We start from the raw sequence: 57256 nt of genomic DNA on the forward strand, positions 1-57256 counted from the left end.
GAAGGGGCCCTTCCTATACCGCAGGCGTTAATAGGGGGCCCCTCCTTTCATCTGACGCTGCGGGCGAACTGGCGGGCGGCCCAGAAGACTCCGGCGGCGGCGAGCACCGTGATGATGGTCAGCCCCTGCCAGACCCGGTCGTTGCCGATGTCCCCGTTGAAGAGCGCCCGGGTGCCGTCGACCGCCCAGGAGAAGGGGTTCCACCTGGCGACGCCCTGCAACCAGCCGGGTGCGAAGGCGAGCGGCAGCAGGATGCCGGAGAGCAGCAGCACGGGTTGGGCCACCGTGTTCATGAGCGGAGCGAGCGCGTCCTCGCTCTTCACCTTCAGCGCGACGCCGTAGGAGACCGCCGAGGTCATCAGCGCGATCAGGGCGAGCATCAGGTACGCCAGCAGCAGGTCACCGATGAAGACGCGCAGGTCGAACAGGAGCGCGAGCAGGGTGATGATTACCGCCTGGGCCAGCAGCGACACCACGTCGCGCAGGGAGCGGCCGAGCAGCAGGGCGAGGCGGCTCACCGGGGTGACCCGGGAGCGTTCGATGACCCCGGCGCGCAGCTCGGCGATCAGGCCGAAGCCCTGGAACAGGCCGCCGAAGATGGCCAGCAGCACCAGCAGGCCGGGCACGAAGATCTTGTACGCCTCGGCCTGGGTGGGTGCGTTCAGCGCCGGCTTGAGCAGCGGGGCGAAGAGCAGCAGGTACATCACCGGCTGGAAGACGCCGACGAAGACCCACACGGGGTTGCGTAGCAGCAGGTGCAGCTGCCGCTGGAAGATCAGCCAGGTGTCGCGGGCGAGCTTCATGAGATCTCCTGGTCGGGTCAGGACTCGCGCAGCGAGCGGCCGGTCTTGGTGAGGAAGACGTCGTCGAGGCTCGGGCGGTGCAGCTCGATCGACCTGAGGTCGATTCCGGCGCCGTCGATGCGACGCAGGATCCGGGGGATGGCTGTGGCGCCGTCGTCGACGAAGAGGCGCAGGCCGCCCTCGTCGAGGGTTTCCAGCCGGTTGACGTACTCCTCGCCGTCGAGCAGCTTCTCGACCTCACCGGCCGCGGTCACGTCGAGGCCGACCTGCACCACGTCGCCGGAGATCTCCCGCTTCAGCGCGGCCGGCGTGCCCTCGGCGACCAGCTCGCCGTGATCCATGATCGCGATCCGGTCACAGAGCGCGTCCGCCTCGTCCAGGTAGTGCGTGGTGATGAAGACGGTCATGCCGTCGGTGCGCAGCCGCCGGATCTCGTCCCACATGTGGGCCCGGCTCTGCGGGTCGAGCCCGGTGGTGGGCTCGTCCAGGAAGACGATCTTCGGCTCGTGGATGATGCCGAGCGCGATCTCCACCCGGCGGCGCTGCCCGCCGGAGTACGTCTTGCACTTGCGGTCGGCGAACTCGGTGAGCTGGAACGCCTCCAGCGCCCGGACGGCCCGCCGCTGCGCCTCGGCCTTGCTGATGCCGTACATCCGCGCCTGGAGGACCAGCTCCTCCCGGGCGGTGGACTCGTCCCAGGTGCTGCCGCCCTGAGCCACGTAGCCGATCCGGCGGCGCACCTCACTGGGGTCCTTGAGCAGGTCGGCACCGGCGATGGTGGCCTGGCCGCCGTCCGGCTCGATCAGGGTCGCCAGCATCCGCAGGGTGGTGGTCTTGCCGGCGCCGTTCGGGCCGAGGAATCCGAAGATCTCACCCGCCGACACGTCCAGGTCGACGCCGCGTACGGCCTCCACGGTCTTGGTCTCCCGACCGGCACGGCTGCGGTACGACTTTCGCAGCCCTCTGGTCTCGATCATCTGCACTCCCCGTTCGAGGCCTCCGTCGGCCATCGTTCGTCACCGCCACCCGACCACACGCGTACGACAGGTGAGCCCGACCGCTCAGCACCCTGAGCGATCGTTAGGGCCACCCGGGCGAGCTATAAACTCCCGGTCAGTAACCGCCGGGAGGAGCCAAGGTGCGCAAGGTACTCATCGCCAACCGGGGCGAGATCGCCGTCCGCGTCATCCGCGCCTGCCAGGACGCCGGCCTGGGTAGCGTCGCGGTGTACGCGGACTCCGACCGGGAGGCCCTGCACGCCGTGCTCGCCGACGAAGCGTACGCCCTGAGCGGCGACACTGCTGCGAATACCTACCTACGCATCGACAAGCTGATCGACGTCGCCGCCCGGTCCGGTGCCGACGCGGTGCACCCGGGCTACGGCTTCCTCAGCGAGAACGCCGACTTCGCCCAGGCCGTCATCGACGCCGGTCTGACCTGGATCGGCCCCACCCCGCAGGCGATCCGCGACCTCGGTGACAAGGTCACCGCCCGGCACATCGCCCAGCGGGCGGGTGCCCCGCTGGTGCCCGGCACCGCCGACCCGGTCGGCAGCCCGGACGAGGTGCTGGCCTTCGCCGTCGACCACGGCCTGCCGGTGGCGATCAAGGCGGCGTTCGGTGGCGGCGGGCGTGGGCTGAAGGTGGCCCGCACCATGGAGGAGATCCCCCAGCTGTTCGAGTCGGCCACCCGGGAGGCGGTTGCCGCGTTCGGCCGGGGTGAGTGCTTCGTCGAGCGGTACCTCGACCGGCCGCGTCACGTCGAGGCGCAGGTCCTGGCCGACCGGCACGGCAACGTGATCGTGGTGGGCACCCGGGACTGCTCGTTGCAGCGCCGGCACCAGAAGCTGGTCGAGGAGGCGCCCGCGCCGTTCCTCAGCGCAGCACAGCGGGCCCAGATCCACGACAGCGCCAAGGCGATCTGCCGGGAGGCCGGCTACCACGGTGCCGGCACGGTGGAGTACCTGGTCGGCGTCGACGGGACCATCTCCTTCCTGGAGGTCAACACGCGGCTCCAGGTGGAACACCCGGTCACCGAGGAGACCGCCGGCATCGACCTGGTACGCGAGCAGTTCCGCATCGCCGACGGTGAGAAGCTGCGGTTCGTCGAGGACCCGGAGCCGCGCGGGCATTCCATCGAGTTCCGGATCAACGGCGAGGACCCGGGTCGCAACTTCCTGCCCGCCCCCGGCACGGTCACCGCGCTGCGGTTGCCCACCGGTCCCGGCGTACGGGTGGACACCGGGATCTCGGCCGGCGACGTGATCGGCGGCAACTTCGACTCCCTGCTGGCCAAGGTGATCGTCACCGGGGAGACCCGCACCGAGGCGCTGGAGCGGGCCCGCCGAGCGTTGGACGAGATGGTGGTCGAGGGGATGGCCACCGCGCTGCCGTTCCACCGCCTGGTGGTCCGTGATCCCGCCTTCACCGCCGATCCGTTCGCCGTGCACACCCGCTGGATCGAGACCGAGTTCGACAACACCGTGCCGCCGTTCACGGCCGTCGCGGGCGGTACCACCGGCCCGGCCGAGCGGGAGACCGTGGTGGTCGAGGTCGGCGGTAAGCGGCTGGAGGTCAGCCTGCCCGCCGGGCTCGGCGCGGGTGCCGTCGCCGCCGCCCCCGCCGCGAAGCGGCCCACCCGTCGGGGCGGGGGGTCCACCGCCACCGCAGCGGCCGGTGGCGACTCGTTGACCTCCCCGATGCAGGGCACGATCGTCAAGATCGCGGTCGCCGACGGGGACACCGTCGCCGAGGGTGATCTGATCGTGGTGCTGGAGGCAATGAAGATGGAGCAGCCCCTGCACGCCCACAGGGCGGGTACGGTCGGCGACCTCTCGGCCGAGGTGGGTGCGGTGATCACGGCCGGTGCCGTCATCTGCAGCATCCGGTAACCACGCCTAGGTGGCGACGGGGCGAAGGGCCTCGGCGGCGACGGCGCAGACGGTGGTGGTGAGCACGGTGAGCGTCCGCGAGTCGAGGTGCCAGTGCTGCCAGTAGAGCGGCACGTCGACCACCCGGCCGGGTGCGATGTCCACGCAGCGGCCGGCGGCCACATCGTCCTCGGCGATCTGCTCCGGCACCAGCCCCCAACCGAGGCCGAGCCGGATCGCCGCGCTGAACGCGGGCACCGACGGCACGTAGTGCCCGGGCGGATCGAGGTCGCGGCCGGTCACCGTACGCAGGAAGCGGTGTTGCAGGCGGTCCTTGCGGTCGAAGACGACCGCCGGCGCGGCGGCGAGTGCCGCCGGGGTGAGCCCGTCGGTGAAGTACCGCTCCACCACCGGTGGCGCGGCCAGTGCCCGGTAACGCATCGCGCCGAGTGGGCGGACCCGGCCGCCCTGCACCGGGTCGCGTTCCGCGGTCACCGCGGCCATCACCGTGCCGGCGCGCAGCAGGTCCGTGCTGTGGTCCTGGTCGTCCTGGCGGATGTCGAAGGAGAGTCCAGGCTCGGCCGACAGCCGGGCCAGCACCGCGGGGAACCAGGTCGCGAGCGAGTCGGCGTTGACCACGAGGGCGATGCGGGTACGACCGGGCTCGCCGCCCAGCGCTCCGCGCGCCTCGGCCAGTGCCTCCCGTTCGAGCAGGGCCAGCTGACCGGCGAGGCGGAGCAGCGGGCGGCCTGCCTCGGTGACGTCGCAGGGCCGCTGCCGCCGGACGAGCACCTGCCCGACGCTCTCCTCCAGCGCCTTGATCCGCTGGCTGACCGCCGAGGGGGTGACGTGCAGCAGCCGCGCGGCCGCCTCGAAGCTGCCCTCGGTGACGACCGTCACGAGCGTACGGAGCTGGACGGAATCCAGGCCGTTCATGAAGGTGAGCTTAACCAGATGAAGAAACTTCAGCTGGACCAGCATGAGCCGCTGCTCTTACCGTCGACGGCGTGCTCACCTCAGCCATTGCCGGCTTCTCGCTCTCCATCGCCCTGATCGTCGCCATCGGGGCGCAGAACGCCTTCGTGCTCCGCCAGGGCTTGCGCCGGGAACACCTGGTACCTGTCGTGCTGACCTGCGCGGTCTCGGACGCGCTGCTGATCGGCCTCGGTATCGCCGGGGTGGGTTCGGCGGTGGCCGGGCGCCCAGACCTGCTCACCGCGATCCGCTGGGGCGGCGCGGCGTTCCTGCTCGGGTACGCGGCACTGGCTGCCCGCCGCGCACTTCGTCCCGGCACGCTGACCCCCGCCGACCGGCCACCGGCCCGGCTCGGCGCGACGCTGGCGGCCTGTCTCGCCTTCACCTACCTCAACCCGCACGTGTACCTGGACACCGTGCTGCTCCTCGGCAGCCTCGCCCAGCAGCACCAGCACCGCTGGGTGTTCGGGCTCGGCGCGGCGGCGGCCAGCGTGGTCTGGTTCACCGTGCTGGGTGCCGGTGCGTACCGGCTCGCCCCGCTGCTCGCCCAGGCCCGGGTCTGGCGGGTCCTCGACGGCGTGATCGTGGTGGTCATGGTGGCGGTGGCGACCGCCCTGCTGCTGGGCTGAGCGGGTGTTTTCGCTTACCACGGCAAGCGCCGGGGACCAACGGCAGGAATGATGGCCGGGTGCGGTTCCTCAATGGCGCCACTCCGGCGTACGACCTGACCTACAACGACGTCTTCATGGCCCCGGCCCGTTCCGAGGTGGGCTCGCGACTGGATGTCGACCTCGCCACCGGCGACGGCACGGGCACCACGATCCCGCTGGTGGTGGCGAACATGACGGCGGTCGCCGGACGGCGGATGGCGGAGACCGTGGCCCGGCGCGGCGGGATCGCCGTCATACCCCAGGACATCCCGATCGAGGTGGTGGCCGAGGTCGTCGCCTGGGTCAAGCAGCGGCACCTGATGCACGACACCGCCATCGCGCTCGGCCCCACCGACACCGTCGGCGACGCGATCCACCTGCTGCCCAAGCGGGCGTACGGTGCGGTGATCGTGGTCGACGACGCCGGCCGCCCGATGGGCGTGGTGACCGAGGCCGACACGGTCGGGGTGGACCGCTTCGCCCAACTGCGCGACGTGATGTCCGCCGACCTGCACACCGTGCCGGCGGACGCGGACCCGCGTACCGGCTTCGACCGGCTCTCGGCGGGCCGGCGGCGGCTGGCCCCGGTGGTGGACGCCGAGGGCCGGCTGGTCGGCGTACTCACCCGGCAGGGCGCCCTGCGCGCGACGCTCTACCGGCCCGCGGTGGACGGCCAGGGCCGGCTCCGGATCGCGGCGGCGGTGGGCATCAACGGTGACGTGGCGGGCAAGGCGGCGGCGCTGCTGGAGGCCGGGGTGGACACCCTGGTCGTGGACACCGCGCACGGCCATCAGGAACGGATGATCTCGGCGCTGCGGACCGTGCGCGGGCTCGACCCGGGCGTCCCGGTGGCGGCCGGCAACGTGGTCACCGCCGACGGCGTACGCGACCTGGTCGAGGCGGGCGCGGACATCATCAAGGTGGGCGTCGGTCCGGGCGCGATGTGCACCACCCGGATGATGACCGGCGTGGGCCGGCCGCAGTTCTCGGCGGTGCTCGACTGCTCGGCGGCGGCCCGGCGGCTGGGCCGCCACGTCTGGGCCGACGGTGGGGTGCGGCACCCCCGCGACGTGGCGCTGGCGCTGGCCGCCGGGGCGTCGAACGTGATGATCGGTTCCTGGTTCGCCGGCACCTACGAGTCGCCCGGTGACCTCTACACCGACGAGGAGGGCCGGCGTTACAAGGAGAGCTTCGGGATGGCCTCGGCGCGGGCGGTAAGCGCGCGGACCGCCGAGGACAGCCCGTACGACCGGGCCCGGAAGGCAATCTTCGAGGAGGGCATCTCGTCGGCCCGGATGTACCTGGACCCGACCCGCCCCGGCGTGGAGGACCTGATCGACGAGATCATCTCCGGCGTACGCAGCGCGTTCACCTATGCCGGGGCGCGCAGCCTGCCCGAGTTCCACGAGCGGGTGCTGGTCGGTGTGCAGAGCACCGCCGGCTACACCGAGGGGATGCCCCTGCCGACCAGCTGGTGACGCTGGCCGCGTCACACCGAGGCTGGTTCGGTCACCTGCCGGCGGGCGGGGCGTAGAGCCGCCGGATCACGGTCCGGGCGGCCGCTGCCGGGTCGTCACCGAGGCCGGTGGGAAAGGCGCCGGCCAGCCAGAGGGTCGCGAACCCGTGCACGATCGACCAGGCGGCCATCGCGTCGGCCTGCCGGGAGTCGGTTTCGCCTGCTCGGGCACCGATCCCCTCGTGCAGGGCTCGGCCGGCCCGGTCCCGGGCGGCCCGCACCTCCGGGTCGTCGGCCCGGTAGAGGTCGGGGTGGAACATCACCTCGAAGTGCGCGCGGTGCCGAACGGCGAAGGTGACGTACCCGACCCCGAGGTCCAGCAGGTCGGTGCCGGCGGCGGCAAGCACCTCGGCGAGCAGGTCGAAGCCCTGCCCGGCGAGCGCGGTGAACAGGCCGGCCCGGTCGCCGAAGTGGTGGGCCGGGGCGGCATGGGAGACGCCGGCGCGCCGGGCCAGGTCGCGCAGGCTCAGGGCGGTCGGCCCGGCTTCCTCGATCGCCTCGACGGCCGTCGCGAGCAGCGTCCGACGCAGGTCGCCGTGATGGTAGCCACGGGTGCCGGTCATGCCGAGAGCATATCTTGTCGTTGACAAGATAGTCCCGGCGGATGCAATCTTGACGGCGACAAGATTGCATCCGGGAGGTACTCCATGGCGCCCTTGATCGCCCTGCTGGTCACCACCGCGGCGGCTCGGCTGGCTGGCCTCGCCGGGGTCTCCGCACTCGACGGCTGGCACCCCGCCCTGCGCGTCGGGCTGGCCGCGATGTTCATCCTCACCGGGCTGGCCCATTTCGGCTTGGGCCGGCGGCAGGACCTGATCGCGATGGTGCCGCCCAGACTCCCCCGGCCGGACCTGCTCGTCACGGTGACCGGCGTGCTGGAACTGGCCGGAGCGGCGACTCTGCTGGCACCGGCCACCGCCCGGTGGGCCGCCGCCGGACTGGCCCTGCTGATCCTGACGATGTTCCCGGCGAACGCATCCGCCGCGCGCCGCGGGCTCACCCTGGGCGGACGTCCGGCGACCCCGCTCGGCCGGCGAACCGCACTCCAAGTCCTGTTTCTCGCCGCGGCCGTCGCGGTGGTGGTCGGCCACTGACGGACCACCACCCGTCCGGATAATTCGTTTGGTGCCTGACTATCAGCTGGCTAATGTTCGGCGCATGAGTCTGATGCAGCTGGCGGACGTGCCGCTGGGCCGGCTCCTGGTGGTCGCCGGCCACCTGGTGAGCCAGCGGTGGAACCGCTACCTGGCCGAGGAGCACGGCCTGACCCAGGCCGGGATGGTCACCCTGCTGGCCCTCGCCGAACACGGCGAGCTGCCGCACCGGGCGGTGGCCGAGTTGTGCTTCGTCCGGCCCGCCACGCTCACCGGCATCGTCGACACCCTCGAACGCGAGGGCCTGGTGCAGCGGCAGCGCGATGGCACCGACCGTCGCAGCGTCAAACTGACACTGACCACGGCCGGGCGGGACCGGGTGGACACCCTCACCACCGCCATCCGATCCGGTCGGCCGCTCACCTCGGTCGACGCCGACCCGGCGAAGGCGGCCGTCATCCGGCAGTTTCTGCTGGAGGTCATCGGCAGCGACGAGGCGGCCGGCGGGCCGGCGGGAGGCCCGAAGTGTTGATCACCTTGCTCCGCGGCCACCTGCGGCCGTACCACCGGCTGCTGGCGGCCGTGGTGCTGCTCCAGTTCGTCGGCACCATGGCCTCGCTCTACCTGCCCAGCCTCAACGCCGACATCATCGACCTCGGCGTCGCCCTGGGCGACACCGACTACATCATCCGGACCGGCGGGTGGATGCTCGCGGTGAGCGTGGTGCAGATCGTCTGCGCCGTCGCGGCGGTCTACCTCGGCGCCCGGATCGCCATGGGCTTCGGCCGGGACGTACGGGCCGCGGTCTTCGGGCATGTCAACGCCTTCTCGGCCCGGGAGGTCGCCCGCTTCGGTGCCCCGTCCCTGATCACCCGGAACACCAATGACGTACAACAGGTGCAGATGCTCGTGTTGATGAGCTGCACCATGCTGGTCACCGCGCCGATCATGAGCGTCGGTGGCGTGGTGATGGCGCTCCGGGAGGACGTCGGTCTCTCCTGGCTGATGCTGGTGAGCGTGCCGTTGCTGGCGGTCGCGCTGGGCCTGATCATCCGACGGATGGTGCCCGGCTTCCGGCTCATGCAGACCCGCATCGACGCCATCAACCGGGTGCTACGGGAGCAGATCACCGGGATCCGGGTGGTCCGGGCGTTCGTCCGGGAGCCGTACGAGGTGCGCCGCTTCGCCGCCGCGAACACCGACCTGACCGCGACCGCCCTGCGTACCGGCCGGCTGATGGCGTTGATCTTTCCAGTGGTGATGCTGGTGCTCAACGTCTCGAGCGTGGCGGTGCTCTGGTTCGGCGCGGAACGGGTGGACGCCGGAGCGATCCAGGTCGGCGCGCTCACCGCCTTCCTGCAATACCTGATGCAGATCCTGATGGCCGTGATGATGGCGACTTTTATGCTCATGATGGTGCCGCGTGCGACGGTCTGCGCCGAGCGGATCGTGGAGGTGCTCGACACCGAATCCTCGGTGGCGCCCGCCCTCGCCCCGGTCACCGAGGTGCCGACCCGGGCCGAGTTGGAGCTGCGGCACGTGCGGTTCCAGTACCCGGGGGCCGCCGAACCGGTGCTCCGGGACGTCTCGTTCCGGGTCACCCCGGGCACCACCACGGCGATCGTCGGCAGCACCGGCGCGGGCAAGACGACCCTGCTCACCCTGATTCCCCGGCTGGTCGACGTCACCGCCGGCCAGGTGCTCGTCGACGGTGTCGACGTGCGGGAACTCGCACCTGACGAGCTGTGGCGCCGGATCGGGCTGGTGCCGCAGCGGCCGTACCTGTTCACCGGCACGGTGGCGAGCAACCTGCGCTACGGCAATCCGGACGCCACCGACGAGGAGCTGTGGGCGGCGTTGGAGATCGCCCAGGCCCGGGACTTCGTCGAGGCGATGTCCGAGGGGCTGGAGACACCCGTCACCCAGGGCGGCACGAACGTCTCCGGCGGCCAGCGGCAGCGGCTGGCGATCGCCCGAGCCCTGGTCCGCCGGCCGGAGATCTACCTGTTCGACGACTCGTTCTCCGCGCTCGACCTCGGCACCGACGCACGGCTGCGGTCGGCCCTGCGGCCGGTCACCGCCACCGCCGCGGTGGTGATCGTCGCCCAGCGGGTCTCCACAATCGTCGGTGCCGACCAGATCATCGTGCTGGAGAACGGCGGCGTGGTCGGGATGGGCCGGCACGAGGAGCTGCTGACCACCTGTCCGACCTACGCGGAAATCGTGGCGTCGCAGCAGACCACGGAGGTGCCGGCATGACCGAGAAAAACCGGGTGCCGGGACAGCGGTCGGCTGCGGAGGGGCGTACGCCGAAACGGCTGCCGCCCGGCGGCCAGCGCGGTGGGCCACCGTGGATGGGCGCGGGGATGCCTGCGGAACGGTCCCTGAACTTCGGGCCGACCGCCCGCCGGCTGCTGGGCCGGCTGCGTCCGCAACGCCTGCACGTGGCTGCGGTCATCGCGCTCGCGGTGGTGAGCGTCGGGCTCACCGTGATCGGACCCAAGGTCCTCGGGTACGCCACCGACCTGATCTTCACCGGGGTGATCGGCCAGCAGCTTCCGCCGGGCAGCAGCGCCGACGAGGCCGTCGCGGCGGCCCGGGCGGCCGGCAACGACAACTTCGCCGACATGCTCGCCCGGATGGACGTGGTACCCGGTGCCGGGATCGACTTCCCGACCCTGGGTCGGGTGCTGCTGCTGGCGCTTGGCCTCTACCTGGCCGCCAGCCTGCTGATGTGGTGGCAGGGCTGGCTGCTCACCGGGGTGGTCCAACGGACCGTGTTCCAGCTGCGGGCCGAGGTGGAGGAGAAGCTCAACCGGCTGCCGCTGCCCTACTTCGACAGGCAGCCGCGCGGTGAGCTGCTCAGCCGGGTCACCAACGACATCGACAACATCTCGCAGAGCCTCCAGCAGACGCTTAGCCAGTTGCTCACCTCGCTGCTGACCGTCGTCGGCGTACTCGGCATGATGTTCTGGATCTCGCCGCTGCTCGCCGTGGTCGCATTGGTCGCGGTGCCGCTGTCGGTCGTGGTTACCGGGCAGATCGCCAAGCGGTCGCAGCGGAAGTTCATCGCCCAGTGGACCCACACCGGGGAGCTGAACGCGCAGATCGAGGAGGCGTTCACCGGCCACGATCTGATCAGGGCCTTCGGTCGGCGGCGCGAGGTGGAGGAGGCCTTCCACGCCAAGAACGAGCAGCTGTTCCAGGCCAGCTTCGGCGCGCAGTTCATCTCCGGGATCATCATGCCGGCGATGCTCTTCATCGGGAACCTCAGCTACGTGGCGATCGCGGTGGTCGGCGGGCTCCGGGTCGCCTCCGGCGCGATGAGTCTCGGCGACGTGCAGGCGTTCATCCAGTACTCCAGGCAGTTCACCCAGCCGCTCACCCAGGTCGCCTCGATGGCAAACCTGCTCCAGTCCGGGGTGGCCTCGGCGGAGCGGGTGTTCGCGGTGCTGGACGCCGACGAGCAGCAACCCGACCCGGCCACCCCGGTACGCGTCACCGAACCGCACGGCCGGGTCGAGTTCGAACGCGTCTCGTTTCGGTACGCCCCGGACAAGCCGCTGATCGAGGAGCTGTCCCTGGTGGCCGAGCCGGGACACACGGTGGCCATCGTCGGGCCGACCGGTGCCGGCAAGACCACCCTGGTCAACCTGATCATGCGCTTCTACGAGCTGGATGCCGGCCGGATCACGCTCGACGGGGTGGACATCACCGCGCTACGCCGCGACGAGCTACGCGGCCGGATCGGCATGGTGCTCCAGGACACCTGGCTGTTCGGTGGCACCATCCGGGAGAACATCGCCTACGGCCGCCCCGACGCGACGGAGGAGGAGATCCTCGCCGCCGCCCAGGCCACCTTCGTGGACCGGTTCGTCCGCAGCCTGCCCGACGGCTACGACACGGTGATCGACGAGGAGGGCAGCAACGTCAGCGCCGGCGAGAAGCAGCTCATCACAATCGCCCGGGCGTTCCTCGCCGAACCCGCGCTGCTGATTCTCGACGAGGCGACCAGCTCGGTGGACACCCGTACCGAGGTGCTGCTCCAGCGGGCGATGGCGGCGCTGCGCTCGGAACGGACCAGTTTCGTCATCGCGCACCGGCTCTCCACCATCCGCGACGCCGACCTGATCCTGATGATGGAGCATGGCCGCATCGTCGAGCAGGGCACCCACGAGCAGCTACTCGCCGCGAAGGGCCCCTATCACCGGCTCTACCAGTCCCAGTTTCGCCAGGCGGTCGGGGACGGCGATGGTCCGGCGACCGTCCCGGCGGCCTCCGCCACCGGCTGATCCCGCCGTTGCCGGGCGCCCTCCTCGCGTCATCGGGTGCCCGGTTGCGCCGTCGGGTGCCCGGCTCGCGTCGAGGGCCGGGCCGCTGGCACGGGACCTGCCAGCGGCCCGGCGGCGGCCCGGGCGTCAGGAACGGGGGACCCGACGCTCGCCGGGCCGCGCGCCGACAACGGTACGCCGCCAAACGAGATTTCGGCGACCGTGCCTCGCGGTCAACCCCTTTCGATATGCCATGGTCGAGCGGCCGGTCCCCGGACACGTGGCTGCGCCGCCCGCCGAGGTGTCCCTGGTCACGGCCGAGCGGGGGCGGTCGGCGGTGACCCTGGACACCGCGTCGACCTCGATGTCTCCGGTGCCGAGAAAAAGTCCGCTAGTCGGGGGAAACGCCGGAGGGCTCGTCGGGGTGCTCCCCGGGTCGGATTTCGGTGCTCGTCCCGGATCCGTTTGCGGGCGTACCAGCGACAGGCTGAGGCATGCCTGGAATCCGCAACAGCGGCGTACTGGCCCTCGGCGGAATCGCCCTCGCGGCGGTGCTCGCCGTCATCGGTCACGCCGGCGTCAGCGACCTGGACCCGGTGAGCCTGACGGTCAGCGACTACGCCGTCTCCGACTCCGGCGGGATCATCCACGTGGCCATGCTGCTGCTCGGCGCCGCCTCCGCCGTGCTCGTCCCGGCCCTGGGCCGGCTCGGCCACCCCGGCTCCGGTACGCCTGCGTCCATGGTCGGTCACCGTGGTCGGGTGGCCGAGTGGCTGCTGGCGGTCTGGGCGGGCGGTCTGCTGGTGTCGGGGCTGGTGCCGACCAACCCGCCCGGCACCGACATGGGCACCGCGGCCTACGTGCACCGGTACGCCTCGGTGGTCGCCTTCCTCGCCCTGCCGGTCGCCGGCTGGCTGCTCGCCACCCGGCTGCCGGTCGACGCCCGCGCCCGCCGCTGGCTGCGCGCCCTGACCCTGGCAAGCCTGCTGCTGGCCGTGGCGATGGTCTGGTCCGCCTATCCCGGCGACCGCGCCCTCTACGGCCTCATCGAACGCGCCCTGATCCTCACCGAGGTAACCCTCCTGACCCTCCTCGCCACCCTCGCCACCCTCGCCACCCGCGCCGCTCCCCGCGATCATGCAGTCTTGGTCCCCGCAGAAGCCGCGAATCGGCACAAATCAGCGACTACAACTGCATGATCGGCGAGGAGAGGGGGTGGGGTGGGGTGGGGTGGGGTGGGGTGGGGTGGGGTGGGCGAGGAGAGGGGGTGGGGGGTGGGTTATTCGAGTTCGTGGAGCATCAGTTGGCGGGCGGCCTCGGTGACCGAGCCGGAGAGACTTGGGTAGATGGTGATGGTCTGCGCCAGTTCGTTCACGGTGAGGTTGTTCTCCACCGCCAGGGTGATCGGGAGGATCAGCTCGCTGGCCTTCGGCGCGACGACGACACCGCCGATCACCTGGCCGCTGGCCGGGCGGCAGAAGAGCTTGACGAACCCGTCGGCGATCTCGTCCATCTTCGCCCGGGCGTTGCCGGCCAGCGGCAGCATCACCTGCCGGGCCGGGACCTTGCCGGCGTCCACCTCGTCCTGGGAGACGCCCACGGTGGCCAGCTCCGGGTCGGTGAAGACGTTCGCCGCGACCGTACGCAGCCGCAGCGGTCGTACCGCCTCGCCCAGCGCGTGCCACATGGCGATCCGGCCCTGCATGGCGGCGACGCTGGCCAGCGGCAGTACGCCGGTGCAGTCACCGGCCGCGTAGATGCCGGGCACGTTGGTGCGGGAGACCCGGTCCACCGTGACGTATCCGCCCCGGGCCAGCTCGACGCCGTACTCGGCGAGTCCCAGTTCGGCGGTGTTCGGAATCGAGCCGACCGCGATCAGCGCGTGCGAGCCGTACACCTTGCGACCGTCGCTCAGCTCGACCTCGACGCCGTCGGCGGTCCGGCGGACGCCCTCGGCGCGGGAGTTGTTCAGGATGCTCATGCCCCGGGAGCGGAACACCCGCTCGATCGCCTGCGCGGCGTCGGCGTCCTCGTGCGGCATCACCCGGTCCCGGCTGGAGACCAGGGTCACCTCGATCCCCATCGCCAGGTACGCGCTGGCGAACTCGGCGCCGGTCACGCCGGAACCGACCACGATCAGGTGTTCCGGCAGCTCGGGCAGGTCGTAGACCTGCCGCCAGGTCAGGATGCGCTCGCCGTCGGGCAGCGCGCTGGGCAGTTGGCGGGGCGTGGCACCGGTGGCGATCAGCACCGTCGCGGCGTCGATCGCGTACGCGGCCTCCTCGCCGTTCGGCGTGACGATCACGCGGTGGGTGTGGCCGAGCGTGTCCTCGCCCAGCCGGGCCCGACCGGCGACGAAGGTGACCCCGGCCTTGACCAGCTTGGCGTGGATGTCCGCGGACTGGGCCAGGGCGAGGCGCTTGACCCGCTCGTGGACCGCCCGGGCGTCGACGGTGACCGCTTCCAGGCCGTCGGAGTCCACCCCGAACACCTCGGTGTCGCGGTAGCCGGTGACCACCTCGGAGCTGGCGATGAAGGTCTTCGACGGTACGCAGTCGGAGAGCACGCAGGCACCGCCCGCGCCGTCCGCCTCGACCACTGTGACGTCGGCGTCCAACTGGGCGGCGACAAGCGCCGCCTCGTAGCCCGCCGGTCCCCCGCCGATGATCACGATCCGGCTCACCACGCCCGCCCCTCGTCCATGCTCACTGTGACTTTCTTCGTCCCGACACGGGCGACACGCACCGCCCGTATTCTCCCCCGCCCGTCCGCCGGGCTATCGTCATCGCCGTGCGTCATTACGCCGCCTACGGCTCGAACCTGGACCCCGCTCGGATGCGGGCATACTGCCCGCACTCGCCCATGGTGGGCATCGGCTGGCTGGAGGGCTGGCGGCTCACCTTCGCCGGTGAGGACGTCATCGGCTGGGAGGGCGCGGTCAGCACCGTGGTCGAGTCGCCCGGTGACCGGGTGTTCGTCGCGCTCTACGACATCCACCCGTACGACGCGGCCCAGCTCGACGAGATCGAGGGCGTCACCTCCGGCACGTACCGGAAGCTGACCGTCCGCGTGTCGACGCTTGACGGCGACGTGACGGCCTGGGTCTACGTCTTCGACGGCTACGAGGGTGGCCTGCCCACCTCGTGGTACCTGTCGGAGATCGCGAACGCCGCCGAGAAGGCGGGCGCGCCGGACGACTATGTCCTCGAGCTGCGGTCCCGCCCCACCGGCACCGCGTCGGCGTAGCGCGTTTCGCACGCCCCCAGTCTGCTACCGGCCGCCTGCGGGCCGGGCGCCGACCCCGGAGCCCGGGTGATTCGTCCCGGTCTCGGCGGTTCGTCAGCCCTGGGTGTGCGCCCGCATCCCGGCCAGCAGCTCCACCAGCTCGGCACCGTCGTCGGGGCCGAGTGCCGCGAACGCGGGCGCGGCGAGCCGGTCGGTCACCGCCTCGGCCCAGAGCCGCCGCCGCACCAGCGGGCCGACCTGAGGGTAGGGCGGCGGCCAGCCGCAGGCGACCGCACCGCTCTCGCCCTCCGGGCCGGCCAGCACCGCCTCCAGCGGACTCATCCCGCTGGCCCGTACCGCGAGCAGGTGAGCGCCGGTGAAATGCTCCCGGAGCAGGCGCAGCCCGGCGGCGGCCCGGGCACCGGTGTGCTGCGCGAGCGACGGCATGGCCCGCCACGCCGCGAAGAGCGGCATCCCGCTGGCGTCGGCGGCGGCGACCGCCCGTTCGACAAGCGTGGCCAGCCGGTCGACGCCCGGCAGGGTGGCCAGGTGCTCCTCGCCCCAGCGGCAACACTCGGCCAGGCTGGCGGCGGCCACCTCGGATGGCCGTACCGTGCGGGCGGCGGCGTCCCAGCCGTCAGCCACCGCGTCGGGGGCGATGAAGCCGAGCGCGGCGGCCGCCGTCTCGGCCCGGACGTCGCCAAGCGCGCCGGCCCGACCGGTGATGTAGAACGCCCAGCCCGAAATGCCGAGCAGCCGGGCCCGGCGCAGGGTGGTGGGACACCGGTTGTAGGCCTCCCCGAGCACCAGCACCGCCGGTTTGCTCGCCGCGGCCACCTGCTCCGGGGTCATCCGGCTCTGCCCGAGGGCATGGGCACGCGGGCTCCGCCCGAAGGTCCGTCCATGAGGGATCCGGCCGTAGGTCCGTCCACGAGAAATCAGTCTGCCGCCTCATCGCCGCCGCCGGCATCCCCCTCCTCGGCCGCCAACGCCTCCATGGCGGCCTCGACCTCACCGGTACGGCGCCGGGCGCCGCTGGCGGCCCGTTCGGCGGCGCGGCGGGCCAACCGGGCGCGGCTCAGTTCCTGCTCGGCCACGGCTCGCCGGCGCTCCAGCTCGGCCAGCTCCGTCTCGACCGCGTCCAGGGCGGCGGCACCGTCCCGCTCGGTCGCCACCGCGCCGGCCAGCTCCGCCTCGGCCCGTTCCTGATCGGTACGCGCCCGCGCCAGCTCCTTCTCCAGCGCCGTACGGCGGCGGGTCAACTCCGCCCGCGCGGCCCGCCGCGCCTGCTCGGCCCGCAACGCACCCCGATCCGGCCCACGTTCCCGGGCCGGCGGGGCGGCCGGCGGTTCCTCGCCCCCGGTCACCAGGCGCAGTTGCGGCCGGGGCACCTCGCCGAACCCGGCGTAGTGCACCGACCGCAACAGCCGGCCGGAACGCACCTGTTCGGCCACACCGGCGTCGGCGAGTGCGGCGTTCAGGGTCGACTCGACCTCGGCCAACGGCAGCTTTCCGGCTGAGGGTGCCCCCGGCACTGCGGCGGCGAGCCGGCGTACCTCGGCAACCAGCGCGCCCACCGCGGCCCGCCGCTGCGCCGACAGCTCCCGCAGCCTCGGGCCGCGCAGCTCGCGTTGCGCGTCCCGCAGGGCGTCGGCCAGCTGCACCAGGTCGGCCACCAGCTCGGGACGTTCGATGGCGAGCAGGTTGACCAGCCAGGCAGCCACCGTCGGCCGGCGCAGGCGGGCGATCTCCCGAGCGGATTTCGGGTCGCCGTCGCGGCGCGCCTGCCCGGCAGCGGCGTCCCGGGCGCTGACGAACTGGTCCGGCGGCGTCCGGTAGAGCCGCTCGACGACGTCGCGCGGGGGGCCGACCATGGGTTCAGCCGTCGATCCGGGTGCCCGGCTCCAGCCGTTGGTACTCGCTGCCGGAGAGGGCGGTGTACTGCCGGTCGAGCACCGCGTACCCGTTGGCGTTGAGCAACGCGTCGTGCAGGGCGAAGACCCGACGCGGAGCGACCGCCCGGATGAAGTCGACCACCTCGGAGAACTTCGACCAGGGCGCGTGGATCGGCGCGAAGAGGGTGTCGACCTGGACGTCGTCCGGGACGAAGAGGGCATCGCCGGGGTGGTAGACGACGTCGTCGATCAGGTAGCCGAGGTTCTCCACCACCGGGATGTCGGGGTGGATCACCGCGTGCCGGCCGCCGTAGGCGCGGACCGGGACCCCGGCGGCGGTGAACGACTCCCCCGGTACGACCGGGCGCAGCGCCTCGGCCGCGTCGCCGAGAGTGTCGGCCAGCGCGGCCGGCGCGTGGATGACGAACGGACGGCGGTCCAACTGCCGGTTGACCGCCTCGACGTCGACGTGGTCGGGGTGCTCGTGGGTGATCAGCACCGCGTCGGCCCCGTCCAGCGCCACCGAAGGTTCGCTGAACATTCCGGGATCGACGACCAGCACTCCCCCGTCGTGCTCGACCCGCAGGCACGAGTGGGCGTACTTGGTGAGCCGCATCGTGATGCCTCCCATATCGAATCGTGACGTCCTGAGCGCAGTCTGCCGGAACCCGTCGGGTGGCGCGGGGCGTCCGAGCTAACACCCGACCGGGGAAACGTGAAAGGGGAACGGGGATGAGCGTGCGAGGAATCCGCCGGTCGCCGACCGCTGTGGTGGCGGCGGCCGTCGCCCTGTTGCTGCTGGCGGGTTGCAGCAGCGGCAGTGGCAACGACGACACGGCAACGTCCGATGCGGGAGCGGCCGCCGGGCCGGCGCACGAGGGAGGCGACACCGGCACGGCGGAGAAGCAGGCCGGCGGCGGCGCGGCCACGGACACCCGGATCGACCAACGTTCCATCATCTACACCGGATCGCTACGGGTGAAGGTGGACGATGTGGAGGCGGCCGCGCGGTCGGCGGTTGCCGCCGCCACCCGGGCCGGCGGTTTCGTCGGCGGCGACCAGCGGCACAGCGCCGACGCCGACGCGGTGGCCGAGTTGCAGCTGCGGGTGCCCGCGGACCGCTTCTACGCGGTGGTGGAGGAACTGGCCGGCCTGGGCCGCCAGGAGCGTCGGGAAATCGGCACCCAGGATGTCACCGAGGAGACCGTCGACCTCGACGCGCGGATCGCCACCCAGCGGGCCCGGGTGGAGAACGCGCGGCGGCTGCTGTCGCAGGCCAAGTCGATAGGTGACCTGATCAACCTGGAGAACGAACTCGCCCGCCGCGAGGCCGACCTGGCCTCGTTGGAGGCGAAGAAGCGGCGGCTTAGCGACCTGACGGCTCTCTCCACGATCACGGTCACCCTGGTCGGGCGGGACGCGAGCACCGCCGAGGAGGAGGAAGAGAACCGGATCGGCTTCCTGGTCGGGCTCGGCGGCGGCTGGAAGGTCTTCCTGAACTCGATGACCGTCCTGCTCACCGTGCTCGGTGCGCTGCTGCCGTGGCTGCTGGTGTTCGGCGTACCGCTGGGGGCGGTGTGGTGGCTGAACCGTCGACGCCGCCGGAACCGGTCCCCGGAGCCGGCGCTGGTCGCGCCGGTGGGCACGCCACCACCGCCGGGCGTCAGCGCGCCACCGCCTGTCGGTGCGCCGGCGCAGTCGGAGGTCAGCGCAGCGCCGCCAGTGCCTGGAGCGCGGTCTGCACCATGAGTCGTACGCCCACCGGGATCGCCCGTTCGTCCACGTCGAACGACGCCCGGTGCAGGTCCACGTTCGGCCCGGAGCGGCCGACCCCGAGCCGGGCCAGCGCGCCGGGGACGTACTCCAGGTACCAGGAGAAGTCCTCGCCACCCATGCTCTGCGGGGTCTCCACGACCGCTTCCGGGCCGAGCGCGGCGAGGGTCGCGCCGCTCAGCACCTTGATGGCCTGCGCGTCGTTGCTGACCGGCGGGCGACCGCGGAGGTATTCCAGGTCGACCGTGGCCCCGGTCGGCGCGATGACGTCCCGGACCACCTGGGAGACGATCTTCGGGGCCGACTCCCAGGCGTCCCGGTCCATCACCCGCAGCGTGCCGGAGGCGGACGCCTCGGAGGGGATGACGTTGTACTGGGTGCCGGCGGTGGCGTGGCCGAAGACCAGCAGCAGCCCGCTGTTCGCCGGCACCCGCCGGCTGACCAGGGCCGGCACCTCGGTGATCAGCCGACCGAGCGCGTCGACCAGGTCGACGGTCAGGTGCGGGCGGGCGGTGTGGCCGCCCGGCCCGGTGAGCCGGACGGTGATGTTGTCGGCGGCGGCGGTGATCGGCCCGACCCGCAGGCCGACCTTGCCGACCGGCTGGTTCGGGTCGCAGTGCAGGGCGAAGATCTGCACCACGTCGTCGAGGCCGCCGGCCTCGATCACCTCCAGCGAGCCGCAGGGCAGGATCTCCTCGGCGGGCTGGAAGATCAGCCGGACCCGGCCGGGCAGCTCGCCGGAGTCCGCTAGCTGGGCCAGCAGCATGCCGACGCCGAGCAGGATGGTGGTGTGCACGTCGTGGCCGCAGGCGTGGCAGACGCCCTCCACGGTGGAGCGGTAGGGCACGTCCTTGACGTCGGTGAGCGGCAGCGCGTCGATGTCGGCGCGCAGCGCGATCACCGGGCCGTCCGGGCGCCCGTCGATGTCGCAGATGACGCCGTTGCCCTTCGGCAGCAGCCGCGGGTTGAGCCCGGCCAGGGCGAGTTCCCGGGCGATAAGCGCGGCGGTCTCGAACTCCGCGCCGGAGAGCTCCGGATGCGAGTGGATGTGACGGCGGGTAGCGATCAGGCCCGGTACCCGGAGGGCGAGCAGGTGGTCCAGCTCGAAGGGCAGGGGCTCAGCACCGGTCGGCGGCGCCTCCGGCCAGGACGGCGCCAGCTGGTCGCCGGTCGGCATCGTCAACGCACTCGTCACGTCGAATTCTCGATCACTAGAAATGGATGGATCATCGGGGACAGCAGATAGCGTAGACCCCCGAAGGTAACTCTGCGCAACCTCGTTCCGGTGATGATCGGACCGCACAGCGTCACGTATGCCCTGCTCGGAGCCCCCGTAGGCGAACGAGACAGCAGGTAGATCGCGGTCAAACGCCGTCACCCGCCCTCCACCTCCTACAACGCGTAATCGAGTCCCGCCGGCCAGGAACTTCTCGAATTCCGACCCCGGCGTTCCGAATTGTCGCATTAGTCAGACGGATTAACTGACCGTATGACGACTACCCGACCACCCCGGGCGACCGGGACCCGTGGACGTTCACACGTTCGAGCATCCCCCGACCGCACACCCTGTGCGTCCTGGAGATCACCTGGGAGGGAGTACCCGGCGGGCGCGCGTCCGACACGCTCCGCACCCGGCGAGCCGGCAGAGGAGCCGGCCCGAACCGCTCGCCGGCACGGCGGAGGAGCCGAGCCGGGCCGTTGGCGCGCCCGGCCGGCCGGGTCAGAAGCGGTCGGTCGGCCGGTACTGGCCCCACACCTCGCGCAGCGCACCGCAGACCTCGCCCACGGTCGCCCGCTCGCGCAGCGCCGCCTTCATCGGGTGGAGCACGTTGCCGGTGCCCGAGGCGGTCGCCCGCAGCTCGGCCAGGGCACGCGTCACGGCGTCGCCGTCGCGCTCGGCGCGCAGCTTGGCCAGCCGCTCGGCCTGTGCCGCCTCGATCGCCGGATCGACCCGCAGCGGCTCGTACGGCTCCTCCGCGTCGACGGCGAACCGGTTCAGCCCGACCACCACCCGCTCACCCGAGTCGATCTCCTGCGCCACCCGGTACGCCGACTGCTCGATCTCCCGCTTCTGGAAGCCCGCCTCGATGGCGTCCACCGCCGAACCGTGCTCGAAGACCCGGGCCATCAGCGCGTCGGCCGCCGCCTCGATCTCGGCGGTCATCGCCTCCACCACGTACGAGCCGGCGAACGGGTCGACGGTGGCGGTGAGGTCCGTCTCGTACGCCAGCACCTGCTGGGTACGCAGCGCCAGCCGGGCCGCCTTCTCGGTGGGCAGCGCGATCGCCTCGTCGAAGCTGTTGGTGTGCAGCGACTGGGTACCGCCGAGGACCGCGCCGAGCCCCTGCACCGCCACCCGGACCAGGTTCACCTCGGGCTGCTGGGCGGTCAGCTGCACCCCCGCCGTCTGGGTGTGGAAGCGCAGCATCATCGACTTCGGATTCTTCGCCCCGAACTCGTCGCGCATCAGCCGGGCCCAGATCCGCCGGGCGGCCCGGAACTTCGCCACCTCCTCCAGCAGGGTGGTGCGGGCGACGAAGAAGAACGACAGCCGGGGGGCGAAGTCGTCCACGGCCAGCCCGGCGGCGATCGCGGCCCGGACGTACTCGACGCCGTTGGCCAGCGTGAAGGCGATCTCCTGCACGGGCGAGGCACCCGCCTCGGCCATGTGGTAGCCGGAGATGGAGATGGTGTTCCACTTCGGCACCTCGGCCCGGCAGTAGCCGAACGTGTCGGCGACCAGCCGCAGCGAGGGCTTCGGCGGGAAGATGTACGTCCCCCGGGCGATGTACTCCTTGAGGATGTCGTTCTGGATGGTGCCGTTCAGCGCCGAGCCGGGCACCCCGTTCTCCTCGGCGACGAGCTGGTAGAGCAGAAGCAGCACCGAGCCGGGCGCGTTGATCGTCATCGAGGTGGAGACCTTGTCCAGCGGGATGCCGTCGAAGAGCAGCCGCATGTCCTCGATGGAGTCGATGGCGACGCCGACCTTGCCCACCTCGCCGTGCGCGATCGGGTCGTCGGAGTCGTAGCCCATCTGGGTGGGCAGGTCGAAGGCGACCGAGAGGCCCATCGTGCCGGCCCGCAACAACTGGTGGTAGCGCGCGTTGGACTCGGTGGCGGTGCCGAAACCGGCATACTGGCGCATGGTCCACGGACGGGAGGTGTACATGGTCGGGTAGACCCCGCGGGTGTACGGGAACTCGCCCGGCGCGCCCAGCCGGGAGTCCAGGTCGCCGGGAAGGTCGGCCGCCGCGTACACGCCCTTGATCGGGAAGCCGGACTCGCTCAACCGCCGTTCGCTCATCAACGGATGGTAGGCCGAGCGGCCCGACAGTCGGGTGAGGGGTAGCGCACACTACGCATCGAACAGTCGTGACCGAACGCGAGAGCCCGAGTACGTACCGTGGAGTAACGGAAACGTCCCCCGCGCCGGCTTTCGCATCGGGCGTCTGAACCAGCAAGATAGGGAGGTTGTGTCCCAGCCCCCTCGACTTCCCCCGGTGGCTTTTCTGTGACTCAGATCCCGACGTGGAGCGGCGGACCAGTCAGCATCCCCACCAACGGACGCGCGACACCCGGCACCGTCATCGGTGACCGGTACTCGTTGCGTTCCACGGTGGGCAACGGTGGCATGGGCACGGTCTGGCGGGCCACAGACACACTCTTGCGCCGCGACGTGGCGGTCAAGGAGGTCGTCCTCCCACCGGGGCTGGCCCCCAGCGACCGCGACGCGATGTACGAACGCACCCTGCGCGAGGCCCGCGCCGCAGCCGCCATCGCCCATCCCGCCGTGGTGCAGGTCTACGACGTGGTCACCGAGGGCGGCCGACCGTGGATCGTGATGGAGCTGCTCGACGCCCGCAGCCTCGCCGACATGGTGATCGAGGACGGGCCGGTCACCCAGCGGGTGGTCGCCAAGATCGGCATTGCCCTGCTCGGCGCGCTGGAGGTGGCCCACGCGATAGGCGTGCTGCACCGCGACGTCAAGCCCGCCAACGTGCTGATCTGCTCGGACGGGCGCTGCGTGCTCACCGATTTCGGCGTGGCCCGGATGCCCACCGACGTGCAGCTCACCACGCCCGGCATGGTGCTCGGCTCGCCGCACTTCATCTCGCCCGAGCGGGCCATGGGGCAGGAGTTCGGCCCGCCCAGCGACCTCTTCTCGCTCGGCGTGACGCTCTACACGGCGGTGGAGGGTCGTCCGCCGTTCGACCGTGGTGACCCGATCGAGACCATGCACGCGGTGGTCGAGGACCCGCCCGCCCCGCCGCAGCGCAGCGGCCCGCTGACCCGGGTGCTGATGGGCCTGCTGGAGAAGGACCCGGCCCGCCGGCTCGACGTGCACACCGCCCGCGCCATGCTGCGCGAACTGCTCGCCGGGCCGCTGAGCAGCAACGCCGCGGCGGTCAACTCGATGACCGACCCGTACTCGGTGATGCAGATGCCGCAGCCCGCACCGGTCACCGCCCCGGCGGCGAGGAAGCCGGAGCCGAGCGGGCAGATCGGCGGCCGGGCGATGCTCGCGCCCGGCGAGTCACTTACCGACCGGCTCGCCGCGCTGCGCCGGGGTGAGCGTCCCGGCGCGGCGGCCACCGCAGCCAGCGCCAGCGCCATGGAGGACACCAGCGCCGACGCGCTGGCCCGACCGGTGCAGCAGAACGCGGCGATGTCCCCACCGCCCACCGGTCGCACCTACGGCGGCGGCACCGAAGCCACCCAGCGCATCGGCGGGGCCGAGGCCACCCAGCGCATCGGCGGGGCCGAGGCCACGCAACACATCGGCGGGGCCGAGGCGACCCAGCGCATCGGCGGGGCCGAGGCCACCCAACACATCGGTGGCGCCGAAGCCACCCAGCGGTTCGGGGCCGAGAGCACCCAGCGGATCGGCCCGGAGGCCACCCAGCGCGTCGGGCCGGCGGTGTTCGGCTACGGCGGTGGGCAGCCGGATGCCACCCAGCAGCTCAGCGGCTACGGCGCCGGCCAGCAGTTCGGCGGTGGCGGTCAGCAGTTCAGTGGTTACGGCGCCGGCCAGTGGCCGGCCGCGCCCAGCCACCAGTACGGCGCGCCGCCACCCGCCGACGGTGGCGGTGGCGGTGGCGGTGGCAACAGCGCGCTCGACCGGGCCAAGGCCACCGGTGCCCGCCTGGTCGCCACCGTGCAGGGCTGGCCGCGCAAGGTGCAGCTCGCCGCGGCCGGCGGCCTCGCGCTGCTCCTGCTGCTCACCGTCGTGACCCTCACCGGCGGCGACGACACCCCGCCCCCCGCCCCGCTCGCCGAACCGTCAAACACCGCCGAGGAGGGCCCCGGCGTCGAGATGCAGGAGCACTCGGGGCGCGGGGTGCAGATGCTTGTGCCGAAGGGCTGGAAGAAGGCCGCACCCAAGGGCGCCGTCTATGTGGACTACACAGACCCGGAGGACAGTGGCCGCCGGGTCCGCATCCTCAACGAGGAGTGGCGCGGCACCTCGGCCCGCTGGGCGGAGGTCGCCGAGAACGGTCTGCGCAGCAAGTCGACCTCCTGCGCCAAGCCTTACAACCAGGTCTCGAGGGAGACCAAGGAACTCGCCGGCAAGCCTTCGGTCGAGTTCGAGTACACCTGTGGCGAGGGCGACAGCATGCGGCACGGGGTATGGCACGGCGTCGCCCACGACGGGCGGATCTACTCGTTCTACCTCACCTCGAACGACGCCCGCTTCGCCGAGAGCAAGCCGATCTACGACGAGATGCTGAAGTCGTTCCAGCTCACCACCGCCGGCTGAGCCGGGGCGCACGCCCGTGGTGATCCGCCGCCGTGCTATCAAGAGGCCATGGCGGCGGACACCACTGATCTCGACACACTCCGCGAGCGGGCCGAGCGCTGGCTCGCCGACGACCCCGACCCGGCCGACCGGGCGGAGCTTCGGGCGGTGCTCGATCGCCTCCCGGCCAGCGCACCCGAGCTGGCCGACCGGTTCGCCGGGCCGCTGACCTTCGGCACCGCCGGGCTGCGCGGGCCGCTGCGCGCCGGCCCCAACGGAATGAACCTCGCAGTGGTCACCCAGGCCGCCGCCGGGCTGGTCGCCTGGCTCGCGGCCCAGGGCGGCACCGGCCCGCTGGTGATCGGGTACGACGCCCGGCGCGGCTCCCGCGAATTCGCCGCCCGGACCGCCCAGGTGGCCACCGGGGCGGGTCGCCCGGCGCTGCTGCTCCCCCGCCCGCTGCCCACCCCGGTGCTCGCCTACGCGGTGCGGCACCTGGGGGCCGTGGCCGGGGTGATGGTGACCGCGAGCCACAACCCGCCGCAGGACAACGGCTACAAGGTGTACCTCGGTGCCGAACTCGGCGGCGTGCTGGGTTCCGGGGCGCAGATCGTGCCGCCCGCCGACGCCGGCATCGAGGCCGCCATCCGCGCGGTCGGCCCGCTCGCCGAGGTGCCGCTCGGTGCCGCCGGGCAGGTGCTCGGAGACGAGATCGTCGCCGGATACGTCGCGCGGGCCGTGCAGGTGCTGCCCGCCAACGGCCCCCGGGACCTGACCGTGGCGTACACCCCGCTGCACGGTGTCGGGGCGACCGTCCTCACCGCCGCCTTCGCCGCCGCCGGCTTCCCGGTGCCCGGTGTGGTGCCGAACCAGGCTGAACCCGACCCCCGCTTCCCCACCGTGAACTTCCCCAACCCGGAGGAGCCGGGCGCGGTGGACCACCTGGTCGCGCTCGCCGACGCCACCGGCGCGGACCTCGCCATCGCCAACGACCCGGACGCCGACCGCTGCGCGGTCGCGGTCCGCGAACCCGCCACCGGGACCGGGCAGCCGGGCTGGCGGATGCTGCGCGGGGACGAGGTGGGCGTACTGCTCGCCGACCATCTGATGCGGCGCGGGGTGACCGGCCTCTACGCCACCACAATCGTCTCGTCGTCGCTGCTGCGGGCGATGTGCGCCGCCCGGGGCCTGCCGTACGACGAGACGCTTACCGGGTTCAAGTGGATCGTCCGGGCCGGCGGTGGCCGCGAACCACTTGTCTTCGGCTACGAGGAGGCGCTCGGCTACTGCGTCGCCCCGGAGCATGTCCGGGACAAGGACGGCATCACCGCCGCACTTACCGTCGCCGAGTTGGCCGCCGGCCTGAAGACGCAGGGGCGTACGCTCACCGACCGGTTGGACGAGTTGGCCGCCGAGTTCGGCGTGCACCACACCGATCAACTCTCGGTACGCGTCGACGACCTGCAACTGATCGCCGACGCGATGGCCCGCATCCGCGCCACCACCCCCACCACCCTGCTCGACCAACCGGTAATCGAGACCCGGGACCTGCTCCCGGAGGCGGACGTGGTGATCCTGCGTACCGACACCGCCCGGGTGGTGATCCGTCCCTCTGGCACCGAGCCGAAACTCAAGGCGTACCTCGAAGTGGTGGAGCCGGTCGCGGCCGGCGACGTCGCCGCGGCCCGCTTGCGCGCGACGAGCGCCGTGGCAACCCTACGCGCCGAGATCGCCCACGCCCTTGGCGTGTAAGGAAGGGCCCCTTATTAACGCCTCGTGTATAGGAAGGGCCCCCTTTTAACACGCCGCAGCGCACCAGCTCACTGCGCTGAGTAACGCCATCCGGCGCCCCGGCAACCATTGCGGAGCCAATCGGCGAACAGACGGCTTCCGATGCAGCCGCGGCCGGATCCCGATGCACGTCGGCTGGAGACCTCGTAGTCAAAGCCGCGCCGCGCGCGGGCCACCAAAACAACACTCCGTGATCACTTGCCTACCCAGGGCCCAGCCAAATAGCATCACCACATCAACCATCGTCATATTCCGCCTTTGGCGGGCAATACGGTTTTCGGCATTTTTTCCGCAACTGTATTGGTTGCATTTTGGGACGGAGGGTGTTGCACGGTGCATGCAACAAACAGTTCGACGGTGCCGCGACGGCAACTCGGCAGGCTGCTCACCCAGCTTCGGGTGGACGCCCACGTGACAATCGACGCGGCAGCGGAGGAGTTGGGCTGCTCGCGGCAGAAGATCTGGCGCATCGAACGGGGCGACACCGCCCCGCGGACCCCGGACGTCCGGGTGCTCTGCGAGCTTTACCGGGCCACCCCGGAGCAGGCGAGCGTGCTGCTCGGGCTCGCCGAGGTCGGTCGGGCGGAGGGCTGGTGGCACGCGTACGGCCGGTCCATCCCGACCTGGTTCTCGCTCTACATGGGGCTGGAGAGCGTGGCCAGCAGAGTGCGGCACTACAACGCCGAGCTGGTGCCGGGACTCTTGCAGACCCGCGGGTACGCCACCGCGCTCTTCCTCCAGAACCGGCCGGAGCTGGCGGAGGAGGAGCGGCAGAAGGCGGTGAACCTCCGGATCCAGCGCCAGGGCCTGCTCGCCCGGCGACTTCCGCCCGCTCCGCAGCTGACCGTGATGCTCAGCGAGGCGGTGCTGCGCCGCCCGGTGCCGGACCGGGCGGTGATGGACGACCAGCTCCGGCACCTGCTCACCGTCGGCCAACGGCACAACATCACCATCCGGGTGCTGCCGCTGTCAGCCGGCCCGCCGCTGGCCGCCGAGGCGGGCACCTTCGTCCTGCTCGACTTCCCCGACTCGGCCCTGGGCACCCCCAGCGAGCCGCCGACGGTCTACGTCGAGGGGCTCACCGGCGCGCTCTACCTCGACCAGCCGGCGGAGATCGCCGCCTACGAGCGGGTCTGGCGAGGCCTGGAGTCGCTCGCCCTGGATGAGCCACAATCGATGGAGTTCATCGATGCCATCCGGGGAGAGTGCTATGAGTGATCTGACCGGTGCCCGCTGGCGCACCAGCACCCGCAGCGGCACCAACGGCGGCGACTGCGTAGAGGTCGCCGACAACCTGCCGGGCGTCGTCGGCATCCGGGACAGCAAGGATCCGGCGGGCCCCGCGCTCACCGTCGCGCCCACCGCCTGGTCCGCCTTCGTCACCGCCGTCCGGGCAGATCGACTGACCCACTGACCCGATGATCACGCTCGTTCGCGGGTCGAGTGGCCTCCTGGCAACCTCGAAGCCACTCGATCCCGGAACGAGCATGATCTTGCGTGGTGCCCGCGCGGGCGGGCTGGTGGGAGTCAGCGGCGCGGGCCGAGGGCGGCCTCGACGGCGCGGCCCAGGGCGGCCACCACCAGGCCGACCGAGGGCCGGACCACCGAGTCCGCCAGGCTCACCTCGCCGGAGAAGCCGGCACCGCTGGCGATCTCCGCGAGCCGGTGGCGGGCGTCCTCGGCGGCCTCACCCGTGACGCCGAGCGTGGACTCCATCCGCAGTACGGCGACCAGGGTGGCCAGTGCGGCGGTCCGCTCGTCCGGGGCGGCCCCGGTGAGCGCCGCGGCGAGCCGCTGGCGGGTGTCCGCCTCCACCGAGCGGTCCAGCACCGGATAGCGGTGGATGTGGATGAAGCCCAGCTCGGTCTCGTCCACGTCCCGGACGACGCCGTGATCGCAGAGGTCGCCGAGGATCTTCTCGCGCAGGCCGTGCCGCAGCCGCTGCACCCAGGAAGACGGGCTGTGCGGGGTGTCGGCGGCGATCCTCGCCAGCACGTCGTCAGTGATCGGCTCGCCGGTCGGCGTCGGGTCGACCACCGTCAGGGTCCCGTCGGCGTACGCGATCCGCTCGGCGAGCGCCAACTCGATCAGGACCGCCGCGGCCATCCCGAGGTCGAGGCTGATCCGCGGCATCGTCGACCTGCCGGTCTCGTCGTCGTACGCGAGCAGCAGCAGCTCCTCGGCGAGCGGGACACCAGTCATGTTTCGAGACGCTAGTCCTCAGAACCGGGGCATGCCGCCGAACTGCCGGTCACCGGCGTCGCCGAGGCCCGGCACGATGAACTTGCTGTCGTTGAGGCCCTCGTCGATGGCGGCGGTGACCAGGCGCAGCGGCAGGCCGGAGCGCTCCAGCCGCTCGATGCCCGCCGGGGCCGCGAGCACGCAGAGCACGGTGATCTCGGTGCAGCCGCGCTCGGCCAGCAGCCGGCAGCAGTGCTCCAGCGACCCGCCGGTGGCCAGCATCGGGTCGAGGACCAGCACCGGCAGGCCGCTCAGGTCCCGGGGCAACGACTCCATGTAGGCGCGCGGTTCGAAGGTCTCCTCGTCGCGGGCCAGCCCGACGAAGCCCATCGAGGACTCGGGGAGCAGCCCCAGCGCGGCGTCGGCCATGCCGAGACCGGCCCGCAGCACCGGCACCAGCAGCGGTGGGTTGGCCAGTCGGGTGCCCTCGGTGCCGGTGACCGGGGTGCGCACCGGGTACTTCTCGACCGGGAAGGAGCGGGCTGCCTCGTACACCAGCATGGTGGTGAGTTCGTGCAGCGCGGCCCGGAACGAGGCGGAATCGGTCCGTTCGTCCCGCATGGCGGTCAGCCGGGACTGGGCGAGCGGATGGTCAATGACGAGTACGTCCACGATCGCTCAACCTACCCGCCCGGGTGGCCGCCGCACCCGACCCGGCCGGGACCAGCGACGTCGCTCACCCCTGAGCGCTCCGACAGCCGTCGTGATCAAGATCACTCCAGGTCGACCTGCGTAGACTTCGAGCCATGACGGCGACAGCGACGTCGGCCCGGTCGGACCTCTCCGAGCTGGGACGATCCGAGACCGCTCTGCGGACCTTCCTGCACGGCCTACCGGGCGTGGACCAGGTCGGCGCGGAGCAGCGGGCAGCCCAACTCGGCACCCGATCCATCAAGACCACCGCCAAGGCCCAGGCGATCGAGATCGCCATCCGGATGGTCGACCTGACGACGCTGGAGGGGGCGGACACCCCCGGCAAGGTGCGGGCGCTCGCCGCCAAGGCGTTGCGCCCCGACCCGGCCGATCCGTCCTGTCCGCACGTCGGTGCGGTATGCGTCTACCCGTCGATGGTCCCGCACGTGGCCGAGGTGCTGCGCGGAAGTGACGTGCACCTGGCCAGCGTGGCGACGGCGTTCCCATCGGGTCAGGCACCGCTGGAGGTCAAGCTCGCCGACACCCGCGCGGCCGTCGCGGCGGGCGCCGACGAGATCGACATGGTGATCAACCGGGGTGCCTTCCTGGCCGGCCGCTACGCCGAGGTGTACGACGAGATCGTGGCGACCAAGCAGGCCTGCGGCGACGCCCACCTCAAGGTGATCCTGGAGACCGGCGAGCTGGCCACCTACGACAACGTGCGCCGCGCCTCCTGGCTGGCGATGCTGGCCGGCGGCGACTTCATCAAGACCTCCACCGGCAAGGTCCCGGTCGCCGCCACCCTGCCGGTGACCCTGGTGATGCTGGAGGCGGTCCGCGACTTCCGGGCCGCCACCGGGCGGCAGGTAGGCGTGAAGCCGGCCGGCGGCATCAAGACCACCAAGGACGCCATCAAGTACCTGGTCATGGTCAACGAGACCGTCGGGCCGGACTGGCTGGACCCGGACTGGTTCCGCTTCGGCGCCTCCAGCCTCCTCAACGACCTGCTGATGCAGCGCACCAAGCTGAAGACCGGCGTCTACGCCGGCCCCGACTACTTCACCCTGGACTGACCGCGATGTTCGAATACGCTCCCGCCCCCGAGTCGCGCTCGGTGGTGGACATCAAACCCTCCTACGGCCTCTTCGTGGACGGGAAGTTCGTCGACCCCGCCGACGGCGGCAGCTTCAAGTCGGTAAACCCGGCCTCCGAGGAGGTGCTGGCCGAGATCGCCGAGGGTGGCGCGCAGGACGTGGACCGTGCGGTCCGCGCTGCCCGAAAGGCGTACGAGAAGGTCTGGGGTCCGATGCCGGGCCGGGACCGGGCCAAGTACCTGTACCGGATCGCCCGGCTCATCCAGGAGCGCTCCCGCGAGCTGGCCGTGCTGGAGTCGCTCGACAACGGCAAGCCGATCAGGGAGTCCCGCGACGTCGACCTGCCGCTGGTCGCCGCGCACTTCTTCTACTACGCGGGCTGGGCCGACAAGCTCCCGCACGCAGGCTTCGGGGCGAACCCGCAGCCGCTCGGGGTGGCCGCGCAGGTCATCCCGTGGAACTTCCCGCTGCTGATGCTGGCCTGGAAGATCGCCCCCGCGCTGGCGGCGGGCAACACGGTGGTGCTGAAGCCGGCCGAGACCACCCCGCTGACCGCGCTGCTCTTCGCCGAGATCTGCCAGCAGGCCGACCTGCCGGCCGGCGTGGTCAACATCGTCACCGGGGCCGGCGACACCGGCCGGGCGCTTGTCGAGCACCCGGGCGTGGACAAGGTCGCCTTCACCGGCTCCACCGACGTCGGTCGGGCCATCGCCCGGACGGTCGCCGGTACGCGCAAGAAACTCACCCTGGAGCTGGGCGGCAAGGCCGCCAACATCGTCTTCGACGACGCCCCGATCGACCAGGCGGTCGAGGGGATCGTCAACGGCATCTTCTTCAACCAGGGCCACGTCTGCTGCGCCGGCTCGCGGCTGCTGGTCCAGGAGTCCGTCGCCGACCGGGTGCTGGAGTCGCTCAAGCGCCGGATGGCCCAGCTGCGGGTCGGTGACCCGCTGGACAAGAACACCGACATCGGCGCGATCAACTCGGCCGCGCAACTGGCCCGGATCAAGGAGCTCTCCGAGGCCGGAGCCGCCGAGGGCGCCGAGCGCTGGTCGCCACCGTGCGAGCTGCCCGAGCGGGGCTTCTGGTTCGCGCCGACCATCTTCACCGGGGTCACCCAGGCGCACCGGATCGCCCGCGAGGAGATCTTCGGCCCGGTGCTCTCCGTGCTGACCTTCCGCACCCCGGCCGAGGCGGTGGAGAAGGCGAACAACACGCCGTACGGGCTGTCGGCCGGGATCTGGACCGACAAGGGCTCCCGGATCCTCTGGCTGGCCGACCGGCTGCGGGCCGGGGTGGTCTGGGCCAACACGTTCAACAAGTTCGACCCGACCTCGCCGTTCGGCGGCTACAAGGAGTCGGGTTACGGCCGCGAGGGCGGTCGGCACGGGCTGGAGGCGTACCTCAATGTCTGAGCGGGTCGCGGTACGCAAGACGTACAAGCTCTTCATCGGCGGGAAGTTCCCGCGTAGCGAGTCGGGACGGTCGTATCTCGTGCAGGACTCCAACGTGTCGCTGGCCTCCCGCAAGGACGCCCGGGACGCCGTGGTCGCCGCCCGCGCCGCCGGCAAGGGCTGGGCCGGGGCCACCGCGTACAACCGGGGTCAGATCCTCTACCGGGTGGCCGAGATGCTTGAGGGCCGGCGCGAGCAGTTCGTCGCCCTCGGCGTGCCCGGCGACGAGGTGGACGCGGCCACCGACCGCTGGGTCTGGTACGCGGGCTGGTCCGACAAGCTGCCGCAGGTCTACGGCGGCGCCAACCCGGTGGCCGGGCCGTACTTCAACCTTTCGGCGCCGGAGCCGACCGGCGTGGTGGCGGTGGTGGCTCCCGAGGCACCGGCGCTGCTCGGCCTGGTCAGCGTGATCGCCCCGGCGATCGTGACCGGCAACACGGTGGTGGTGGCCGCCTCGCCGGCCGCCCCGCTGGCCGCGGTGACCCTGGCCGAGGTGCTGGCCACCTCCGACCTGCCCGGCGGTGTGGTCAACATCCTCACCGGCCGGCTGCCGGAGACCGTGCCGACGCTTGCCGCGCACATGGACGTCAACGCGATCGACCTGACCGGGGTGGCCGACCCGGAGTTGGCGGCCGACCTGGAGGTCAAGGCGGCGGAGAACCTCAAGCGGGTGCTCCGGCCGGTGCCCGCCGACCACGACTGGTCGGCGGACCCGGGCCTGGGCCGGATGACGGCGTTGCTGGAGACGAAGACGGTCTGGCACCCGAAGGGGGTCTAGTCGGTTCTCGCGGTCCGAGCTTGGGTTGCGGCTTCCGGGGTGCTGCCCCGGCGGCGGGGACTACTACGGGGGGTAGGATTGGGGCGTGACTCGGCTTGGTGACCTCGAACGCGCGGTGATGGATGTGCTGTGGGACGGCGCCCCCGGCGCGTCGGACGGCGTCACGGTGCGGGAGGTGGCCGAGGCGCTGGACGGGCGCGAGCTGGCGTACACGACGGTGATGACGGTGCTGGACCGGCTCGCCGGCAAGGGCATGGTCGAGCGCGAGCGCGAGGGTCGGGCCTGGCGCTACCGGGCCGCGGCCAGCCGCGAGGCGTACATCGCCCAGCTCATGCTGGACGCGCTGGACCTCGGCGGCAGCCGCGACGCGGCGCTCGTCCGGTTCGCCCGCTCGGTCACCGGCACCGAGGCCGACGTGCTGCGCGCCGCCCTCTCCGCCGAGGCCGGGCTGGCGTCGAGCCCGGCGGACGGCTCGGCGCTTACCGATCGGGTCGAGGCGCCCGTGACCGACCCGGCGTCCCGGCCCGGGCGGGCCGGCGAGACGGCCGAACGGTAGGGGCGACGCCGTGGCCCACACCCTGCACTTCGCCGCCTCGATGTTGGCGTGCTGGCTGATCGCGCAGGTCCTGGCGCGTTCCACCTGGACGTGGCGCAGCCCCCGGGTGGCGATCCTCTGCTGGCAGGCGGTCGGCCTGGGTGCCGGCCTCAGCGCGATGGGCCTGCCGATAGCGCTCGGGCTGACCCCCTACCAGCGGGGCACCGGCAGCGCCCTGCTCGCGCTCGCCGGCGACCTGTGGCACAACACCCTGCCGGCCGGTCTGGGCGTGGTGCACCTGGGGCTGGTCGGCGTCGGTCTCGGCATCGGGGCGGTGCTGCTCACCACGACGGTACGCAGCATCCACGGCACGGTACGCGCCCAGCGCCGGCACCGGGACCTGCTCACCCTGGTGGCCCGGCGGGATCCGACCGTGCCCGGCGCGCTGGTGCTCGACCATCCGGGCGCGGCCGCGTACTGCCTGCCCGGGGTGCGGCCCCGGGTGGTGGTCAGCGCCGGCACGCTCGACCTGCTCGACCGGGCGGAGTTGGCTGCGGTGCTCGCGCACGAGCGGGCGCACGCCCAGGAGCGGCACGACCTGGTGCTGCTGCCGTTCACCGCGCTGTGCCGGGCGCTGCCCTGGGTGCGCTGGGTCCGGCAGGCCCACGAGCGGGTCGGCCTGCTTGTCGAGATGCGGGCCGACGACAAGGCGCGGCAGCTGCACACCGAGGCACTGCTGGCCGGGGCGCTGCGCCGCTTCGCCGCCGCCGGCAACCGGATCACCCCGGCCGGCGCGCTCGGCATGGGCGACCGGGATCTGGACGTACGCGTGCAGCGGCTGCTGGTCGCGGGGCGCCCGCCCCGCCTGCTGGGTGCCGTCGCGCTGGCGGTGACCACCACCGTCGCCTACCTGCCGATCTCGCTCTTCCTGAGCTGAGCACCCTGAGCTGAGCACCCTGAACTGACCCCGATCATGCGGGCTCCGGCCGTCGCACGGGCCAATAGGTAGCGTATCTACGTGTAGGCTCCCTATCTCATCGATCCCGTCTCAGGAGAGCCGGTCATGGACACCCTGCTCCTCGCTCGCCTTCAGTTCGCCGCGACCGCGTCGGTGCACTTCCTCTTCGTGGCCGCCACCCTCGGCCTGGTCACCCTGCTCGTCGGGTTGCAGACCGCCTGGCTGATCACCGGCAACCGGCGCTGGGAACGGCTGACCCGGTTCTGGGGCCAGCTCTACGTGATCAATTACGTGCTCGGCATCGCCACCGGCATCGTGATGGAGTTCCAGTTCGGGCTGAACTGGAGCGGACTGTCCCGCTACGTCGGCAACGTCTTCGGCGCTCCGCTGGCCATCGAGACACTTGTCGCGTTCTTCCTGGAGTCGACCTTCCTCGGCATGTGGATCTTCGGCTGGCACCGGCTGCGTCGGGGCGTACACCTCGCGCTGCTCTACGGCGTCGCGCTCACCGCGTACGCCTCGGCGTTCTGGATCATGGTGGCCAACTCCTGGTTGCAGAACCCGGTCGGCTACGAGGTACGCGACGGCGTCGCCCACCTGACCGACTTCTCCGCGCTGCTGACCAACCCGGCGCTGGGGATGGCGCTCGGCCACGTGCTGTCGGCCGCCCTGCTCACCGGCGGACTGCTGATGGCCGGGATCAGCGCCTGGCACCTGCTCCGGCGCACCGCCGACTACGACCTGTTCCGCACCTCGCTGCGGATCGGTCTGGTCACCGCCGCCCTGTCGATCAGCCTCGTGCAGGGCTTCGGCTTCGCCCAGTTCGGCCCGGTCGGTGCGGTGCAGCCGACCAAGTTCGGCGGCGAGAGCCCCGAGGCCGACGCGCTTGTCGCCGAGTGGACCGCCCGGTTCGGGCCGGGCGACTACCTGCCGCCCGTACTGGCCAACGTCGGACTCGGGTTCATGGTCCTGATCGGCTTCGGCCTCGGCCTGCTCTGGCTGCTGCTGCCGCTGCTCTGGCGGGACTGGATCATCCGGCTCCGGGTCCCGCTCTGGCTGCTCGTGCTCGCCGTGCCGGTGCCGTTCGTGGCGCTGATCCTGGGCTGGCTCTCCCGCGAGATCGGCCGCCAACCCTGGGTGGCGTACGGGCTGCTGCCGGTGGACCAGGCCGTCTCCCCGATCAGCCCCTGGCTGATGGCCGCCTCGCTCACCGGCTTCACCCTGCTGCTCGGCACCCTCGCCGTCATCAACTGGGTGCTGTTGGCCCGACATGCCGCCCGGGGCGCCGCCGATCCCGCCCTCGGCCGCCCGCCGACCCATCCAGCCACCGACGACGCCCGTCCCGAGCCCGCCTTCGTCTGAGGGAGACCCCGATGGAACTCGCCTGGTACGCCCTGCTCGGCCTCTTCTTCGCCGGCTACCTGGTGCTCGGCGGCTACGACTACGGCGTCGGGCTGCTGCTCGCCCGCAGCGGCACGCCAGACGCCAGCGGCTCGGCGGCAGCGCGGCGGGCCGCCCTCAACGCGGTCGGGCCGTTCTTCCTCGGCAACGAGGTCTGGCTGGTGGCCGCCGTGGGCATCCTCTTCGGCGCGTTCCCGGTGCTGGAGGGGGAACTGCTCGCCGGCAGCTACCCGGCCGTGGTCACCGCCCTGGCCGGCGTGATCCTGGTGACCGCCGGGGTGCAACTGCGCAGCCGGCCGGCGGGCCGCTGGGCCCGCGCCGGCTGGGACCGGGTGATCGTGGTGGGCAGCCTGTTCGCCGCGCTCGGCTGGGGTGTCGTGCTCGCCGGGCTGCTCCAGGGCGTACCGCGGCACGCCGACGGGCACGTGGCCGGGGTGGCGCACCTGTTCACCCCGTTCGCCGCCGCCAGCGCGCTGGCCCTGGTCGCCCTGGTCGCGGCGCACGGTGCGACCTTCCTCTCGTTGCGGCTGCCGGCCGCTGAGGGCACCCGGCTCCGTCCGCTGGCCCGCCGGCTCGTCGTCGCCGCGATCATCGCGGTCACCGCGGCCGCCGCCGTCGGCCTGCTCTCCCACCGGGTACGCGCCGCCGCGCAACGCCCCGAGGTCGGCGTACTGCTCGGGGTGGCGCTGGTCGCGGCCCTGCTGGTGGCGCGGGCGGCGCTGGTCCGGCGGCGGCCCGGCGTGGCGTTCGCCGCCACCGCCACCGCCCTCGCGCTGCCGGTGCTGCTGGTCGGGGCGACCCTCTGGCCGTACGCGCTGGTGTCGACGGTCGACCCCGGGGCCTCCCTGACGGTGGCCGACGCGGCGGCAAGCGCCCCGACGCTGCGCCTGCTGGGTTGGCTGGCGCTGCCGCTGCTGCCGGCCCTACTAGGCTTCCAGGCGATGTGCTGGTGGATTTTCCGGGGACGGACCGACGGCAGAGCACCGGTGTACTGGTGAACCGCCGCCCCTTCGACCCGCGGCTGCTGCGCCGGGTCCCCGCGGCCCGACGCGGCCTCGCCCTGCTCGCGCTGCTCGGCGTGCTCGCCGCCGGGCTGGTCGTGGCGCAGGCCACCGCCCTGGCCATGCTGCTGGCCACGGCCTTCACCGGGCGGCTGGACCGGGCCGCGCTGGCCGGTTTCGTCGCCGCCGTGGCGGCCCGGTCGGTGCTGGTCTGGGCGCAGGGCGCGGTGTCGGCGCGGGTGGCCGCCACGGTCAAGGCCACGCTCCGGGCCGACCTGCTCGGCGCGGTCATCCGGCACGGACCCGGCTGGGTCGCCGGCCAGCGGGCCGGGCAACTGGCCACCCTCGCCGGTCGCGGGCTGGACGCCCTGGACGCGTACTTCACCGGATATCTGCCGCAGCTCGTGCTGAGTGTCACCGTGCCGGTCGCCGTGCTGGGTCGGGTCTTCCTCGCCGACTGGAGTTCGGCGGTGATCATCGCGCTCACCCTGCCGCTCATCCCGATCTTCGGGGCGCTGCTCGGCTGGCAGGCCCAGGCCGCCACCGAGCGCCAGTGGCGGCGGCTGTCCCGGCTCGGCGGGCACTTCCTGGACATGGTGGCCGGGCTGCCCACCCTGCGGGCCTTCGGCCGCGCCCGGTCCCAGACCGAGGCGGTCCACCGGATGGCCGACGGGCACCGGCTGGCCACCATGAAGACCCTGCGCATCGCCTTCCTCTCCGCCCTGGTGCTGGAACTGGTCGCCACCCTGTCCGTGGCGCTGGTCGCGGTGCCGGTGGGCATCCGACTGCTCGGCGGTGGGCTGGCCCTGCAAACCGCGCTGCTGGTGCTGCTGCTCACCCCGGAGGCGTACCTGCCGCTGCGGGCGGCCGGCAGCCGGTTCCACGCCAGCATGGAGGGGCTCACCGCGCTGGACGAGGCGCTCACCCTCTCCGGCGCCGCGCCGGCACCTGCCGCTCGTACCGGGGCGCTGCCGGACGGGCGCGGCGAGATCCGGTTCGAGTCGGTGACCGTCGCGTACGAGCGCACCACGGCGCTGCGGGACGTCACGCTCACCATCCGGCCGGGAGAACGGATCGCGGTGATCGGCCCGAGCGGGGCCGGCAAGACCACCCTGCTGAACCTGCTGCTCGGCTTCGTCACACCGACCGCCGGCCGGGTCACCGTCGGCGGGGTGGACCTCGCCGACGCCGACCTCGACGGCTGGCGCCGGCAGGTGGCCTGGGTGCCGCAACGCGCCCACCTCTTCGCCACCTCGCTTGCGGAGAACATCCGCCTCGGCAGCCCCGACGCCCCGGCGGCCCAGGTCGCCGCCGCGGTCCGGGCCGCCTCCCTCGACGACGTGGTCGCCGCGCTGCCCGACGGGCTGGACACCCCGCTGGGCGAGCGCGGGCACGGCCTGTCCAGCGGGCAACGGCAGCGGGTCGCCCTGGCCCGGGCCTTCCTGCGGGACGCACCTGTGGTGCTGCTCGACGAACCGACCGCGCGGCTCGACGCCGCCGCCGAGGCCGCGGTGCTGTCGGCCACCCACCGGCTGGTCGAGGGCCGCACCGCACTGCTGGTCGCGCACCGGCCCGCGCTGCTCACCGGCGTCGACCGCGTGCTGCGGGTGGCCGACGGCCGAGTCACCGAACTCACGCCGGCACCGGCCGGGGAGGCCCGATGACCAGCCGCTCCCCCGAGTTGGCGGTGCTCCGCCTGGCCCGGCCGTACCTGCGCCGGCTGATCGGCGCCGGGTTGCTCGCCGCGGCCACCGAGTTCGCCGGACTCGCCCTGATGGCGACCGCCACCTGGCTGCTGATGACCGCCGCCGGCCAGCCGCCGCTGGACCGGCTCACGGTGGCGATCGTCGCGGTACGGGCGCTCGCCGTCGGCCGGGGCGTGCTGCGCTACACCGAACGGCTCGCCGGCCACGACGCGGTGCTCCGCCTCGTCACGGACGTCCGGACCCGGGCCTTCGCCACGCTGGCCGCCCGACGCGACGCCCCACCGCGCACCGGTGACGCGCTGAGCCGGCTGGTCTCCGACGTGGACGCGGTACAGGACCTGCTGCTCCGCGTACTCGTCCCGGGTGCGGCGGCCGGGCTGGTGAGCGTACTTGCGGTCGGGCTGACCGCCCTCGTCTCACCGCCGGCCGCGCTCGTGCTCGCCGGTGGGCTGCTGCTGGCCGGGGTGGCCCTGCCGGCGCTGGCCACCGCCCTCACCCGGCGGGCCAGTGCCGAGGTGGCCCCGCTGCGTGGCGCGCTCGCCGCCGACGCGATCGACCTGACCCACGGCGCCGCCGACCTGGCCGCCTTCGGGGCCACCGGCGACGCGCTCGGTGCGGCCGAGCGACGGGCCCGCCGGTTGGCCCGGCTGGAACGCCGGCTCGCCGCGTTCGGCTTCGCGGTCGACGCCGTCGGGGTGCTGGTGGCCGGGCTGACCGCCGGTGCGGTGGTGTTCGTCGCCCTCCGCGCCGGGGTGGACGGGGTACTCGTCGGCGTCCTGGCGGTCGGCACGCTGGCCGCGGTGGAGATCGCCCTCGCACTGGTCGGCGCCGCCCGGCAGTGGACCGGGCTGCGCACCGGCCTGGCCCGGATCGCCGGGCTGCTCACCCCCACCCCGGAGGCCGACCGGACCACCGGCCCGACGGACGGCCGCACCACCACCCCGGCGAACGACGAGCACGCGCGGGCGGCGGCCAGCGTGCCGGACATGGCCGGTCGAGCCGTGCCGGAGGTGCGGTTCGAGGGGGTCACGGTCCGGTACCGGACCGGTGCCCCCGCCGCGCTGGACGGGTTCGACCTCGACCTGCCGCCGGGTCGCCGGGTGGCGGTCGTCGGCCCGAGCGGCGCGGGCAAGAGCAGCCTGGCCGCCGTGCTGACCGGCGCGGTACGCCCCGACAGCGGCCGGGTCACCCTGGACGGACGGGACGTGTCGAGCCACCCGTCCGAGATACTGCCGCAGTTGGTCGGCGGGCTGCTCGCCGAGGCGTACGTCTTTCACGCCTCGGTCCGCGACAACCTGCTGCTCGGCCGGGCCGACGCGGACGAGGCGGCGCTCACCGGCGCAGCCGAGGCGGCCGGGCTGGCGGAGTGGGTCCGGGACCAGCCGGAGGGCTGGGACACGGTGGTCGGCGAGCAGGGTGGACAGCTCTCCGGCGGGCAGCGGCAGCGACTCGCGTTGGCCCGGGCGCTGCTCGCCACGCCCGCCGTGCTGGTGCTGGACGAGCCGACCGAGGGCCTCGATCCGGTCGCCGCCGACGCGGTGCTCGCCTCGGCCCTCGCCGCCCTTCCGGCCGGGCACTCGGTGTTGCTGATCTCCCATCGGCTCAGCGGTCTCGCCGGGCTGGACGAGATCGTGGTGCTGGACGCCGGACGGATCATCCAACGCGGCCGGCACGCCGAGCTGGTCGCGGAACCCGGCTGGTACCGGGACCAGTGGCTGCTCCAGCAGGCCGCCGAGCACGGCTACCTGACCCTCGCCACCCGCACCGCCTAGCTCGGCACCCGTTCACTGCCGGCCACGGTGACCAACCGGCGGCGGCTACCCGGACGCCCCTGGTTGATCGCCTCGGGGATTCCCCGGACGCCGGGAGGTGGCGCTGCGTGGCAGGGTGGACGCATGCCGGTCGGGGATGACGTGTTGATCGACGAACACCTGCGGCAGCTGGCCGATCGGCTACGCGGCCCGCGCCGGCTGCGGGCGGATCTGATCACCGAGGCGCGGCACGGGCTGCTGGACGCGGTCGAGGCGTACCGGGACGGCGGTCTGCCCGCCCACGAGGCGGCCCGGCGGGCGGTCACCGACTTCGGTACGCCGGACCAGCTCGCCCCGGCGTACCAGGCCGAGCTGGCGGTGGCGGCGCTGCGCGGCCTGTCGCTGCGGATCCTCGCCTTCGCCGGAGCCGCCTCGCTCGCCGGTGACCTGACCTGGCGTGGTTCGAGTTGGAGCGAGGGACCGCCACCGCCCGCCGGCTACCTGCTGCTGTCGCAGTCGGTGGACTGGATCTGGGCGGCGGCGTTCCTGCTCGGCGCAGCCGGCCTGGTGCTCGTGACGGCGACCGCGCGCTCGTCCCGCCCGGCGCTCACCGCCGCCGCCCACGCGGTGGGCAGCCTGTTGACCGCCGCCGCCGTGCTTGGCGCGTCGACCGGCGTGGCACTGTTCGGTTGGTCGATCCTGCTCTGGGACGCGGCCCTCACCTGGCCGCCGATGATCGTCGGCATGCTCGCCGGCGGAGCCGCCCATGTCTGGCTGGGCCGGGCAGCGCACACCTGGCTGCTCGCCACCCGCTGACCTGCCGACGGGCGGCCTGCCGGCCGGTCAGCCTGCTGGGGCCGACGACCCGCCCGGGTCGAGGAAGCGCGCGACAGTGGCGCTGAACTGCCGCCAACCCGAGCGCTGGTCGGCCAGCGCGCGCCGGCCCGCGTCGGTCAGCTCGTAGGTGCGCCGCTCCCGGCCGTTGACGGTGCTCCAGGAACTGGCCACGTGACCCGCCCGCTCCAGCCGCCGCAACGCCGGGTAGACCGTGCCGGTGGGTAGGTCGAGCCGGCCGTCACTTCGGGTCCGCAGCGCCTCGATGATGGCGTAGCCGTGCAGGGCGCCCCGCTCCAGCACGGCGAGCAGCAGGGCGTCGAGATGTCCGTGCAGCGCCTGGGCGTTCATAAGTAGCCACGCTACCTGTCGGAGATGGACGCCGCCACCGGGGCCGGCACCCGTTACCCAGAGCAGCCAACTAGGGTATGTGCCCAGAGTCACCCGTCGGCACCGCGCCGATGAGTGGGCAGCCCGACGCACCCGGAGGTCACCGTGGCCCGCCAGTCGCCTGAACGGCCGGACGCCGAGCCCGAGCTCGACGACACGACCGGCCCGGCCGAGTCCGAGCTCGACGACGCGACCGCTCCTGCCGAGCCGGATGCCGCCGCGTCGGCCGACGCGGCCCGCGCGCTCTGGGACGAGCTACGGATCGACCCGGTGGAGATCGCCCTGCCCGCCGGCACCGGTTACACCCTGCGGGCGTACCGGCCGGCTCGCGAGCTGACCCCGACCGACGTGGCCGAGCGTGACGCCGACGACCCCTTCCTGGCCCGCCGCCAGGTGGTGGAGGCCGAGGAGGACGAGGACGGCGACGTCGTCATCCTCGACGAGGAGGTCGCCCGGGAGTTCGCCGAGAGCGACGACGAGGAGAAGCGGGCCAAGGGCGACGCGGACGAGGACGAGGACGAGAAGGACGGCACCGGGCAGGACGACGCCGACGAGAAGGCAGCCGACGAGGACGGCGCCGAGGAGGTGCCGGTATTCCTCAGCCACCGGGGCCGGCTGCTGTTGTTCAAGACCCCCGAGTCGCTCGTGAGTTTCGTCCGTTCCGGTGCGCCCAACGACCTGTCTCAGCTGGACAGTTGGAATGAATTGTCCGAACGGGTGGAACCGGCCGACATTGCGCCGCGCGACGAGGACGTCTACGAGCTTGATCTCGTGGTGGAGAACCTTCGCGGTGGTCACGACACCTGGGACCCGACGCTGCTCATCGAAGCTGGTGAGGTGGCCCGGGACGTGGCTTACGCGCTGCGGCTGCCCGCCGTGCTCGACATGCTTTCCAGCGGCTCCAGTCTCGACGATCTGGACGAGGCGCTACGGGCCTCGGTCAATGGCGGCATCAGCGGTTTCATGGGTCGACGTCGGTTGAAGAAAATCGGGGCACAAACCGCAAGTCTGGGTTGGCGCACCATTGTCGGAAAGATCTCTGCGGTCGTGGACTGGCGCGACTGACCCGCACCAGGGAGCATCAGTCTCTGGCAGAGAAAAGCCCTGTGTTCCGGGAGGAGGACGACGCCGTGGCGCTCGTGCGCATGTACTGCGGTCTGACCTCGGCGGATCCGGCCGACCGATCGGCCCCGGCCGGTTCGACGCTGACGTCCGCTGTGGTCGACGACGCAGGCCGTCTGCTGCATGTCTGCGAGATCGGCGACGACCCGGCGGGCTACGCCCGGTTGGTCACGCTGCTCGTGGAACGCTCCGGCGGGCCGAGTGGCGCGGCGATCGCCGCCGACAGCGACGACCACACCGTCACCTCGTTGCTCAGTGCCGCCGGGCGCCCGTTGGCCATCGCCGACGACGACTCGGTGGACGACTTCGCCGAGCGGTTCGCCGACGACGACTCGGTCGAGGAGATGCAGTCCCCACCGGCCGTACGGCGGGCGGTCGGCCTGGCCCGCGCCCTCCAGGCGGGTGCGCTCTCGGCGGTGACCCTGCCGGCCCCCCGGGAACTCGTCGGCTACAAGCAGGTGCTCGCCGCGCACGCGGCCCTGGCCAGCGGGCGTCACTCGGCTGCGGTCGCGCTCCGTGAGGTGCTCCGCGAGCTCTACCCGGCCGCGCTGCGCGCCTACCCCGACCCCGCCGACCTGATCCCGCTGGCCGTGCTGGACGCCCTGCCCGAGCCGGGCATGCTCACCGACGCCGCCGGCCGTGGCCGCGACGCCGCGGTCACCGCAGACGCGGTGGCCGCCCAGCTCGCGGCCGAGGGGCTGGGCGACGCCGACGCGATCGACGAGGCCGTCACCGCGCTGCGCGTCGCCATCGCCGAGACCCCCCGCCGGTCCACGGTGAACCGGGCCCTCATCTCCGCCGCCGCCGAAACGATCCGGCAGGCGGTCGCCTCCGTACGCGCCTGCGACGCGGGCTGTCAGGCGCTGGTCGGCGCGCTGCGCGCCCGCACCGCCGCGCCGGTGCAGTTGCCCGGCCGGCGCTCCATCGAGCGGCGCGCCGAGTCCTCGGCCGGTGAAGTGTCGCCCGCCGGCACCGGCGCCGGCCTGCGTGCCGTGCGCCCCACCGGCCCCGAACCGACCGGCGGACGCCGCAGCCGACCCGAGCCGGTACCGGGCAGCGCCACGCCACCGTCGCCCCGACCGCTGGGCCCGCCGCCGGTGGCGCCCGCCCCGGTCACCCCACCGCCCGTCGCTCCCGCTCCGGTGGCACCGGCTGCCCTGGCCGGTCCACCCGTCTCGGCTCCGCCGTCGCGGCCCGAGCCGACTCCGTCGAGGATCGACGGTCCGACCAACCGGCCGATCTCCATGCCGCCGCCACCGCCGCCCGGGATCACCCCGATCGCGCCGGCGCAGCGCGGCTCGGTGCCGCCCGCCGACGCGGGCGAGCCCTTCCGGCCGACGCTCACCACCGCGGCGATCAACAGCGCGCGGGCCGAACGCCAGCGCACCATCATCCCGCCCCGACCGAAGACCAACGGCGAACCGCCGGCACCGGCGGGCGGCTTCAGCGCCACCGACCTGAGCATCCCGATCCCGACGAGCCGCCCCGGCCAGGAGCCGCCCGCACCTGGTTCCCGGGCGAACTGGCCGCTGGTGAACAGCCCGGAGAGTCCGGCCGACAGTCCGACGCGTACGCCGGTGGCCGGCTCCTACGAGGGCAACCGGCGGGCGCCGGCCGACCCTCCGGCCGATGGTCCCACCGAGCTCGGCACCGAGCGTCGGGTGACCCCGCCCTGGCTCGCCGACGACCTGCCTCCGGAGCCACCGGTGCTGCGACTGGTCGAGCCCCCGCCGCTGGCCGACCGGGCGCTGCGCGCCGGGGCGGACCCGCAGCCGGAGACTCCGCCGCTGCGCCTGGTCGAGCGGGAGGGCGCGCAGCGCGGCGACCGGCCGGCCGAACGCCTGGACGTCGCGCCACCGGCCCGCCGGCCGGAGCCGCCGGTCGAGCGCCGCCCGCCACCGATCTCCGACGAGGGCGACGGTGACCTGCTGATCTTCGCGCAGGCCAAGTCGGCCTGGTTCGTCGGGCACGGCGAGGACTCGGATCTCGACTGGTCCTCCCTGGCCGACACCGGCTGGCAGGCCGCCGAGCAGGCCGCCCGCCCGGCGGTGGGCGACGAGACCAACGCCGGGCTGCCCAAGCGGGTGCCGCAGGCGAACCTCGTGCCCGGTTCGCCGCTGCGCGAGGAGCGTCCACTGCGCATCGTGCGCGACGCGGCCAGCCTCGCCGAGAACACCACCGGCTACTTCCGTGGCTGGCGTCGGGGGCAGGAGATCGGCGGCTTCGCGGTCGGTGGCCGCCCGGGGCGGGAATCGGCAGGCGGCTGGGACTTCAGCCGGGACACCGGGGACCGCGACGACGATCGGGAATACGAGTACCGCTCTGCCGGCTACCGCTCCTGACGCCGCTCGCACCCCCGCTCACCTGCGTGTTCCTGCCCACACCCGGATAATTTGACGCCGGGTCTGCGGGGCCGGGAGCATACCCGCGGAACAGCCGGCGGCAGGTCGCCGGGCGGGGAAGGCGAGTCATGGCAACACCGGCAAGCAGCCCATCCGTGCTCACCCGGCGGGGCGTGCTGACCGCGGCGGCAGGCACCCTGCTACTCGGCGCCTGCGGGCGCGACGCAGAGCGCGAGGCGGTCGTCACCCGCCCCACCGGCCGGCACGAACTGGTCATCGGGGCGACGCTGGAGCTGAGCGGTCCGGGCGCGGCCCTGGGTGTGGCCCAGGAGCGGGCGCTGGCCATCAGCACGGAGTTGGTCAACCAGAAGGGCGTCGCGGTCGGCAACCTGCGCCGGAGCGTACGGCTGGAGGTGCTGGACAATCGCAGCGATCCCCGGCTCGCCGCCCGACAGGCCACCGAGCTGGGTCGACGCGACGACGTGCACGCCCTGCTCGGCGGCACGCTCGCGGAGACCTCGATGTCGGTCATCGGGGTGGCGCAGAAGCTGCGGCTGCCGTTCGTGTCGCTGGCCTTCGGCGACGCGATCACCGTTCCGCTCGCCCAGCGGGCCTTCATCTACCAGGTCACCCCACAGGCCGGTGACGTGGCCCGCCGGCTGGCCCAGGTGATCGACACCGAGCGGCTGCGCCGGGTCGTGCTGCTGGCCGAGGAGGGCCTGCACGGCGATTCGGGAGTACGGGCGATGACCGGGGCCCTGCGTACCGCCGGGGTGACGCTCGCCCGAACGGTACGGCTGCCCCGGTCCAGTGACGGCGTCGCGCGGGCCGCTGCGGAGGCCCTGACGGCTCGAACGGAAGGCGTGGTGGTCTGGGCCACCGCACCGAACTCCGGCACCGCCGCACGGGCGCTGCGCAAGGCCGGATTCACCGGCCGGCTCTTCTTCGACGCCGGTGCGGTCGCCGAGGAGACCCTGGAGGGCCAGAACGCGCCAGCCGTCGAGGGCGCCTACGCCATCCATCCGGCCTCGTTGGGCGGCTCCACCGTCGCCAACAGCAGCGCCACCGGGCGCGCGTACCGGGAACTCGTCGCGCAGTACATCCGACGGCACGGCGCCTACAACGGCTTCGCCCCGTACGCCTCGGACGCCCTGCTGCTCATCACCACCGCCGCCAGGCTGGCCGACAGCGTCGACCGGGGTCGGCTGCGGGCGTACCTGCAGAACCAGATCACCGACGGGATGGCGGGGATGTACTCGTTCACGCCGATCCGGCACAGCGGCATGGAGCGCCACTCCCTCGGGGTGTACCGGGTGGACGGTGGCGCCTGGAACCGGCTCAGCTGACCGCGCCGGGATCAGGCGCCGCCGGAAACGGGCACCGGCCGGGATCAGCGCCGGGAAACGGGCACCGGCCGGCTTCAGCGCCGGGTCACGGACAGCACTCAGCGCCCGGTGTCGACGGAGGCCGTCACCGGGCGCCGAAAGGGCCCTCAGGCCGGCGCGACCGCCCGCGAGCGACGCATGGTGAGCACGTACTCGACAAGCGAGATCAGCACGTGCTTCGTCGACTCCCGGTTCCGGGCGTCACAGGCCACCACCGGCACGTCACTGGAGATGGCGAGCGCCTCCCGGACGTCCTGCGGGTCGTGGTACTGCATGCCGTCGAAGCAGTTGATGGCCACCAGGTACGGCAGCCGCCGATGCTCGAAGAAGTCGATCGCCGCGAAGCAGTCGGCCAGCCGGCGGGTGTCCACCAGCACCACCGCGCCGATCGCGCCCCGGACCAGTTCGTCCCACATGAACCAGAACCGGGTCTGACCCGGCGTACCGAACAGGTACAGGATCAGGTCACGATCGATCGAGATACGGCCGAAGTCCATGGCCACCGTGGTCGTCGTCTTGCCCGGCACCTGCCGGGTGTCATCGACGCCGACGCCGGCGGAGGTCATGATGGCCTCGGTCGTCAGCGGCGTGATCTCAGAGACCGAGCCGACCAGGGTCGTCTTGCCGACGCCGAATCCACCGGCGATAACGATCTTCGCCGACGTCACGCGCCCGCTCGGGGTCGGCGGGCGGTGCGACATGTCAGAGCCTGCGAAGTCCACTCAGCACCCTCTCCAGCAGTTCAGTGCCCACCGCGTCGTCCGAGTCGTCCAGGATGGTCGGCTCGTGGACCGCGACCAGGCCGTCCGTCGCCATGTCGGCGATGAGCACCCGGGCCACGCCGAGCGGAAGTTGCATCCGCGCCGCAATCTCGGCGAGCGACTGCACGCGTCCGTCACAAAGCGCGGCGATGTACTGGTGCTCACGGCCTTGACCGCCGTTGCCAGTGGCAACGGCCCGACCGCGCACCGTGGTCTCGACGAGCGCCTCGAGGGCGATGTCGAGGCGGGGACGGGTACGGCCTCGGGTCACGGCGTATGGACGGACCAACGCGCCGGTCGGCTCGTCACGATCGGCCATGTCGCCGCTCACCTCCTTCGTACCCGGCACCGGATCGCACCGGTGCTACCCGTCGTATGCAGTGTTCGCGCCCCGCCTGCCCCACCGGCTGGCGCGACGATCAGCCCATCATCCCGACAGCCGTACGCGGCGCCGGAGTCAGGGCGTCACCCACCCGGTCAACGAGCAGGGCCATTTCATAACCGACCTGCCCGACGTCGCAGCTACGCGCGGCGAGCACCGCGAACGACGAGCCGTCCGAAATCGACATCAGGAACAGGAAGCCATTGTCCATCTCGACCACGGTCTGGAGGACCGCGCCTCCTTCGAAGCAGCGGGCCGCACCCTGGGTCAGGCTGACCAGACCCGAGGCGATCGCGGCCAGCTGGTCTGCCCGGTCCCGCGGAAGGTCTCGTGACGACGCCAGGAGCAGGCCGTCCGCGGAGACGGCGACCGCATGCGCGACACCGGGCACCCGATCGGCGAAGTTGGCCAGCAGCCAACCGAGATCCTGCGTAGTAGTCATCCTTCTTGCTCCTTCTGCCCGCTCTGCCCGCCCGAAGTCTCCTCCGGGCCGGTCGGGTTGCTGTCCGAGGGTTGGCTGCCACGCCCTCGCTGGACACCCCGGTGGTAGGCGGAGAGCAGACCGCGTACCGACTCCGGGTTACGTCGCTGCACCGCGGCGCTCGGCTTCTCCACCGCGCCCGGAACGAGCTGGGCCATCGGCGTACGCTTCGGCAGCCCGGTCTGGGTGGTTCCGGCAGCCGGCGCCTGGCTGGCGGCGGTGGCCGCCCGCCAACCGTCGTCGGCGGCAGTCTGCCACGCGTTCTCCTGTGGCGCGGACCGGTACGAGGGCCTGCTCTCGGCGGCGCTCGGGCGGGCTGGGCCGCTCGCCGCGCCGTACCCGCCGGACGCGCCTGCGGCCGTCGGAGTCTCTGCCATCGGTTCGTTACCTGTCGTCCCGGTCGGGGTCTGCGGTGCGGGTCGACCGACGGTGTCGACCGTGGAGAGCTGCTGGGTCACGGCACCATTCGCCGCCGGCTGCCGAGCGCCCGCCGACTCCTCCGGGCCCGGGCGGCGGGTACGGAACCACGCCGACTCCAGCTCCCGGAAGATTGGCAGCTCCATCGTCTCATCCGCGTACCGCTGCCGGTTCTGCGCCTGCGGCGTCGGCGTGGTCGGCCGGGCGGACGGTGCCGCCGGGCGCTGCACTCGCGGCAGCTCGGTGGTCATGTCCAGCGCGGCGGCAAGCCGCTCGGGCACCGGCGGCGCGGCCGGCTCCCCGGCGACCGGCGGCCAGGCCGGCGGCGCGGGGGCCTGGCTGCTCGCCGGGCCGGCGGTGGGTGCCGCCGAGACGGGCCGCTGCGGCAGCGGGCTACCGGGCGGCGTGGAGACCGGCGATCCCGACATCGGTGCCGCCGAGATCGGCGCCGACGACACGGGCTGACCGGAGACCGGAGCCGCCGAGACGGGCGGTGCGGAGTAGGGCGTGCCCGAGACCGGTGGCGAGGACGACACCGGTGGCACCGGCGGTGCGGAGACCGCCGGCGGCGCGTACGGGCCGGCCTCCGGGCTGCTCGGCAGCTGACGCGGGATGGTCGGCGGCTGGTCGGTGCCGGCCGAGTCGTCGGCGGCCCGGCGCTGCGGCAGCGGGTCCATCGACTGGCCGTTCGAGCTACGCGGGGCGAAGCCGCTTCCGCCGCCGACCCCGCTGGCACCGGTCAGGTCCGACCAGGCGGGCAGGTTCCCCGAGGCTGCGCCAGCCACCTGGGCCGGCGTGCCGGAGCCGTTGCGGCTGGCCGGGTCGAAGGGACGGCCACCCAGGGTGACCTGGTTGCCCGAGCCGCCGGGACGCTGGGCGGGTGCCGGCGGGGTGCTCGCCCCGCCGCCGAGCGCCGGCAGCGCGCCGAACGTCGGGTTCGGCCCGGACGCGGGCCCGGGCGTGGCGGGCAGCGCGGCGGGGTGTTGGCCCCGGCCGGAGAGCGCCCGCGGCACCAGCACGGTGGGCGGCAACGCGACCTCGGCAACCGTGCCCCGGTCGCTGCTGCCCGAACGCAGCTCGACCTTGACGCCGTGCCGGGACGCCAGCCGGGCGACCACGACCAGGCCCATCATCCGCGACACCGCGACGTCCACCTGCGGCGGCGTGGCCAGCCGCTCGTTCAGGTCGGCCAGCTGCTCGGCGCTGATGCCGATGCCCCGGTCCTCGACGTAGAGCGAGGCGCGGTCGCCGACCCGCCGGGCCTCGACCAGGACCTGCGAGTCCGGCGGGGAGAAGGCGGTGGCGTTGTCGAACAGCTCGGCGACGAGGTGCACCAGGTCGTTGACCGCGTGCGCGGCGACCTCGATGTCCCGGTCGATCACCCCGAACTCGATCCGGGTGTAGTGCTCGACCTCGGACTGGGCGGCGCGCAGCACGTCGATCAGGGCGGCCGGCTCCCGCTGCACGCGGGTCGAGTCGGCACCGGCGAGGACCAGGAGGTTCTCGTCGTTGCGACGCATCCGGGTGGCGAGGTGGTCCAGCTGGAACAGCTCGGCCAGCCGGTCCGGGTCCTCCTCACCGCGCTCCAGCCGGTCGAGGTGCCCGATCAGGCGGTCGACCAGGATCTGGGAGCGGCGGGCCAGGTTGACGAACATGGTCGCGACGGAGGCGCGCAGCGCGGCCTGCTCGGCGGCGGTGCGGACGGCCTCCAGGTGGACGGCGTTGAACGCCTCGGTCACCTGGCCGAACTCGTCCTTGCTGCGCACCGGCAGCGGCTCGGCGATCTGGTTGGCCAGCTGCACCGGGGAGAGCTGCCCGGTCACCTGGGGGTCGCGCAGCCGGGCCACCGCCTGGGGCAGCCCGTACTGGGCGATGCTGAGCGCGCCCTGGCGAAGCTCACGCAGCGAGCGGGCCATCGAGCGGGCGACCAGGTAGGCCAGGAAGATGGCGAGCAGCAACATGGTCAGCAGCAGGCCGGTTTCCAGGAACACCTGACGCTGCACGTCGGAACGGAGCTCACCGGCCTGCGTCACCACGTCCGAGTCGAACTTCGACTCGACCGTCCGGATCAGCTTGCCGTTCGCCACCAGCGCCGCGTCCCACTGCTCCGGGGAGAAGGAGATGCCGGAGAGGTTCTCGGAGGTGTCGGCGTTCACCTGGCTGATGTAGATGGTCGCCTGTCGGCGGTCACCGCCGCCGATGGTCTGGGCGTGGAACTCCGACTCCGCCTCGGTGGCCACCGCGTTGAAGCTCTGCTGGGCCTGCTGCTGACCGGTCTCACTGGAGATGTAGTCGGTCCGCAGGGTCGAACTCATGCCACCGAGGATCAGGGCGCGGTGCACCACCACCCGGCGTACGGAGAGCCACTCCTTCTCCCGGGCGACGGCGGCAGCGGCCCGCATCCGGTCGCTGAGGTCGTTGTCACCGGCCAGCTGGCTGGCCGAGTCCCGGACCGCGAGCAGCTGGTTGATCAGCTCGTCGTACGACTGCAACGCATCTGTGATCTTGAACTTGCCGTTCAACACCTGGCTGCGGGTGCCCGGCAGGTCACCGAGCCGCTCGTTGATCTGGTCGAGCAGGATCTCCAGGCTGGCGGGCAGGTCGGTCAGGGCGACCCGCTGCTGCGCGTAGGGATCCTTTGCTTTGTCGACCCCGGCCGAGACCTCGCTGTAGAGAGTGGAGTAGCGCTTCTTCGCCTCCGACTCGGCCTGACCCGCCGACTGCGGCGGCACGCCCAGCAGCAGCACGGCCGCGGTCCGCTCGTCCTGGAGACCATCCACCAGATTGCCGGAGTGCCCGATGAGCTCGGCAAGATCACCGGCCCGGTTGGCATCGCTAAGCGAATCCAGGTGGTCGAAGAGGCCGCTGGTGCCCACGACGACCGTGGCGATGGTCGGCACGATCATGATGAGACCGAGCTTGGACCAGATCGGCATGTCGCGAAGCCGACCAGCCGGCCGGCGCAGACGCGACAGGAAGGAGCCTGCCGTCTTCGGCCGTTTGCTCACGTCACCGCCCTCGTGATTGCAGCGTCCGCGTTGCCCCGGGCAACGCCCAGCGGCCGACCCGGCGGGTCGGACCATCCGAGATTCCATCACGCCGCCCCGGAAAGAGAAAGCCCAGGTTGTCCCCAACCGGAGGTGTGATGAGATGTTGATGCAATTTGCTCGCGGTCCGTCTGTCCGGAGTCACTTAAAGTAATGGAAACCCAGCGTCGAGTCGTCCTGCTTGCCGGCCCATCCGGCTCCGGAAAGTCGTACATAGCCCAACAAACCGGGCTACCTGTCTTGTGTTTAGACGATTTTTACAAGAACGGCGATGACCCAACGTTACCGCTACGGAACGGTCAGATCGACTGGGAATCGCCCGGGTCGTGGGACGCGACCAACGCGGTCGAGGTCATTACCCAACTGGTCCGACACGGCCGGGCAGATGTGCCGGTCTATGCGATCAACGAGGACCGCCGGGTGGACACCCGGCCGTTCGAGCTGGCCGATTCGCCACTCTTTGTGGCTGAAGGGATATTTGCCGCTGAGATTGTCGCGGAATGCCGTCGACGGGGCCTGCTCGCCGGCGCGTACGCCCTGCGGCGACCGCGCGGCGCGACCTTCCTCCGCCGGCTGGCCCGCGACCTCGCCGAGCAACGCAAGGGGCCGGCGATGCTGATCCGTCGTGGCGTGACCCTGCTACGCACCGAGCCGGCGGTGCTGCGCCGGCAGACCGGGTTGGGCGCGGAGGCGGCCCGGGGCCGGGACGTGCTGCGCCGGGTGGCCGGACTACTCGCCGCCGGGCACCCCGGCACCAGCTGAACTCACCCCAGCAGCTTGGCGTACGCCGGCTTGATCACCTCGTCGATGATCCGCAGCCGCTGGTCGAAGGGGATGAACGCGCTCTTCATCGCGTTGATGGTGAACCACTGCACCTCGCGCCAGCCGTAGCCGAACGCCTCGGAGAGCAGGGCCATCTCCCGGGACACCGACGTGCCGCTCATCAGCCGGTTGTCGGTGTTGACAGTGACCCGGAACCGCAGGTCGCGCAGCAGCCCGATGGGGTGCTCGGCGATCGACGCGGCGGCACCGGTCTGCACGTTGGAGGAGGGGCAGAGTTCCAGCGGGATGCGCTTGTCCCGCACGTACGCGGCCAGCCGCCCGAGCACCGGCTCCGGACCGACGGTGATGTCGTCGACGATGCGTACGCCGTGGCCGAGGCGGTCGGCCCCGCACCACTGGATCGCCTGCCAGATCGACGGCAGCCCGAACGCCTCACCGGCGTGGATGGTGAAGTGGAAGTTCTCCCGCTGGAGATATTCGAAGGCGTCCAGGTGCCGGGTGGGCGGGAAGCCCGCCTCCGCACCGGCGATGTCGAAACCCACCACGCCCTGGTCGCGGTGGCGCACCGCCAACTCGGCGATCTCCTGCGACCGGGCCGCGTGCCGCATCGCGGTCAGCAGCGTGCCGACCCGGATCGGGGTACCCGCCTCGGCGGCGAGCGCGCTGCCCTCGGCGAAACCGGCCAGCACCGCCTCGACCACCTCGTCCAGGGTGAGGTTCCGTTCCAGGTGCTGCTCCGGGGCGAACCGCACCTCGGCGTAGACCACCCCGTCCGCGGCCAGGTCCAGGGCGCACTCGCGGGACACCCGGCGCAGCGCCGAGGCGGTCTGCATCACGGCGACCGTGTGCGCGAACGTCTCCAGGTAACGCTCCAGTGAGCCGGAGTCGGCCGCCGCCACGAACCAGTCGCCCAACGCCACCGGGTCGGTGGTGGGCAGCTCGTGGCCGACCTCGGCGGCCAGGTCGACGATCGTCGCGGGCCGCAGGCCGCCGTCCAGGTGATCGTGCAGCAGCGCCTTGGGCGCCTTGACGATGTCCTCATACCGGATACTCGCGACCATGACCAGACCCTAGTCCGCCGCGGCGTGCTCGGTACGCTCGGGCACGTGGAACCGGCCTGCGACCTGCTGCGGTGATGGATCGTCACGTCGTCGACCGGCTGCGCTGCCCGGTCTGCGCCGAACCGCTGACCGAGGTCGCCGCCGGTGCTACCCGCGCGCTGCGCTGCCCGCGCCGGCACAGCTTCGACATCGCCCGGCAGGGCTACGTCAACCTGCTCGCCGGCCGCGCCCCGCACGGCGGGGACAGCGCCGAGATGGTCGCCGCCCGGGCGGACTTCCTGGCCGCCGGCCACTACGACACCATCTCCGCCGCCCTCGCCACCGCCGCCAGCGCCGCCCTACCGGCAGCCACCGGCACCGACGCCGCTGGGGCGTACCCCCTGGTGGTGGAGACCGGAGCGGGGACCGGTCGGCACCTCGCGGCGGTGCTGGCGGCGCTGCCGGGCGCGGTCGGTCTCGCCCTGGACGTCTCCAAGCCGGCGGTGCGTCGGGCCGCGCGGATCCATCCGCACGTCACCGCGGCGTTGGCCGACACCTGGCAGCGGTTGCCGCTGGCGGACGCCGGCGCGGCGCTGCTGCTGAACGTCTTCGCCCCCCGCAACGGTGCCGAGTTCCACCGGATCCTCGACCCGGCCGGCCTGCTGCTTGTGGTGGCCCCGGCCACCGACCACCTCACCGAACTCGTCGACGCCCTCGGCCTGCTCCGGGTCGACCCGGCCAAGGCGGACCGGGTCGCGGCCAGCCTCGGTGGGCACTTCACCGAGGAGTCGGCCACCGTGCACCGCCGGGAGCTGACCCTCTCCGGCGCGGAGGTGGCCACGCTTGTCGGCATGGGCCCGAGCGCCTGGCACGCCGACCCGGCGGGACTGGCCGCCCGGATCGCCGAGCTGGGCGAGCCGGTCCGGGTGACCATGGCGGTACGCCTCGGCGTGCACCGACCGAAGCACTAGCTTGATCAGGTGGAGAGGTCGACCTCTTCCCAGCCCGGCGGCTCGTCGTGGTACGGCCCGCGCAGAATGACCGCCCACTCCAGCGCCCACCGGCGCTGCCCGATCGCGTTCGCGTCCACCAGACCCGGCAACGCCCGGCCGGACCGGTCCACCTCCAGGTACGCCCAGTCCAGGCAGTAGTGCAGGTCGAGCAGGGCGGCGGCATCCGCCGGGTGCTGCGGCGCGGCCAGGATCCGCGAGCGCCACTGCTGGAACGTCTCCCCCTCGACGATGTTGGGCAGGCGTTCGACCAGCCGCTCGTCCACCGGCAGGGTGGGGTCGAGCTGCTTGGTCAGACCGAGGACCCAGGCCAGCGAGAAGAGCGCGTCGTGGTGCAGGACGAAGGAGCGGTGATCGCCCTTGGCGCCGGTGACGAACTGGAACTCCGGCGGGGTGACCATCTCCACCAGATGCGAGGCGAGCAGCCAACTCATCGCGCCCTGCGGCGGCATGCCGAAGCAGCGGGCCAGGATCAGGTGCAGCACCGCGATCCGCGCCTCGATCTCGACCGTGGGTCGCAGCTCTATCCGGTCGCCGGGCTCCCAGACCAGCGGGAACTGGGCCGGCGGCAACGGCAGCCGTAGCCGGGACAGCTCCTCCAGGCTCGCCTCACGCACTTCCCGGGGATCGGGGGCGGGAACGATCACGGCAACATCCCTGTCTGCTCACACCGGTGTGGCACCGACTGTCCCCCTGGCCTGCGAGAGTAGTCGCCTCATCGGTTCGACACCATGGGACCCGACCAGGGTTTCGTCACTCGACGCGATCGATCACCAACGGCAGCGGAATCGGCGGACGTTCTGCCAGGCTGACCGCCCGAGCCGCCTCCGCCAACGCCGCCGGGATCTTCTCCGGCTGGTCGGCGCGCAGTTCGTAGAGCGGCTCCCCGGCCCTGACCGGGTCACCGGGACGCTTGTGCAGCAGCACGCCGGCCGGCACGCTCACCGGATCCTCCTTGCGCGCCCGCCCCGCGCCGAGTCGCCACGCGGCCACCCCCATCGCGTACGCGTCGACCGCCGCGACGTACCCGTCGGTCTCGGCGCGTACCACCTCGACCTCGTTCGCCCCGGGCATCGGCGCGTCCGGGTCGCCGCCCTGCGCCCGGATCATCGACCGCCACACGTCCATCGCCCGCCCGTCCCGCAGCGCGGCTTCGGGGTCGGCGTCGGGCAGCCCGGCGGCGTCGAGCATCTCCCGGGCCAGCGCCAGGGTCAGCTCCACCACGTCGGCGGGACCGCCACCGGCGAGCACCTCCACCGACTCGGTGACCTCGACCCCGTTGCCGATGGCCCGGCCGAGCGGGGTCGACATGTCGGTCAGCAGGGCGACCGTCCGTACCCCGTGCGCGCCGCCCAGCTCCACCATGGTCCGGGCCAGTTCACGAGCGTCGTCGACCGACTTCATGAACGCGCCGGAGCCGACCTTCACGTCCAGCACCAGCGCGCCGGTGCCCTCGGCGATCTTCTTGCTCATGATCGAGCTGGCGATCAGCGGGATCGCCTCGACGGTGCCGGTGACGTCCCGCAGCGCGTACAGCTTGCGGTCGGCCGGCGCCAGCCCCGACCCGGCCGCGCAGATCACCGCGCCGATCTCGCGCAGCTGGGCGGTGAACTCCTCGTTGCTCAGCGCGGCCCGCCAGCCCGGGATCGACTCCAGCTTGTCCAGCGTGCCGCCGGTGTGCCCGAGCCCACGCCCGGAGAGCTGCGGCACCGCCGCGCCGCAGGCGGCCACCAGCGGGGTGAGCGGCAGGGTGATCTTGTCGCCGACGCCGCCGGTCGAGTGCTTGTCGACGGTCGGCCGGGCCACGGACGACAGGTCCAGCCGCTCGCCGCTGGCGATCATCGCCGCCGTCCACCGGGCGATCTCCGGCGCCGTCATCCCGTTCAACAGGATCGCCATGGCCAGCGCCGACATCTGCTCGTCGGCCACCGCCCCCCGGGTGTACGCGTCCACCACCCAGTCGATCTGCGCGTCGGAGAGCACTCCCCCGTCCCGCTTCGCCCGAATCACATCAACCGCAGTAAAAGCACTCACCCTTGAGTCCAATCAGTATTCGATGCCCGCGCCCCGCTCAACCGCCCCAGCGAACCGGAATCTCCGCCGGTGGCTCGCCCTCGCCGGCCCAGAAGATCGTGCCGGACGCGTCCACCACCACCACCCGGGGCGTACGCGCCAATCCCCAGGTGATCGCCTCTGCCGGGTCGTCCCAGCTCGGCCCCTCCTCCAGCACCCCGGTCTCGGCGCCCGCGTCGTCACCGGCCGAGCGTTCCCAGTAGGCCGTCCAGACCTGCTGCCCCGCCGACAGGTCCGGGTGCACGAAGACGGTGCCGCGTCCGCGCCAGGCGGCCAGCCGCTCCGGCACCACCGGCACCGGCTGCTCGCTGGTGACCGCGTCGAGATCGGTCACGTCGAAGGCGTGCGGCAGCAGCTCGGCCATCCGCAGCGGGCCGCCCTTCGCCTCGATCAGGCACTCCGGCCCGCCCTGTTCCCAGAGCAGCTGCCGGCAACGCCCGCACGGCATCAGCGGTTCGCCGGTGGCGTCGACGCAGGAGAGCGCCACGATCCGGCCGCCGCCGGTGGCGTGCAGCGAGGAGACCACGCCGCACTCGGCGCAGAGCACCACGCCGTACGCGGCATTCTCCACGTTGCAGCCGACCACCACCCGGCCGTCGTCGACAAGCGCCGCCGCCCCCACCGGGAACTTCGAGTACGGCACGTACGCGTGCCGCATCACCTCGGTGGCCGCGGCCCGCAGCCGCCCCCAGTCGATCTCCATGCTGCGTCCCCCTGGATCAGCCCTTGATGTACGGCTTGCCGTCGGCCGCCGGTGCCCGGACCCGGCCGACCAGCCCGGCCACCGCCAGGATCGTCGCGAGGTACGGCAGCATGGCCAGGAACTGGCCGGGAATGATGCTGTTGATCGCGCCCAGGTAGGTGGCCAACTGGTCGGCGAAGCCGAAGAAGAGTGCGGCGAGCAGGGCCCCGGTCGGGCTCCACCGGCCGAAGATCAGCGCGGCCAGGGCGATGAAGCCCTTACCCCCGATCATGTTCTTGGTGAACGAGAAGAGCGCCAGGGTGTACGACGCGCCGCCGATGCCGGCGATCGCCCCG

General features: G+C 72.5%; 51 protein-coding genes (1 of these 51 cut by a window edge). 29 read left to right on the forward strand and 22 right to left on the reverse strand.

Going from position 1 to position 57256, the window contains the following annotated elements:
* Positions 1-47: 47 nt before the first annotated feature.
* A complete protein-coding gene (locus AC507J_RS05250) occupies positions 48-803 on the reverse strand; it encodes an ABC transporter permease (protein WP_496287917.1) in 756 nt (251 codons plus the stop codon).
* A gap of 17 nt (positions 804-820) precedes the next feature.
* Positions 821-1780, reverse strand: coding sequence for an ATP-binding cassette domain-containing protein (locus AC507J_RS05255; RefSeq protein ID WP_496287918.1), 960 nt, complete (start codon positions 1778-1780; stop codon positions 821-823).
* 161 nt (positions 1781-1941) lie between these two features.
* Between AC507J_RS05255 and AC507J_RS05260 the strand changes: the two genes are divergently transcribed.
* The gene (locus tag AC507J_RS05260; RefSeq protein WP_496287919.1) at positions 1942-3693 is read left to right on the forward strand and encodes an acetyl/propionyl/methylcrotonyl-CoA carboxylase subunit alpha; all 1752 of its coding nucleotides are present in this window, start codon (positions 1942-1944) and stop codon (positions 3691-3693) included.
* A gap of 6 nt (positions 3694-3699) precedes the next feature.
* Here the strand turns inward: AC507J_RS05260 and AC507J_RS05265 are convergent, their stop codons facing one another.
* A complete protein-coding gene (locus AC507J_RS05265; protein WP_496287920.1) occupies positions 3700-4608 on the reverse strand; it encodes a LysR family transcriptional regulator ArgP in 909 nt (302 codons plus the stop codon).
* A gap of 71 nt (positions 4609-4679) precedes the next feature.
* Between AC507J_RS05265 and AC507J_RS05270 the strand changes: the two genes are divergently transcribed.
* Positions 4680-5276: a LysE/ArgO family amino acid transporter gene (locus AC507J_RS05270; RefSeq protein ID WP_496287921.1), complete on the forward strand. Its 597-nt coding sequence runs from the start codon at positions 4680-4682 to the stop codon at positions 5274-5276.
* Positions 5277-5335: 59 nt separating this feature from the next.
* Positions 5336-6775 (forward strand): GuaB1 family IMP dehydrogenase-related protein, encoded by a 1440-nt coding sequence (locus AC507J_RS05275; protein WP_496287922.1) that lies wholly within the window; start codon positions 5336-5338, stop codon positions 6773-6775.
* Between the two features lie 31 nt (positions 6776-6806).
* On the opposite strand, the gene AC507J_RS05280 is transcribed toward AC507J_RS05275, so the two are convergent.
* Complete coding sequence (locus tag AC507J_RS05280; RefSeq protein WP_496287923.1) at positions 6807-7376, reverse strand: TetR/AcrR family transcriptional regulator; 570 nt, start codon at positions 7374-7376, stop codon at positions 6807-6809.
* 84 nt (positions 7377-7460) lie between these two features.
* Here AC507J_RS05280 and AC507J_RS05285 point away from each other — a divergent pair, with 84 nt between their 5' ends.
* The 5 genes from AC507J_RS05285 to AC507J_RS05305 all read left to right on the forward strand — a co-directional run bounded on the left by AC507J_RS05285 (position 7461) and on the right by AC507J_RS05305 (position 13377).
* Positions 7461-7907, forward strand: coding sequence for a DoxX family protein (locus AC507J_RS05285; RefSeq protein WP_496287924.1), 447 nt, complete (start codon positions 7461-7463; stop codon positions 7905-7907).
* Positions 7908-7971: 64 nt separating this feature from the next.
* Positions 7972-8439, forward strand: a complete 468-nt coding sequence (locus AC507J_RS05290; RefSeq protein ID WP_496287925.1) for a MarR family winged helix-turn-helix transcriptional regulator — start codon at positions 7972-7974, stop codon at positions 8437-8439.
* Positions 8433-10166: an ABC transporter ATP-binding protein gene (locus AC507J_RS05295; protein WP_496287926.1), complete on the forward strand. Its 1734-nt coding sequence runs from the start codon at positions 8433-8435 to the stop codon at positions 10164-10166. The genes AC507J_RS05290 and AC507J_RS05295 overlap by 7 nt, the downstream gene beginning before the upstream one ends.
* On the forward strand, positions 10163-12199 hold the full coding sequence (locus tag AC507J_RS05300) for an ABC transporter ATP-binding protein (protein WP_496287927.1): 2037 nt from the start codon (positions 10163-10165) through the stop codon (positions 12197-12199). Before AC507J_RS05295 ends, AC507J_RS05300 begins: the two co-directional genes overlap by 4 nt.
* 473 nt (positions 12200-12672) lie before the next feature.
* A complete protein-coding gene (locus AC507J_RS05305) occupies positions 12673-13377 on the forward strand; it encodes a DUF998 domain-containing protein (RefSeq protein ID WP_496287928.1) in 705 nt (234 codons plus the stop codon).
* Between the two features lie 80 nt (positions 13378-13457).
* Here AC507J_RS05305 and AC507J_RS05310 read toward each other — a convergent pair whose 3' ends face one another.
* Positions 13458-14861 carry an NAD(P)H-quinone dehydrogenase gene (locus AC507J_RS05310; RefSeq protein WP_496288161.1) on the reverse strand — a complete coding sequence of 468 codons (1404 nt, stop codon included), beginning with the start codon at positions 14859-14861 and terminating at the stop codon, positions 13458-13460.
* A gap of 107 nt (positions 14862-14968) precedes the next feature.
* On the opposite strand from AC507J_RS05310, the gene AC507J_RS05315 reads away from it, so the two are divergent.
* Positions 14969-15424: a gamma-glutamylcyclotransferase gene (locus tag AC507J_RS05315; RefSeq protein WP_043719680.1), complete on the forward strand. Its 456-nt coding sequence runs from the start codon at positions 14969-14971 to the stop codon at positions 15422-15424.
* Positions 15425-15517: 93 nt separating this feature from the next.
* On the opposite strand, the gene AC507J_RS05320 is transcribed toward AC507J_RS05315, so the two are convergent.
* From AC507J_RS05320 to AC507J_RS05330, 3 genes are all read right to left on the reverse strand, one after another.
* On the reverse strand, positions 15518-16255 hold the full coding sequence (locus tag AC507J_RS05320; RefSeq protein ID WP_496287929.1) for an SCO6745 family protein: 738 nt from the start codon (positions 16253-16255) through the stop codon (positions 15518-15520).
* 86 nt (positions 16256-16341) lie between these two features.
* On the reverse strand, positions 16342-17277 hold the full coding sequence (locus AC507J_RS05325) for a serine/threonine-protein kinase (protein WP_496287930.1): 936 nt from the start codon (positions 17275-17277) through the stop codon (positions 16342-16344).
* A gap of 4 nt (positions 17278-17281) precedes the next feature.
* On the reverse strand, positions 17282-17914 hold the full coding sequence (locus AC507J_RS05330) for an MBL fold metallo-hydrolase (protein WP_496287931.1): 633 nt from the start codon (positions 17912-17914) through the stop codon (positions 17282-17284).
* Positions 17915-18030: 116 nt separating this feature from the next.
* On the opposite strand from AC507J_RS05330, the gene AC507J_RS05335 reads away from it, so the two are divergent.
* A complete protein-coding gene (locus tag AC507J_RS05335; RefSeq protein ID WP_496287932.1) occupies positions 18031-19047 on the forward strand; it encodes a DUF4349 domain-containing protein in 1017 nt (338 codons plus the stop codon).
* On the opposite strand, the gene AC507J_RS05340 is transcribed toward AC507J_RS05335, so the two are convergent.
* Positions 19004-20266 (reverse strand): amidohydrolase, encoded by a 1263-nt coding sequence (locus tag AC507J_RS05340; protein WP_496287933.1) that lies wholly within the window; start codon positions 20264-20266, stop codon positions 19004-19006. The two genes, AC507J_RS05335 and AC507J_RS05340, sit on opposite strands and share 44 nt — an antisense overlap.
* Before the next feature lie 525 nt (positions 20267-20791).
* On the reverse strand, positions 20792-22375 hold the full coding sequence (locus tag AC507J_RS05345; RefSeq protein ID WP_496287934.1) for an acyl-CoA mutase large subunit family protein: 1584 nt from the start codon (positions 22373-22375) through the stop codon (positions 20792-20794).
* A gap of 207 nt (positions 22376-22582) precedes the next feature.
* Between AC507J_RS05345 and AC507J_RS05350 the strand changes: the two genes are divergently transcribed.
* From AC507J_RS05350 to AC507J_RS05365, 4 genes are all read left to right on the forward strand, one after another.
* On the forward strand, positions 22583-24829 hold the full coding sequence (locus AC507J_RS05350) for a serine/threonine-protein kinase (RefSeq protein WP_496287935.1): 2247 nt from the start codon (positions 22583-22585) through the stop codon (positions 24827-24829).
* 48 nt (positions 24830-24877) lie between these two features.
* On the forward strand, positions 24878-26560 hold the full coding sequence (locus AC507J_RS05355; protein WP_496287936.1) for a phospho-sugar mutase: 1683 nt from the start codon (positions 24878-24880) through the stop codon (positions 26558-26560).
* A gap of 396 nt (positions 26561-26956) precedes the next feature.
* A complete protein-coding gene (locus tag AC507J_RS05360; protein ID WP_496287937.1) occupies positions 26957-27817 on the forward strand; it encodes a helix-turn-helix domain-containing protein in 861 nt (286 codons plus the stop codon).
* Positions 27810-28013 carry a DUF397 domain-containing protein gene (locus AC507J_RS05365; protein WP_496287938.1) on the forward strand — a complete coding sequence of 68 codons (204 nt, stop codon included), beginning with the start codon at positions 27810-27812 and terminating at the stop codon, positions 28011-28013. The genes AC507J_RS05360 and AC507J_RS05365 overlap by 8 nt, the downstream gene beginning before the upstream one ends.
* A gap of 113 nt (positions 28014-28126) precedes the next feature.
* Here the strand turns inward: AC507J_RS05365 and AC507J_RS05370 are convergent, their stop codons facing one another.
* Both AC507J_RS05370 and upp read right to left on the reverse strand, forming a co-directional pair.
* Positions 28127-28801 (reverse strand): GOLPH3/VPS74 family protein, encoded by a 675-nt coding sequence (locus AC507J_RS05370; RefSeq protein ID WP_496287939.1) that lies wholly within the window; start codon positions 28799-28801, stop codon positions 28127-28129.
* An 18-nt stretch (positions 28802-28819) separates the two neighbouring features.
* Positions 28820-29452 (reverse strand): uracil phosphoribosyltransferase, encoded by a 633-nt coding sequence (upp, locus tag AC507J_RS05375; RefSeq protein ID WP_496287940.1) that lies wholly within the window; start codon positions 29450-29452, stop codon positions 28820-28822.
* A gap of 134 nt (positions 29453-29586) precedes the next feature.
* On the opposite strand from upp, the gene deoC reads away from it, so the two are divergent.
* The 10 genes from deoC to AC507J_RS05425 all read left to right on the forward strand — a co-directional run bounded on the left by deoC (position 29587) and on the right by AC507J_RS05425 (position 40967).
* On the forward strand, positions 29587-30546 hold the full coding sequence (deoC, locus tag AC507J_RS05380; protein ID WP_496287941.1) for a deoxyribose-phosphate aldolase: 960 nt from the start codon (positions 29587-29589) through the stop codon (positions 30544-30546).
* Positions 30547-30551: 5 nt separating this feature from the next.
* Positions 30552-31982: an aldehyde dehydrogenase family protein gene (locus AC507J_RS05385; protein ID WP_496287942.1), complete on the forward strand. Its 1431-nt coding sequence runs from the start codon at positions 30552-30554 to the stop codon at positions 31980-31982.
* On the forward strand, positions 31975-32799 hold the full coding sequence (locus AC507J_RS05390) for an aldehyde dehydrogenase family protein (RefSeq protein WP_496287943.1): 825 nt from the start codon (positions 31975-31977) through the stop codon (positions 32797-32799). Before AC507J_RS05385 ends, AC507J_RS05390 begins: the two co-directional genes overlap by 8 nt.
* An 85-nt stretch (positions 32800-32884) precedes the next feature.
* Positions 32885-33355, forward strand: coding sequence for a BlaI/MecI/CopY family transcriptional regulator (locus AC507J_RS05395; protein ID WP_496287944.1), 471 nt, complete (start codon positions 32885-32887; stop codon positions 33353-33355).
* Between the two features lie 10 nt (positions 33356-33365).
* Positions 33366-34271 carry a M56 family metallopeptidase gene (locus tag AC507J_RS05400; protein WP_496287945.1) on the forward strand — a complete coding sequence of 302 codons (906 nt, stop codon included), beginning with the start codon at positions 33366-33368 and terminating at the stop codon, positions 34269-34271.
* A gap of 126 nt (positions 34272-34397) precedes the next feature.
* Positions 34398-35654 (forward strand): cytochrome ubiquinol oxidase subunit I, encoded by a 1257-nt coding sequence (locus AC507J_RS05405; RefSeq protein ID WP_496287946.1) that lies wholly within the window; start codon positions 34398-34400, stop codon positions 35652-35654.
* Positions 35655-35665: 11 nt separating this feature from the next.
* Positions 35666-36691 carry a cytochrome d ubiquinol oxidase subunit II gene (locus AC507J_RS05410; RefSeq protein ID WP_496287947.1) on the forward strand — a complete coding sequence of 342 codons (1026 nt, stop codon included), beginning with the start codon at positions 35666-35668 and terminating at the stop codon, positions 36689-36691.
* A complete protein-coding gene (cydD, locus tag AC507J_RS05415; RefSeq protein ID WP_496287948.1) occupies positions 36688-38358 on the forward strand; it encodes a thiol reductant ABC exporter subunit CydD in 1671 nt (556 codons plus the stop codon). Before AC507J_RS05410 ends, cydD begins: the two co-directional genes overlap by 4 nt.
* The gene (gene cydC / locus AC507J_RS05420) at positions 38355-40172 is read left to right on the forward strand and encodes a thiol reductant ABC exporter subunit CydC (protein WP_496287949.1); all 1818 of its coding nucleotides are present in this window, start codon (positions 38355-38357) and stop codon (positions 40170-40172) included. The genes cydD and cydC overlap by 4 nt, the downstream gene beginning before the upstream one ends.
* Before the next feature lie 123 nt (positions 40173-40295).
* Positions 40296-40967, forward strand: coding sequence for a permease prefix domain 1-containing protein (locus AC507J_RS05425; RefSeq protein ID WP_496287950.1), 672 nt, complete (start codon positions 40296-40298; stop codon positions 40965-40967).
* A gap of 27 nt (positions 40968-40994) precedes the next feature.
* Here AC507J_RS05425 and AC507J_RS05430 read toward each other — a convergent pair whose 3' ends face one another.
* Positions 40995-41336 (reverse strand): PadR family transcriptional regulator, encoded by a 342-nt coding sequence (locus tag AC507J_RS05430; protein WP_496287951.1) that lies wholly within the window; start codon positions 41334-41336, stop codon positions 40995-40997.
* Between the two features lie 114 nt (positions 41337-41450).
* Between AC507J_RS05430 and AC507J_RS05435 the strand changes: the two genes are divergently transcribed.
* From AC507J_RS05435 to AC507J_RS05445, 3 genes are all read left to right on the forward strand, one after another.
* Positions 41451-42440: a SatS C-terminal domain-containing protein gene (locus AC507J_RS05435; RefSeq protein WP_496287952.1), complete on the forward strand. Its 990-nt coding sequence runs from the start codon at positions 41451-41453 to the stop codon at positions 42438-42440.
* A 41-nt stretch (positions 42441-42481) separates the two neighbouring features.
* Positions 42482-44839 carry a transposase gene (locus AC507J_RS05440; protein ID WP_496287953.1) on the forward strand — a complete coding sequence of 786 codons (2358 nt, stop codon included), beginning with the start codon at positions 42482-42484 and terminating at the stop codon, positions 44837-44839.
* 128 nt (positions 44840-44967) lie between these two features.
* The gene (locus AC507J_RS05445) at positions 44968-46185 is read left to right on the forward strand and encodes an ABC transporter substrate-binding protein (protein WP_496287954.1); all 1218 of its coding nucleotides are present in this window, start codon (positions 44968-44970) and stop codon (positions 46183-46185) included.
* Positions 46186-46331: 146 nt separating this feature from the next.
* Here AC507J_RS05445 and AC507J_RS05450 read toward each other — a convergent pair whose 3' ends face one another.
* The 4 genes from AC507J_RS05450 to AC507J_RS05465 all read right to left on the reverse strand — a co-directional run bounded on the left by AC507J_RS05450 (position 46332) and on the right by AC507J_RS05465 (position 51273).
* Positions 46332-46925 (reverse strand): GTP-binding protein, encoded by a 594-nt coding sequence (locus tag AC507J_RS05450; RefSeq protein WP_088969745.1) that lies wholly within the window; start codon positions 46923-46925, stop codon positions 46332-46334.
* Between the two features lies 1 nt (position 46926).
* A complete protein-coding gene (locus AC507J_RS05455; RefSeq protein WP_091416218.1) occupies positions 46927-47304 on the reverse strand; it encodes a DUF742 domain-containing protein in 378 nt (125 codons plus the stop codon).
* A 100-nt stretch (positions 47305-47404) separates the two neighbouring features.
* Positions 47405-47809 (reverse strand): roadblock/LC7 domain-containing protein, encoded by a 405-nt coding sequence (locus AC507J_RS05460; protein WP_137778231.1) that lies wholly within the window; start codon positions 47807-47809, stop codon positions 47405-47407.
* Positions 47806-51273 (reverse strand): sensor histidine kinase, encoded by a 3468-nt coding sequence (locus AC507J_RS05465; protein ID WP_496287955.1) that lies wholly within the window; start codon positions 51271-51273, stop codon positions 47806-47808. The genes AC507J_RS05460 and AC507J_RS05465 overlap by 4 nt, the downstream gene beginning before the upstream one ends.
* A 459-nt stretch (positions 51274-51732) precedes the next feature.
* On the opposite strand from AC507J_RS05465, the gene AC507J_RS05470 reads away from it, so the two are divergent.
* Entirely contained in the window at positions 51733-52074 is a 342-nt protein-coding gene (locus tag AC507J_RS05470; protein WP_496287956.1) for a hypothetical protein, read from the forward strand.
* A 2-nt stretch (positions 52075-52076) separates the two neighbouring features.
* Here AC507J_RS05470 and AC507J_RS05475 read toward each other — a convergent pair whose 3' ends face one another.
* Positions 52077-53156 carry an adenosine deaminase gene (locus tag AC507J_RS05475; protein WP_496287957.1) on the reverse strand — a complete coding sequence of 360 codons (1080 nt, stop codon included), beginning with the start codon at positions 53154-53156 and terminating at the stop codon, positions 52077-52079.
* A 74-nt stretch (positions 53157-53230) separates the two neighbouring features.
* On the opposite strand from AC507J_RS05475, the gene AC507J_RS05480 reads away from it, so the two are divergent.
* Entirely contained in the window at positions 53231-54106 is an 876-nt protein-coding gene (locus tag AC507J_RS05480) for a putative RNA methyltransferase (RefSeq protein WP_496287958.1), read from the forward strand.
* A gap of 5 nt (positions 54107-54111) precedes the next feature.
* Here the strand turns inward: AC507J_RS05480 and AC507J_RS05485 are convergent, their stop codons facing one another.
* The 4 genes from AC507J_RS05485 to AC507J_RS05500 all read right to left on the reverse strand — a co-directional run.
* Positions 54112-54792 (reverse strand): DUF4272 domain-containing protein, encoded by a 681-nt coding sequence (locus tag AC507J_RS05485; protein WP_496287959.1) that lies wholly within the window; start codon positions 54790-54792, stop codon positions 54112-54114.
* A gap of 106 nt (positions 54793-54898) precedes the next feature.
* Positions 54899-56179, reverse strand: a complete 1281-nt coding sequence (locus tag AC507J_RS05490) for a thymidine phosphorylase (RefSeq protein ID WP_496287960.1) — start codon at positions 56177-56179, stop codon at positions 54899-54901.
* Positions 56180-56216: 37 nt separating this feature from the next.
* On the reverse strand, positions 56217-56921 hold the full coding sequence (locus tag AC507J_RS05495) for a cytidine deaminase (RefSeq protein ID WP_496287961.1): 705 nt from the start codon (positions 56919-56921) through the stop codon (positions 56217-56219).
* A 16-nt stretch (positions 56922-56937) separates the two neighbouring features.
* Positions 56938-57256 carry the final stretch of an ABC transporter permease gene (locus AC507J_RS05500; protein ID WP_496287962.1) on the reverse strand. It continues 962 nt past the right edge of the window, so 319 of the gene's 1281 nt are visible here — the last part of the coding sequence; its start codon lies off the right edge, out of view — the gene reads right to left on this strand; it ends in the stop codon at positions 56938-56940.

The organism is Micromonospora sp. PRAS1 (assembly GCF_059553435.1).

Excerpts from the sequence above, each read along its gene's own strand:
- AC507J_RS05250 (WP_496287917.1), bottom strand. The coding sequence starts at position 803 with ATGAAGCTCGCCCGCGACACCTGGCTGATCTTCCAGCGGCAGCTGCAC.
- AC507J_RS05255 (WP_496287918.1), bottom strand. The coding sequence starts at position 1,780 with ATGATCGAGACCAGAGGGCTGCGAAAGTCGTACCGCAGCCGTGCCGGT.
- AC507J_RS05265 (WP_496287920.1), bottom strand. The coding sequence starts at position 4,608 with ATGAACGGCCTGGATTCCGTCCAGCTCCGTACGCTCGTGACGGTCGTC.
- AC507J_RS05280 (WP_496287923.1), bottom strand. The coding sequence starts at position 7,376 with ATGACCGGCACCCGTGGCTACCATCACGGCGACCTGCGTCGGACGCTG.
- AC507J_RS05285 (WP_496287924.1), top strand. The coding sequence starts at position 7,461 with ATGGCGCCCTTGATCGCCCTGCTGGTCACCACCGCGGCGGCTCGGCTG.
- AC507J_RS05290 (WP_496287925.1), top strand. The coding sequence starts at position 7,972 with ATGAGTCTGATGCAGCTGGCGGACGTGCCGCTGGGCCGGCTCCTGGTG.
- AC507J_RS05300 (WP_496287927.1), top strand. The coding sequence starts at position 10,163 with ATGACCGAGAAAAACCGGGTGCCGGGACAGCGGTCGGCTGCGGAGGGG.
- AC507J_RS05305 (WP_496287928.1), top strand. The coding sequence starts at position 12,673 with ATGCCTGGAATCCGCAACAGCGGCGTACTGGCCCTCGGCGGAATCGCC.
- AC507J_RS05320 (WP_496287929.1), bottom strand. The coding sequence starts at position 16,255 with ATGACCCCGGAGCAGGTGGCCGCGGCGAGCAAACCGGCGGTGCTGGTG.
- AC507J_RS05325 (WP_496287930.1), bottom strand. The coding sequence starts at position 17,277 with ATGGTCGGCCCCCCGCGCGACGTCGTCGAGCGGCTCTACCGGACGCCG.
- AC507J_RS05330 (WP_496287931.1), bottom strand. The coding sequence starts at position 17,914 with ATGCGGCTCACCAAGTACGCCCACTCGTGCCTGCGGGTCGAGCACGAC.
- AC507J_RS05335 (WP_496287932.1), top strand. The coding sequence starts at position 18,031 with ATGAGCGTGCGAGGAATCCGCCGGTCGCCGACCGCTGTGGTGGCGGCG.
- AC507J_RS05345 (WP_496287934.1), bottom strand. The coding sequence starts at position 22,375 with ATGAGCGAACGGCGGTTGAGCGAGTCCGGCTTCCCGATCAAGGGCGTG.
- AC507J_RS05355 (WP_496287936.1), top strand. The coding sequence starts at position 24,878 with ATGGCGGCGGACACCACTGATCTCGACACACTCCGCGAGCGGGCCGAG.
- AC507J_RS05365 (WP_496287938.1), top strand. The coding sequence starts at position 27,810 with ATGAGTGATCTGACCGGTGCCCGCTGGCGCACCAGCACCCGCAGCGGC.
- AC507J_RS05370 (WP_496287939.1), bottom strand. The coding sequence starts at position 28,801 with ATGACTGGTGTCCCGCTCGCCGAGGAGCTGCTGCTGCTCGCGTACGAC.
- deoC (WP_496287941.1), top strand. The coding sequence starts at position 29,587 with ATGACGGCGACAGCGACGTCGGCCCGGTCGGACCTCTCCGAGCTGGGA.
- AC507J_RS05385 (WP_496287942.1), top strand. The coding sequence starts at position 30,552 with ATGTTCGAATACGCTCCCGCCCCCGAGTCGCGCTCGGTGGTGGACATC.
- AC507J_RS05390 (WP_496287943.1), top strand. The coding sequence starts at position 31,975 with ATGTCTGAGCGGGTCGCGGTACGCAAGACGTACAAGCTCTTCATCGGC.
- AC507J_RS05405 (WP_496287946.1), top strand. The coding sequence starts at position 34,398 with ATGGACACCCTGCTCCTCGCTCGCCTTCAGTTCGCCGCGACCGCGTCG.
- AC507J_RS05410 (WP_496287947.1), top strand. The coding sequence starts at position 35,666 with ATGGAACTCGCCTGGTACGCCCTGCTCGGCCTCTTCTTCGCCGGCTAC.
- cydC (WP_496287949.1), top strand. The coding sequence starts at position 38,355 with ATGACCAGCCGCTCCCCCGAGTTGGCGGTGCTCCGCCTGGCCCGGCCG.
- AC507J_RS05425 (WP_496287950.1), top strand. The coding sequence starts at position 40,296 with ATGCCGGTCGGGGATGACGTGTTGATCGACGAACACCTGCGGCAGCTG.
- AC507J_RS05430 (WP_496287951.1), bottom strand. The coding sequence starts at position 41,336 with ATGAACGCCCAGGCGCTGCACGGACATCTCGACGCCCTGCTGCTCGCC.
- AC507J_RS05445 (WP_496287954.1), top strand. The coding sequence starts at position 44,968 with ATGGCAACACCGGCAAGCAGCCCATCCGTGCTCACCCGGCGGGGCGTG.
- AC507J_RS05450 (WP_088969745.1), bottom strand. The coding sequence starts at position 46,925 with ATGTCGCACCGCCCGCCGACCCCGAGCGGGCGCGTGACGTCGGCGAAG.
- AC507J_RS05455 (WP_091416218.1), bottom strand. The coding sequence starts at position 47,304 with ATGGCCGATCGTGACGAGCCGACCGGCGCGTTGGTCCGTCCATACGCC.
- AC507J_RS05460 (WP_137778231.1), bottom strand. The coding sequence starts at position 47,809 with ATGACTACTACGCAGGATCTCGGTTGGCTGCTGGCCAACTTCGCCGAT.
- AC507J_RS05475 (WP_496287957.1), bottom strand. The coding sequence starts at position 53,156 with ATGGTCGCGAGTATCCGGTATGAGGACATCGTCAAGGCGCCCAAGGCG.
- AC507J_RS05480 (WP_496287958.1), top strand. The coding sequence starts at position 53,231 with ATGGATCGTCACGTCGTCGACCGGCTGCGCTGCCCGGTCTGCGCCGAA.
- AC507J_RS05495 (WP_496287961.1), bottom strand. The coding sequence starts at position 56,921 with ATGGAGATCGACTGGGGGCGGCTGCGGGCCGCGGCCACCGAGGTGATG.